Source organism: Bradyrhizobium sp. SZCCHNS3016 (assembly GCF_032484535.1).
Classification (GTDB): Bacteria; Pseudomonadota; Alphaproteobacteria; order Rhizobiales; family Xanthobacteraceae; genus Bradyrhizobium.
The window spans coordinates 735,210-790,420 of sequence record NZ_JAUETE010000001.1 but is presented as its reverse complement, the minus strand read 5'-3'; the positions used below and the strand labels follow the sequence as shown (position 1 = coordinate 790,420).

The following is a 55,211-nucleotide window of genomic DNA, read 5'->3' as shown; positions in this document are numbered from 1 at the left end:
GTTCGGCTGCCATTTTTGGACTATTCGACGCTCGATCAGCGCAAGGCCGCGTGCGCAAAGGAAATCGAGATCAATCACCCGTTTGCTCCGGACATCTATCTGCGTGTCGTCGCCATCACCAAGGCGCCTGACGGATCATTCGATGTCGATGGATCGGGCACTCCGGTCGAATATGCTGTCGAGATGCGTCGCTTCGATGACAGCCAGACGCTTGATCATCTTTCTCGCCGCCAGCAGTTGGACGTCGGATTGGCCGAGCGTCTGGCAGAGACGATCGCAGCGTCGCATGCAGTCGCCGTTCGGAGCTCCTCCAATGGATGGACGGAGTCCATTCCGATTTGGATCGACGCTTTCGTCACCAGCTTTCGGACAGTCTCGCGATTTGGCGAAACGGAGGTCGAAGAACTCCGCGTCCTTTGCCACTCGGCCTTCGCGCGTCTCCGGCCCCTGCTCGAGCAACGTGCAAATGAGGGGCACGTGAAACGCTGCCATGGCGACCTCCATCTGGCCAACATCGTCCTCATTGACGACAAGCCGGTGCTGTTCGACGCCATCGAGTTCGACGACCGGATCGCCACGATCGACGTCCTCTACGATCTCGCCTTTCCACTGATGGACCTCTTGCACTTCGAGCAGCCGGTCGCCGCCAACCGTCTCTTGAACCGCTACCTCTCGACCGCAGCGCCTGACCAGACCGGCGGATTGGCTGCTCTGCCTCTGTTCACGACGATCCGGGCCGCCATCCGTGCGCAAGTCTTTGTCGCAAGGCGCGACCGCGGTGATGCCGAACACTCGGACGCAGATCGCTCCGCAACGATCGAGACCGCAGAGAGCTACTTTCAACTTGCACGCAGCCTGATCCGGCCGGCAGAGCCGAGGATGATCGCGGTCGGAGGCCTGTCGGGAACGGGAAAATCTGCGCTCGCCCGGGCTCTCGCTCCTCTCTTGGTGCCTCCACCAGGAGCAATCGTGTTGCGCAGCGACGTGCTGCGCAAGCAACTGTCTGGCGTGAAGGAAACCGAACGCCTCCCAGCTGCGGCCTATACGCCGGAATCGAGTGCTCGGGTCTATCGAGAGTTGACGACGCAGGCCGGCCGCGTGCTCTCACAAGGTTTCACGGTGATCGTCGACGCCGTGTTTGCACGTCCGGATGAACGACAGGAGATCCATGATCTCGCGAAACGACTGAAGGTGCCCTTTGCCGGCCTCTTCCTTGTCGCAGATTTGCGCAGCCGGCAGGAGCGGATTCACCATCGAGTCGCCGATGCGTCCGATGCAACGATCGGAGTTACCGAGGATCAGGAACGCTACGACATCGGCGCTCTGGATTGGCTCCAGGTGGATGCGTCAGGCACCGCTGAGACGACATTGGAGCGAAGCCTTTCATTGCTCCGGATCAGCGCCTGAGTCCGGTGGGATGGCCCCCTGGCCGCAACGCGCGGCGATCACGTGTGCACGTAGTCGCCCGGCGCGTCTCCGAGATCATTCGAACGATCTGTCCCGAGTTGCGGCGGTGCGCCCGGCGCTCCCGATTGCTGTCCGAGCCATTCTGTCCAGGCCGGCCACCACGATCCCTCCAGCTTTGGCGATGTGCCCTGCCACTCGTCGGGTCCGAGATATGGAGCGTCGGCAGCCTTGGTTCGCAACTGATGGGAGTGCCCCTGCTCGCCCGGCGGCGCCACGATGCCGGCATTATGGCCGCCGCTGGCGAGCACAAAAGTGACGTCAGCATCAACCTCGTAATGGACCTTGTACGTCGACTTCCAAGGCGCAACGTGATCACGCAGCGTCCCGACGACGAACATCGGCGTGTGGATATCCGAGAGCGAAACAGGCTTCCCTTCGACCCGATACCGCCCCTCGGCGAGATCGTTGTTCAGGAACAGCTTGCGCAGATATTCGGAGTGCATCCGATACGGTAGCCGCGTCGCATCTGCGTTCCATGCCATCAAGTCGCTCGGGTTTGCGCGCTCGCCGAGAAGATAGTCGCGCGAGACACGAGACCAGATCAGATCGTTGGAGCGCAGCAATTGAAATGCGCCCGCCATCTGGGTGGTGTCGAGATATCCACGCTCCCACATCATGTCTTCGAGAAAGGCGACCTGGCTTTCATTGATGAAGAGCGTCAGCTCTCCCGCTTCCGTGAAATCGGTCTGGGCCGCAAACAGCGTGATTGTCTTCAGGCGCGGGTCGCCATCGCGTGCCATGGCCGCCGCCGTGATCGAAAGAAGCGTTCCCCCGAGACAATAGCCCGCGGCATGGACCAGCGTATTCGGAATGATCCTTCCGATCATGTCCAGGGCAGCCATGACGCCCAGCGAGCGGTAGTCGTCAAACGCAAGATCCCGGTCTTCCGCTCCGGGGTTTCGCCAGGAGATCATGAAAACCGTAAAGCCCTGGTCGGTCAGGTATCGGACCAGCGAATTGTGCGGCGACAGATCCAGGATGTAATATTTCATGATCCAAGCTGGCACGATCAGGACCGGCTCTGGTCTCACCTTCTCGGTCGTCGGCGCGTATTGAATCAGCTCAATCAACTGATTGCGAAGCACAACCTTGCCCGGCGCGGCCGCGACGGTCTTGCCGACGACGAACTCGCCATTGATCGGTATCTTCCCCGGCTGCATCACCTGCATGAGATCGGCGAGCCAGTTCTGCCAGCCGAAGATCAGGTTCTCGCCACCGCTTTGAAACGTCTTCTCCAACACTTCCGGGTTGGTCGCTGCAAAGTTCGATGGCGCGAAGATGTCGAGCAGTTGACGAATTGAAAAGTCGACGACGGCTTCGTTGGCGGGGTCGACACCACGAATGCCGGTCGTCGCCTTGTGCCACCAATCTTCCCCGAGCAAAAACGCCTGGGCGAACAAGTTGAACGGGTACGTCGCCCATTGCGGCTTGGAAAAGCGATGATCGTTGGCCTGCGGTTTAATCAGATCCCAAGGACTGCGATTCGGGTCTGCAAACTGCAATGACCGTTCAGCGACCTGCTTAGCGCCGCGCCAAGCATCTCGGACGATTTCGATCTGACGCTGAGGTGCAGCGGCCAGATGACAAGCCCAATCCAGATACGCCATTGATAGAGCGGCCGGGGAAATTCCACCGGTGAGCCGAGCCAGCATCGCGCTGAAGGCCTTGTCCAGCTCGTGATCCTCGCGTCGAAACTCCCCGGAGGTCGCGTCGGCTTCTCGGGAGAGCAACTTTGCGTCGGGTGCGGCGAGCGCACCCTCCGGCTTCAAAGAGGTCTCTGCAGAGACAACGGCACTGCTCCGGTCGTTAATGGTCGTTCCCTCGCGTTCCCGTCGATCGGGACGCGACGCCCCCGCACACTTCAGTTTCGCCACCGTTGCCCCATAAGATTCACGCTAGCATCAATCAGGCGCTGCCCGTGCTTGAAGAGTCGATCGCAATCCCGCCTGACAAAATCAATCTGATGCCGTCCACATTCCTGGACCATCGCCTGGATTCCCTTCACGGAATGCACGCCAGCCAGCTTCGACACAAACTCAGCCAGCAGATGCGTCTCCGTGCGCGCGCGATCCAGCACTTCGTTGCTGGCAAACAGAACCTCCTCCATGACGATCTGCTGGGAACCAACGAGCAGCTCGAGTGCGTGCTTATTGGAGAGAGCGACACGTTCGGACAGTTCGGCCGTTTCGTCGGCCAGGACCTTGGTCCCGGAGAACTCGGACATGGGCACCTCTCCTCTCGCTAGATCAAAATGCCTTATAGCTGCAATTCAATGCCAGGACCTTGAGCTGCGTCAATGACGCGGCGGCACCTCCTTTGACCTGCGTCAATTCAAGACCGTGGCGGCGGATTACGTTTTCTCAGCCTTTGACATTGGAGTTCGCCATGCGCGCCCACCAGATCATGACCCGTCCCGTCATCACCGTCACCCCTGACACTTCCATCGTGGATGCGGCAAATATCATGCTTCAACGGCACGTCAGCGGCCTTCCCGTGGTCGATTCCGTCGGAAAACTCGTGGGCGTCGTCTCGGAAGGCGATTTCATCCGCCGATCCGAGATCGGCACAGGGCGTAAGCGCGGCCGTTGGCTGCGCTTCATTCTCGGGCCAGGGAAGTCGGCCGCCGACTTCGTCCACGAGCATGGTCGCAAAGTGTCAGAGGTAATGACCAAGTCTCCCCTGACGATCACCGAAGATGCCGCGCTGGCGGAGATCGTGGAACTGATGGAAAAGAACCACGTGAAGCGGTTGCCCGTGGTCAAGGGAGACCGGGTCGTCGGCATCGTGTCACGGGCGAACCTGCTGCAAGCGGTCGCCGCGCTCGGGCGGCAGGTTCCGGATCCGACGGCGGATGACGATCACATCCGCAACCGTGTGATCGACGCTCTTGAGAAGAACGACTGGTGCCCGTTCGGATTGTCCGTCATCGTCAAGGACGGCATCGTTCATCTGAGCGGCGTCATTACCGAAGAGCGGTCGCGGCAGGCGGCAATCGTTGCCACCGAGAACATCTCTGGTGTCAAGAAGGTGCATGATCATCTGTGCTGGGTCGACACCATGTCGGGCATGTACCTGAACTCACCGGAAGACGACGAGATGGCCAAAGCCGGCTGATGACTGCTGAGGACGCTCCCGCTCTTCCTGCCTCGTGTCCGGCACCAGTGACGATGCCTTAGGTTCCTGGATTGTTGCGTCCGAACGCCCCCGCCCGACGCAGGGCTTCGATCTCCTGCTCAGTGTGCCCAAGCCTGTGGCGCAGGATCGCGGCCGTGTGCTCACCGAGCCGCGGCGCCGCCGTCGGCTCGACGGTCGGCGTGAGCTTCATGGCGATTGCCGGCTCGATGTTGGGTATCGAGCCTGCCGTCGGGTGCGGAATACGACAGGTGCGGTCGCGCATCCGGACCTCGGCCGCGTTGAACGCCTGCTCGACCGTACGAACGTGTCCAACCGGAACTCCAGCCTGGTTCATCCGAGAGGTCCAGACATCCATCCGTTCCGTGGCGAGGATGTCGGCGATGAGGCCGCGCAGCTGCGTACGGTTGACCCATCTCGCCCTTCGCGTGGCGAAGCGGGGATCGCTCAGGAGATCCGGACGACCAAGCACCTCCGTCGCCAGCCGGCGGTAGATCCGATCGTTGGCACATGCGATGTAGAGCGGACCATCTGACGCTTCAAAGACGCCGACCGTCGGAGAGTCGTTCGGCGAATTGCCCGTTCGCGTGGGGTTCACGCCGCTCATCAAATACGCCATTCCGGAGAAGCCGGTCATCGCCAAGGCGATGTCGAACAGCGCCACTTCGACGTGCTGCCCGCGACCGAGCTGCTGCCGGGCGGCAAGTGCCAGCAGGATGGCATTGCAGGCGGACATGCCGGTGGCCAGATCAACGATCGGAGGACCGGTCCGCACCGGCGGACCGTCGGCGAAACCGTTGAGGGACATCAACCCACTTTCCGCCTGGGTGATTGGATCGAACCCTGATCGCCACGCGAATGGACCGGAGCGTCCGTAGGCCGAGATCGAGCAATAGATCAGCCCGTGATTGGTGCTGGACAGTGTCTGATAGTCCAGCCCGAACCTCTCCATGACGGACGACGAGAAATTCTCCACGACGATGTCGGCCTTGGCGATCAGCGCACGCGCGACGTCTCTGGCCTGCGGTATCGTGAGATCCAACACCATGCCGCGCTTGTTCCGATTGAGACTGAGGAACGCTGCGCTCTCTCCGCCGAGCTCGGCGTGCTCGTATGCGCGGGTATCGTCTCCCGTGAGCGGCTGCTCGATCTTGATCACCTCGGCGCCGAAATCGGCCAGCGTCTGTGTGCACGCCGGCCCTGCGACGACCCGCGTGAAATCGATCACCAGCAGACCAGCCAGCGCGGTTGGCGCGTCAGGCGGCCGTGGCGCACGCTTTGGCAGGGTGACCTCGGCCGGCATCCCAGAGTCCTTCCCGCTGCTTTGATCGTCTGAAGCGATCTTCCATTGACTGCCCGGCGTGGCATTGTCTCCAACGTCCGACAATGCATGGTTAGCTCAACGGCAGCCGCAAAAAAAGCCCGGGTCGGAGCTGTCGAGCCGGCCCAATCCTGCTGCAGCGCAATGCAATCTGCATAAGGCGTCGGTCGACAGCTCACCGGCCGATCATCTTGCGCCAATAAAGCGAGTTCACCCAGGCCCAGGGCCGGACCGGTTGGAACAACACATATCCACACCGAATGAAATTGTTCGCGGATACGATGTTGCAAGTCGTATCCGAAACGATGCAATCCAGGCCCGAGCGACGCGCGCGCTGCTCGATCACACGCATCAGCCGTCGCTGCAGGCCGTAACCACACCGCTCTTGGAGAACGCCAACCCTCGAAAGATAGGCTATGCCCTTGCCGAGGGATGACGGCATCATTCCGGCAAAGGCGACGGGCCGTCCGAGCTCGGTCGATATCCACCATTGTCCGCTCTCGAAATCGGGCAGAGGTGCGCAATCGAGGAATGTGCGCGCATGGAGCTCCTTCAAGGTGTCGAGGACGTCAGGCTCGCAAGCGTCGACCTCTCTGATGCGGAAGCGGCGGCCTCGCCGCGAGATCCAGGCTGGCACGGCATCACCTTCCGAGCACGACTTTGATGCCGAGCCAGATCGCACCGATCAGACCGGTCGCGATGACCGTGATGACGGCCTTGAACGTATAGCTCTGGGCCTGCTCCACGCTCTTGCGCCAGCGCCGCAGGTGCTGGAAATCGGCTCTCATCTCGTTGCCGACCCATTGCACGATCCAGATCGTGAAGGCGTCCGCGGTGGCGCCGGCGCCACCGATGTCGACGAACGCCCGCAACGGCAACAGCGGGTCCGCGGACACCTTGCCGATCCGTCCCTGGCGTTTCGCCTGCGCCAGCAGATCGGCGAAATAGGCTCCTTCAAACGCGCGCACGTAGTCCCCCTCCCAGATATGCTCGTAGCGGTCCGGATAGAGCGCGAGGTCGAGCTGCCGCTCTTCCTCCAGCACCGCCGGAAACCACGGATTGTCGCGCCAGCTCGCCTTGACCACGGCGGCGCCTTCCGGTTTGCGACTGCGCAGAAAATCGTCCACGGCATCCGACTTGCGGCGCGGATTCCAACTCGCCCACAGCTCCGAGCGAGGCGCACGGATGGTGGGCCGCAGCAGCGACAGCGAACGCGCACTCAAGGTCTGTGCCTCGTCGATCCAGGCGATGCGAAATCCCTCCAGTGACTTGATCGACTCTGCGGTGTGATCCTGCATGCCCCGAAAGATGATGAGCCCGTCGCCGGGAGCCGCGATGCGGTCGCTGAACGACCGGAAGCCCTGGCCGAGGCCGAGCGCCGCGATCTTGTCCTCGATCAGCCGCTTGGATGATTGCGCCAGGGTACGCTGCGCCTCGCGAATGCAGACGGCGAGCGTGCCGCGCTCGGCTTGGCAGGTCTCGACCAGAAGCTCGCCAAAAAAGTGCGACTTGCCCGAGCCGCGCCCGCCGAACGCGCCCTTGTAGCGAGCGGGCGCGAGCAGCGGCTCAAACACTTTCGCGGTGGGGATCTTGAGGGTGGACAATGATCACCTGCTCTTACCGGCCGTTCACCTCGCGTCCGCGGCCCCGTCTCGGTTGCCAGCTATGGCTCCCGGAGCGGCTTGACCCAGCGCGTGTACCAATCGTTGAAATCACTCGGCGTGGTGTCCCCTTCGTCGGGCTGCGGCCACAGCTGCCGATATGAAGAGCCCAGCTCGGCCGGCCCGGATTCGTCCGGCGATCCAGAGATACGTCCTGACCGCGTCGCCTGTGGTCCCAGCAGGACTCGCGGGATGTGCGGTATGGGATTCGTGCCGCTGTCGAACATCGTTGCAGTCGCCGAGTCCGCCCGACGACTCCGCAGATATCGGCCGGACCCGCGGTCCATTCCCACCGCATCGTCGGGTGGCGGCACTGTCTCGTACAGGTTCGACGCTTGCCTAGGGAGGCGGCCGGTTCGCTCCGACGGTGTATCGTAGCCACCCACCGACAAATGCATAATCGCTCTGGATGTCACGAAGAGCGTCGGGAATCCGATTGGCGAAACCGCCGCCATCAAAGGTCACATTCGCTTTCCTGTTGGAGGACAGCTCTCTCTCGATATTCGCGAGGTACTCGCCGCTTTGCGACGGCAGCACGCGTGGGAGACTGTTCCCGCCCAGACCGGCAGCCCCCATAATCCGATTCACGATCGTTGTGCAAACGTTCGGGCTGTAACTTTTGAGACCGTTGTAAGTTTCGCCCGCGTTTCGGATCCGACCGATTTCGGTCAGCGCGCTTGCCGCCTGTTCTGGCGTGATGGGAACGGTAAACGAGCGGTACTGACCATCGTCGACGACGCTGGAGAAATCAGGCGGAGGAGTTTCGCCCGGACGGAGCGTATGAACGTCAAATTTCCCGTAGCTCAACGGAACCCCATGGGTGCTGGGTCCGAACCCGGCAAACGTCTGTCGCCCAGGCTCGTTGACGACGACTGCAGCATGTCCCGGAAAACCAGGATTGATTTGAACGGTCAGCGAGTATCGAGATGCCATATGCGTTGACCTTGTATGAGCTCCTCCTTCGCGCGGGCTTACCCCCGCGCAACGAGTGTCGCCCGTGCCCAGATGGTGCGAATGAACTACAGCTTTCCGCTTGGAGGCAGATCAATGGCTGCGGCCGTCCAGACGAAATCGATCAATCGACGTCAGGACGATCAGGCAACCGGACTTCCTTGTTGCGGAGGCGCGCTCCTGCCGCTGTCCGCGCACTCGCAGCCCAACCGATCAGGTAGATGAGCAAGAGCGACTCGAGGTAATAGGCGAGTAAACTATTCAACCAGGAATCGACGGAAAAAGGAAAACGCTCCGAGCCGGACACCGCGGCCCAGACGGACCAGAAAATCCCGGCAGGAAACACCGCAAGAGAGGACAGCATCACGCTCGTCTTAACATCGGTGACGGATGCCGAGCCGACAAGGCCGGCAGCGCACAGCGTGTAGACGGCGCACGCGATAAGACCACCTCTATTCAGCCGCATGTCTACCTCCGGATGAGCTTTCGAACTATTACTGCAGGCGAAATCCTTGGCCATGCTCCGGCCATCTAAGGCGTTCCCAGAGACTTGACCCATCTTGTGTACCAGTCGACGGCTCGGCCAGCTGAGAATAGCGTGATGCCATCGGATTTCTCCAGCAAAGCGGGGCAAGGTGAGTGATCGGACCAAAGGTGTTCCGTCGACTTGATCGGCGGCGAAGGAGGACGGCCCCAACACGCCGCGAAATGTAGCCGGAGCCTTGCATTCGGTTGGAGGCGCTTCAGCAGCGTAAGCGCACGATTATCCAATCAGGCACACACAGAAGCGACGGACCTACTCCCGGTCGGCCCGCTCAGCGTCGCGCGTGGCCTGCGACCAGACTTTCCCAAATGCGCTCATTCCCCAGCCAAACAAATACACCACGGCGAAACTCAGGGGCACAATCAACAGAGGTCCGTTGATTTGGGACTCCGAGGCAACGTGAGCTTCCAAGACCTGACCGACCCCGGAGGTCCACAAAAAACCTGCGCCGGCAGGATTGACAATTGACCTAAGAAATAAGCTCCCTTTGGATCCTTCGCTTCCCATGAGAGCCAAGTCAATATCGCAAACCAGATCAGATAGATTGCGCAGACTATCACCCCCCCTGTTCAACCTCATGACGCCCCTCGCTCAGCGTCTTATTTGGAGACACGACCGAATGCGGATGCCTGCGCACTTGCAGCCCGGCCTGCAATTGCGTTTGGCTGGATGCGACGGACGGTCAGGAGGGATAGACCAGCCGCGTTGCGAGACGCCGAGAGACCCGCGGATCTACGCCACCGGCAACGCGCTGCGGTCCTCCCAACAACACGTTGCGATCCTTTCTCGGCGCTCTCCATGGCATGGGCGGCGTATATGGTCCGTCATCCGGTACATCGATAACATTACGATCTCTCGTCTTCGGAACGAGCTTAAATGGCAGCTCGATGGCCTTGTCTTTCTGGGAGCTCGGCGTACTCCACCTTGCTGACGGGGCAAACGCGTCATTGAACTTCTTGATCTGGTCCAGCACGTCACCCATGATGTTGGAGGGGTCATCCAGCTGTTTGCTCAGACGTTCAACAGAACCATAAAAATTGGTCAGGTCTTCCAGTAGCGCATCTGGGCTCTTCTTGTGCCCCTCAGGATAATAGGACCCAGGTCCGTTCACGATGTCGTCGATCTGTTTTCCAATTGCTCCGAACACACGAGATCGGTCACCCTCCTCGATTTTCGGAGCCCCTGGCGGAGGCAGTGGCTCCGCTCTACGAAATCTCGTCCGCTGGCCATGCCCAATCCTTCCTAATCATGACGCGCCCGATTACTTCGCGGAGCGCTTTTGTGAGAACGCGAGATAGATGGTTCCAATCCGTCGATTCCAGGAGAACGGGGTCCTGACGAAATCATCGTGCGGTGACCACATGCGCTGGTAGATCTCCAACCGCGTCAGGCCGGGTTTAATGGTCGCTCGAAATTGCTCTTTGGCCTCGAAGGTATAACAGCAGCCAGGCGGTCCTTTGACAATCATCTCCAGCATGGCAACGCCTGCTTCTGTATAGAGGACGACTTCAACGTCTAGACCGGCAGCGTGGAAGCGGCATACGCCGACCTCGTCGCAATCGTTGAGATTGCCGCTATCCGTCTCTCCCTTGGCTTCAACCGCATAGCTGATGAGGACATCGCTTGCGACAGCCGCGCGGCACGATAATCCGAAGAGCAACAGCCAGAGAGCAAGCAGCCGCTTCAAGACACTCACGACTCGCGCCGGCCGTGACCGTGCTGATGCAATCATGTTGATGACCCGAAGATATCCAGATTGCGATTGCCCACGGAACGACGTTCAGACCGAGAACAAAGATCGAACAAACGAGCATCGACGTCAAGTCCGCCGGCTCTGATTTTTACGGCTGTTTGGGCGCTGAGTCCGTCTCGGCTCATTGTCTCCGGCCGGCATGTCTCGATCTGATTTCGCCACCGTCCCGGGAGCCGGGGAGAGAACATCAAGCTGCCACTCCAATTTAAGGCCGATCTCCCGATCCTGCGAGGCGCTCTCGCCTCACCCACCACCGGGATCACTCATCCGCCTGCTCATCATCGTGCTCATCCGGATGCACGATGACACGTTCGATGCGGTGGATCAGCTCGAGGGCGCCGTCCTCGCCGTTCTGCAGCGCCTGTGGCGCCTTCCCCCAACCGCGGTCAAGGATGGCGTTGGCGGCGGATACACGCGCGGCATGTGTCGCCTTCGGCGAACGCATCACGCCAACCAGCGTATTAATCGCCGTCTTGGTGTGGCTGCGGGCCATCGAGCGAATTTCGGTGATCGTCTTCGACATGGTCACGTCCGGGTATCATGGATGATGAATGCGAGGCTGGTGATCGTCACGAGATCGCATCGGCGGCTGCGATCATCACCAGGCCGATCAGGGCGAGCGCGATGAGATAGGCGGTCATCTTCCTCTCTCTCCTGGGCGAAGGAAAAGCGCGGCAGATCGCAGCCAAAAGCGCGATCGTTTCAGGCGCGAACCCTATCCCTCGGCTCAAGCAAGGGACCGCTGCGGGCGAAGCGACGGTCGCCACGCCCACGCACCGGCCCGTTCGCGCGGACCGGCGAGTATCCGGATGTTCGAAGTTGTCTCCGCGCTGCGCGGCGCGCGATGGATTGCCGGCGATCGTGGTCGACAGCCGATGCCGGCCTGCGCTGCTCAAGTCAAATGCCCGCGGACAACGCGGCATCATCTTGTTCGGAAAATTCGATAATGACACTATGCCGGTGATTTGCCCGACATGTCAAATTTGATCGAAATGCGGCGGTCAGGCTTTGCGATTTCGATAACCGCCGCTCCAAATCCGGGCCGAGCCAATAAAAAGCCCGCTGCCGAGTTCGCGGCGCGGGCTTTATGGTTTCTTCGACGATGTCAAAATGCGCCTGATTTGCCCGACGTGTCAAGCGCAGATAGTTCGCCGATCGGCGATGCTACTTCAGCCCGTCGGGCGCGGCCGGTGGAGGAGGTCTTCCGATGTATGTCGTTGCGGTCGTACTGGCCGGCTTGTCCGCCCTGTTCTACGCGGCGAGTCAGCATCAGCTGGGATCGGTCGGCGCCGATGTCTGTCAATATGGCAGCCTGTTCTGCGACAAGCCGCACTACATGATGACCGGCGCGTTGCTCGCCGGCCTCTGGGCCAAGTTCGTGAGCATGCGCTGAGACGAGCCGGCGCGCAGCTTCGATCACCCCGTCAGTTCTTGATCGCGTAGAGTGGCGTTCTCACCGTCAGCTGATAGACCGGCTTCGGCGCCCAGGCGATTTGCGCGGTGATGCCGAACAGTCGGTTGTCATCGTCATCCATGCGATCGAGATCGAGCCTGACCAGCGGCTGCGTGTAGGACGCGATCGGCGTGATGGCGAGCAGCTGCGCGCCGCCGAACGACTGGACGCCGACGCGCGCGGAGACCTTCCAGTTGTTCTCCCACTGGTAGAAGCCGCCGATATAGCCGGCGGTCGTGCTCCCGACATGCGCGAGCGCGGAATCGACCTCGACATGGGTGTATTGAACGCCCGCGAGCCAGCCGCGCGTCTCATCCGGATCGAGCGCGTATTTGGCCTCGACGACGGTGTTGAACGAGGTGGTCGCCAATGGCGAGTCCGGCACCGACCGTGTCAGCGTCGACTGCAAGGTCAGCGTCGGGAGCGTGCCGCCGTTCTGCTGATAGACGTCGGCCTGGAAGCCGAGGAGCCAGCTGGTGATGGCCACGTCGGCCCAGCCGGACAGGCCGTTGTAGGAGGTGCTTCCGGTGAACCCGGCCCAGAGCGACAAGGCGTCGCCGAGATCGACGGTGAACGGAACGTCGACGCCAAGGCCCTGGTTGGTCGGAGCCGAAAGTTGCGGCCGTCCGGGCAAAGCCGGCCGGTCGAGCAGCTTGCGCAAGGTCGCGAGCTGCGACAGGGTTCCGAACAGAGACGTATCGCCCAGGCCGGTCGACAACGTGCCCCCTGGCACGTAGGCATAGTTCGTCCGGAAGTCGATGTAGACATTGGCGAGACCCGATGCGGGCTCGTCCGCATCATCGTCCTTGGCAAACGCGCTGCTGCAGACGACCAGCGCCGCACACGCGGCCAGAGCAAATGAGCGCCGCGGCGCGCAACGCCCGCGCGGCAACAATTCCACGTCTGCCATGAGACCTCCCCCAGCGCCCGAAAATACGCCGGCCGGGCACCATCCTTCAAGTGCGGATCACGAGAGCGATGCCGACGTCAGGGGAAAGCCGCGGCGCGCGTCGTCAGGACGACGCCGACTTGGCGCCTTCCTCGCGTGCGGCCATGACCTGACGCAGCACGCGCGAGAGCTCATCGACCGAGTAGGGCTTCTGGATGAGACTGAAACCGTGGCGGTCGCCGTCGGCGAGGGCGTGGCTGTAGCCGCTGTTGAGCACGATCGGAATCATGGGGAGCCGGCGACGGATTTCCCGGCCGAGCGTGACGCCGTCCATGCCGGGCATCACGACGTCGCTGAGCACGAGATCGAAGCCATCGGGATTCGCGTCGATCAAGCGCAGCGCGTCGTTTGCGCTGCGCGCCAGCACGGTTCGATAGCCGAGATCCTCGAGCAGCTGGGTCGAGAATTCGCCGATCTCCGGGTTGTCCTCGACGACCAGCACGTTCCAGCGCGCGACGACCATGTCCGGAGTGTGCTCGGTCCGCTCGCGCAGCTCCAACGGCTTGTGCGTGCGCGGCAGCAGCAGGGTCAGCGTCGTCCCCTTGCCGACCTCGCTCTCCGCCAGCACCCGTCCGCCGGACTGGTGCACGAAGCCGTAGACCTGGGACAGGCCGAGACCCGTGCCGCGCCCGACTCCCTTGGTCGTGAAGAACGGCTCGAAGATGCGGTCGATCTGATCGGGCGCAATGCCGCATCCAGTGTCGCTGACGGCGATCGAGACGAATTGCGGCCGCCCGGGCTGGCCGTCCTGCGGCAGCAGCTGACCGCGAATGGTCAGGACGCCCCGGCCTTCCATCGCGTCCCGCGCATTGGCAACGAGATTGACAAGGGCCGTGTCGAACTGGTTGATGTCGACATCGACCGGAAGCGGCCGCGCTTGCAGGTCGAGCTCGATCGCGGCCGGCGCACCGAGCACGGTCTGCAGCATCTCTTCGATCTGCTCGATATGCCCCGCGGCATCGAAGACGCGGCGCTCCATCGGCGTCCGCCGCGCGAAGGCGAGCAACTGTCCGGTGAGCTTGGCGGCGCGATCCGCCGTGTCCGAGATCGCATCCACGTAGCGCCGCATGCGCTCCGGGGACAGCTGGCGCCGGCGCAACAGGTCGGCCGAGGACCGGATCACGGTCAGGAGATTGTTGAAGTCGTGCGCGACGCCGCCGGTGAGCTGGCCGATCGCCTCCATCTTCTGGGCCTGGCGGAACGCCTCCTCCGCCTTGCGCCGTTCGGTCAACTCGACCGCCTCGGGCACGATGGCGACCACCTGTCCGGTCTCGTCCCGCACCGGCCGCATCTGGAAGTCGAACCAGCGTGAGCCGCCGACCGGCAGCTCGAGCTGCAACTCCTGGCGGGCCCCGTCGCCGCGAGCGACGGCGTCGACCAGGGATCTGATCAGCTCGGGCGTGCCGGGCGTCCCCGCAAACCACGGCGTCTCCCAGAATGGCAGCCCTGCGACCTCGTGCAGGGGCGCAGCGATCGCTTCGAGCGAGGTCGCATTGGCATCCAGAAGCGTCCCATCGGACGAGAGCAGAGCTTGGAACGTGTAGCTCGCCTCGAAGATCGTCCGCAACCGCGCCTCCTTGGCCTGCAGCTCCGCGGTACGCTCGGAGACCTGCGTCTCCAGGCGCTCGTTCAGCTCACGCAGCGTGGTCTCGGCCTCGTGCCGCACCCGCGACAGATCGATATTGGCGCGCACCCGCGCCAGCAGCTCGCGCGCGCTGAACGGCTTGGTGAGATAGTCGCTCGCCCCGGCATCAAGCCCCTCGACCTTGGCTTCCTCGCCGGCGCGCGCCGAAAGCATGACCACAGGAATGTCGCGAAGCTGCGCATCGCTACGCAGCGCTTTCAGCAGGCCGAAGCCGTCGAGCCCCGGCATCATGACGTCGGTCAGCACCAGATCGGGGCGGCGCCGTCGGACCGCCTCGAGGGCCGCCATGCCGTCGCTGACCGCCTCCACGTCATAATCCTCGCCGAGCAGACGGCGGACGTAGTCGCGCATGTCGGGATTGTCGTCAGCGAGCACCACGCGATCACGGGCCGATGCCGTCGCGGAGCGGACTCCGAGGTCGTCGGATGATGACGGGTGAGGAAGCTCGAACGGCACACCGCCGTTCAGCCACCCGAGCGCCTCCTCGATGTAGGCCTCGGCCCGCACGTTGGTAACGGTCAGGATATGGGAAGGTCCGATCTGGCCCGCTGGCAGATGCGCCGAGCCAAGCGGAATTCGCACGGTGAAGACCGAGCCGCGGCCGAGCGCGCTGTCTACAGCGATCTTCCCGCCGTGAAGCCTCACCAGTTCCTGAACGAGAGCGAGACCGATGCCGCTGCCCTCGAAGGATCGGCCGCGCGCGCCTTCGATGCGACGAAACCGTTCGAACAGGTGCGGCAGCTCACTGGGCGGGATGCCGGTGCCGGTGTCGCGAACCTTGAGCTCGGCATGATTGCGGTCGGTGGACAAGCCGATCGACACCGCGATTTCACCTTCGAAGGTGAACTTGAACGCGTTCGACACCAGATTGAGAACGATCTTCTCCCACATGTCGCGGTCGACATACACCGGCTCGGACAGGGGCTTGGGGTCGATGATGAGACGCAGGCCGGCAGGGTCCGTCGCCGAGCGGAAGTTGGACACGAGCTCAGCAGTGAAGACCGCAAGATCGATCGGCTCGAAGTGCGCGGTCATGCGGCCGGCCTCGATGCGCGAAAAGTCGAGCAGCGTGTTCACGAGTTTCAGCAGGCGAATGCCGTTGCGGTGGATCAGGCTGAGGACGGATCGCGCTTCGGAGGTGAGTTGGGCCTCGTCGCGGCCGAGCAGGTCTTCCAGCGGGCTCAACATCAGCGTCAGCGGCGTACGAAACTCGTGGCTGATGTTGGAAAAGAACGTCGTCTTGGCGCGGTCGATCTCGGCCAGCGCTTCCGCGCGGCGCCGCTCTGCCTGATAGGCCCCGCCATTGCTGACGGCCGCTGCAATCTGCCCCGCGACGAGGTTCAGGAAGCGCGCATAGCTCTCGTCGTAGAGGCGGAACGGATTGAGACCTGCGATGACGAAGCCGCCCCATCCGGCCTCCCCCGACGCGGGCAGCGGAAGCACAACGGCGTGCTGTGGCGGCTGACGCCATCCGCCGGTCGGAAAGCTGAGGCCGAACCGCCGCGGAAGATCGCTAACCAGCACCGCATCCTGCAGCCTCAGCGCTTCAGCCAGAGGCCACGTTCCTTCCGGCTGAATTCGCAGCCTCGGCTGAACGGCGGGATGATCGCGGTCGATGCCGGTCAAGGCCTCCAGCCGCGCCGCCTCGCCGTCCGGGTCGGTCATGTAGATCATCGCGAAAGGAAGGTCGCGCGACTCCCGCGCCAAGGCGTCCGCGCAGCTTGCGCAGGCCTGGTCGATGCTGCGGGCCCCGGCCCCGGCATTTGCGAGCTCGCGCAGCAGCGAGAGCTGGCGCTCGCTGATCACGCGCTGGGTGTCATCGGTGTTGGCGCAGAAGATTCCTCCGGGCGATCCATCGTCGTCCGGTATGGGACTGTAGGAGAACGTGTAGTAGGTCTCCTCGGGAAAGCCGTTGCGCTCCATGATCAGGAGCTGCGCCTCGACATAGGTGCCCTGGTCACCGCCGCCGGCCTTTGCCAGCAGCGGACCGATGTCCTCCCAGATCTCGTGCCAGACCGCGGACGTCGGGCGACCGAGAGCCCAGGGATGCTTACCGCCGATGATGGTCTTGTAAGCATCATTGTAGAGATAGATCAGCTCCCTTCCCCAACCGATCCAGATCGGCTGTTGGGATGTCAGCATGAGCCTGACGGCCGTCTTCAGGCTCTGCGGCCAATGCTCCGGCGTTCCGATCGAGGTGCTCTCCCAATCGAACCGCAACATCAGTCCGGCCAGCTCACTGCCTCCGGCGAAAAGCCTCTCGCGCTCGGCCATGCCGAGCTCCTGATCATGCCCTGTTTGCCGCTGGTCCGGCACGCGTCCCCCTTGGTCGAAATCCGACGTGATCTGGAACGCTGGTACTCCCCTCCGGTTCCGGAGCCGGGAACGAAAAGAGGGCGTGCGACTTCGAGAGACATACACCGCCGGGGGAGCACTGCCATGGCCATGACCGTTGCATCCGAACCGAACAAACCGAAACGGTCGCCCTGGAGCGTATTCCGGGTGTTGGGTCCAGGTCTCGTGACCGGTGCCGCCGACGACGATCCGTCGGGAATAGCGACGTACTCCCAGGCCGGCGCGCAGTTCGGTTACGGGCTGTTGTGGACGGTCTTTCTGACCGCGCCTTTCATGATCGCGATCCAGCTGGTGAGCGCGCGCATCGGCCGCGTCACCGGCAAAGGGCTGGCGGCCAACATCACCGCGCTTGCGCCACGCGGGATCGTCTTCGGCCTCGTCGCCCTCCTGGTCGGCGCCAACACCTTCAACATCGCAGCCGACATCGCGGCGATGGCGGAGGCGCTGTCGCTGGTGATCGGCGGTCTCAACCACGAGCACGCGCTGATCTTCGCCGCCGGGTCGACGCTGCTCCAGGTATTCCTGCCCTATCGCCGCTACGCACCTTTCATCAAGGTGCTGACCCTCAGCCTGTTCGCCTACGTCGCGACCGCCTTGATGGTCGAAGTGCCCTGGAGCACGGCGCTGCTCGCGGCGGTATGGCCCAGCCCCTCGACGGAGGCCGACTATCTGCTGACGGTGGTGGCCGTCCTCGGCACCACCATCAGCCCTTACCTGTTCTTCTGGCAGGCCTCGCAGGAGGTCGAGGAGATGAACCAGGGCAAGGTCGACCGTCCCTTGCGCGAGCTGTCGAAGAAGGACCACCCCGACCTCCGACGGATCAGGATCGACACGACGATCGGCATGATCTTCTCGAACGCAATCGCGTTCTTCATCATCGTGACGACCGCCACGGTGCTGCACGCGCATGGTATCACCAGGATCGACTCGGCGACGCAGGCGGCCGAAGCCCTGCGCCCGCTCGCGGGCGACCTCACCTTCCTGTTGTTCGCGCTCGGCATCATCGGGACCGGCATGCTGGCGATCCCGGTGCTGGCGGGCTCGGCGGCATACGCCGTCGCCGAGACCTTCGGCTGGCACGCGACCCTGGAGGCCAAGCCGGACGAGGCGGTCGGCTTCTACAGCATCATTGCTGCCGCCACGATCATCGGCTTCGGGCTCGGCTTTACCGGCATCGACCCGATCCACATGCTGGTGTGGAGCGCCGTGCTCAACGGCATCGCCGCCGTGCCGATCATGGCGATGATGATGGTGATCGTGTCCAATGCCGGGCTGATGGGCCGCTTCCGCGGACGGTCCTGGCTGATCGCCCTGGGATGGATCGGGACAGGTATCATGGCCATCGCCGTGCTGGCCCTGCTGTGGTCATTCGTCACGGGCCGCGCCTAGCGACCATCGCGTTTCCCTCTGCGTCGGCTGCAACGCAGTTGCACAATGTCATTGGTGCAACGCGGGACGTAAACTGTGTTAACAGTCCGTTCCCGCCATCCCGCCGCGATTGATGCCGATCAACGCTGGGCGCGCTCCGGTATGGCGGTGCTCGAACAAAGGACCTCGGAGACTGCCTTGACCCAACCGCAACGCATGAGCGCACCGACGCTATCCCCCTATTCCCCGCGCGGACTCGCGCTGCTGCGCGATCCGCTGCTCAACAAGGGCACCGGCTTCACCGAGCAGGAGCGCGATGCGCTCGGCCTGCGCGGCTTCCTGCCCGCCGGCGTGATGTCGATGCAGGCCCAGGCCGAGCGGATCCTGGTCAATCTTCGCAGCCTGTCCAGCGACCTCGAGAAGTACGTGGCACTGAATGCACTGCACGACCGCAACGAAGCGCTGTTCTTCCGGGTGGTCTGCGACAACATCGACGAGATCCAGCCGCTGATCTACACGCCGACCGTCGGCCTCGCCTGCCAGAAATTCGGCCTGATCTTCCAGCGTCCGCGCGGCCTGTTCATCTCGGCCAATGACCGCGGCCGGATCGCGGAGATCCTCGCCAACTGGCCATATCGCGCCAAGCTGATCGTCGTCACCGACGGTGAGCGCATTCTCGGGCTCGGCGATCTCGGCGCCAACGGCATGGGCATTCCGGTCGGCAAGCTGTCGCTGTACTCGGCGTGCGCCGGCATTCATCCGGAGGAGTGCCTGCCGGTCATGCTCGATGTCGGCACCAACAACGAAGAGCTTCTGGCCGACCCCTACTACATTGGGCTGCGCCAGAAGCGCCTCTGCGGCGAAGCCTATGATACGTTCGTCGACGAGTTCATGACGGCCGCGCGCGCCGCCTTCCCGGGCGTGCTGATCCAGTTCGAGGATTTCGCCAACCACGCCGCGTTCAAGCTGCTGCACAAATATCGCGACGACACCTGCGTCTTCAACGACGACATCCAGGGCACCGCAGCCGTGGCGCTCGCCGGCCTGTTCTCGGCGCAGCGTATCACTGGCGGCAAGCTGCGCGACCAGACCGTGCTGTTCCTCGGCGCCGGCGAGGCGGCCACCGGCATCGCGGATCTCGTCGTCTCCGCCATGATGGCCGAGGGCCTGTCCGAAGCCGAGGCGCTGCGGCGCAACTGGCTGACGGACTCGCGGGGCCTCGTCATCAAGGGGCGAGAGAACCTGCACGGCCATAAGCTGCGCTATGCGCACGACCAGGCCCCGATCGCAGACTTCCTGACCGCGATCAGGACGCTGAAGCCGACCGCGATCGTCGGCGTTGCGGCCGTCGGCGGCGCCTTCACGCCGGAAGTGCTGCAGGCCATGGCCGAGCTGAACGAGCGCCCCATCATCTTTGCGCTCTCAAATCCGACCTCGAAGGCGGAATGCTCGGCGGAGTCGGCCTATCGCTACACCCAGGGCCGCGCGCTGTTCGCCTGCGGCAGCCCCTACGATCCGGTCAAGCTCGACGGCAAGACCTTCGTGCCGCGCCAGGGCAACAACTCCTACATCTTCCCCGGTGTCGGCCTTGGCGTCATCGCCAGCGGCGCGCGGCTGGTGACGAACGAGATGTTCATGGCTGCCGCGCACACCCTGGCGAACTGCGTCACCGGCGCCGATCTCGAGCAGGGCAGCCTGTATCCGGCGCTGCCGCGCATCCGCGAGGTGTCTGCCCAGATCGGCGCCGCGGTGGCCGGCGTTGCCTATCAGAACGGGCTCGCCACGGGGCCGGCGCCGAACGATCTGCTCGGCTTCGTCGAGTCGAAGATGTACGACGCCCGCTACTGAGCTCGACGCCCTCGGATGCCTCGAGCTCACCAGCGGCGAGCGAGGAGGCATCCGCCTATTGGTCCGGCACGATCGCGTTCGTGGGCGTTGGCCGATCGGTAATCTGCTGGCCGAACAGGCTGGCGATCAGTTCGACTGCGACCCGCGCGGTCTTGCCGCGCTCGTCCAGGAACGGGTTGAGCTCGACGATATCGACCGAACGCACCAGCCCGGAATCGTGCAGCATCTCCATGATGAGATGAGCCTCGCGATAGGTCGCGCCGCCAGGTACGGTCGTGCCGACGCCGGGGGCTACCTCGGGATCGAGGAAGTCGACATCGAAGCTCACATGCAGGACGCCGTTCCGCGCACGAACCTTGTCGAGGATCCGGCGCGTCAGTACGCCGACGCCGAACTCGTCGATGGCGCGCATGTCGGCGATGCTGATACGACGGAGACGCAGCAGCTCCTTTTCCGCCCTGTCGATCGAGCGGATGCCGAACAGCTGCAACTGATCTGGAGTGATGGGCGTGCGCGCCTCGTCGCCGAGCAGGCCGTCGAGACCCGGCTCGCCACACAGGAACGCGGCGGACATGCCGTGCATGTTCGCTGTGATGGTGGTTTCGGGCGTGTTGTAGTCGGCATGTGCGTCGAGCCAGAGCACGAACAGCTCCCGTCCGATCTCGCGGCAATGGCGCGCGATCCCGTTCACCGACCCCATCGACAGCGAATGGTCGCCGCCGAGAAACATCGGGATGGCGCCGGTCTGCGCCAGCTCGTGACTGCGACGCGCCAGCACCCGCGACCAGCGCTGGATCTGGCGATAGTGCTTGGCCTTCACCGGCGGCTCGTCACCGGGTTCCGTCATGTCGGCGATGCCGACATCGCCGTAGTCGGTGACGTCGAGCCCGAGGCTTTCCAGCACGGTGATGAGACCTGCGGTGCGCAGCGCAGCAGGCCCCATCAGCGTGCCGCGGACCGACGCGCCGAGATCGATCGGAGCACCAAGGACGGCGATGCGATGTGGCGCCTTAAGGTCTGGAGAAGCCAAGACGGAATCCTTTCATCGACGGCCGGGCGCCCAGCGTAGCGCGATTTTGCACCGCGCGCTTCGCCGGCGATGCGTCTCGGTCCCAGGGAACCAATCGCATCAGCAGGCATTTCCCACGAGCGTTACATGCGCCCCTCGGCCGAATCGCGTCGGCACGAGGGTGCCAATCCGACGAGCCACGGCAAGAAGGCAACGACAGTGAGCAGCGAAACGTTCGAAACACCTCCGCAGCCGGGCGTCGCCGAACGCGCCCTCGACACCGCAACGGACATGTCGCATGCACTCGGCGAGGTGGTGGGTACCCTGAGTGCGGCCGTGGACCGGCTGAGCGAAGCGGCAAGGGACGCACGGCGGCCCGGGACCGCCCTGTCGACCATCAGCGCGATCACCCGCGAGGCCCCGCTCGCGAGCCTGTTCGTCGCCTTCCTGCTCGGGGTCACCGTCGCACGCCGGCGTTGAGGAACGGCGGTCAGAACAGCCGCGGTCCACGCCGGTCGAGCTGCGATTCCCATGTCAGCAGCGTGGCCGCGACGACCATGATCGCAATCCCGGCGACACTGATCAGGAGCTGCATCCCCAACCCGCTCGCCACGTCGGTCAGCACGACCTGGCCGAGGAAGGCCAGCAGCACACCCTGGCAATAGATCGGGAGCGAGTTCTCGCCGCACCTGATCATGGCCGTCATCAGCGGACGGATTGGCCCCTTCCAGTCCCGCGGAGCCAGCCGCGACACCACGAAGGCAAGCGCCAGGAAGTGCAACAACCGCACCGGCGCCAGGTGACTCTTGTAGATCGGATAGATCAGGCCGCTGATGGCCGACGGGATCAGGTTCTCGAGACTCTTGAACTCCCAGCTGAGCGCCATCAACAGGCTGAACGCGAGATAGCCGATCGCCACGATCAACAGCGTTCGCGAGTCGAGGAGCGGACGCAGGCGTGTGGCGCCGGCGCAGCTGTACCAGGCGCCGATCACGAACAGGAACTGCCAGGCGAACGGATTGAAATACAGCTCGCCGCTCGGCCACGCCGGCGCCTGCCAGCTGAACAGCTGAACCATCATGTAGAGCAGGAATGAAAGCACCAGCGTCAACGTCGCGCTGGTGATCATCAGCCACAGGATGACGGGAAAGCAGATGTGCAGGATTGCAAACGTCAGCAGGATGTCGGTGTTGACGGGCGCGAATTGCAGCAGCGCCACATGCACCAGCGTGGGCCCGGGCTCGCGAAAGAAGAAGCCGGTGTTGGTCTCGTCGACGAAGCGTGTGCCGCCGCCGATCACCCAGACCAGCGCCGCATAGGCGAGCAGCAGCACCAGGAACGCCGCATAGATCTCCCAGGCGCGCCGCAGCGCCCGCACCACCGTGGTCGCCCAGCCCTGCTTCGGCAGCGCTCCGCCATAGGCGAGCATGCAGGTGTAGCCGGAGACGAAGACGAACACCTCGGAGGTGTCGCTGAAGCCGTAGTTGCGCAGCGTCAACCACGCCAGCGAATTATCCGGAACATGATCGATGAAGATGAACCAGAGGGCGAGCCCCCGGAACGCGTCGACCCGGAGGTCACGACCTCCGTTGCCGTTGCCGGCTGCCACGCTTTCCGTCCTCGCCAGCTCTTGATCATCGGCAAACAAGATGGACCTCGTCTCGGGATGGCGGACCAACATCGACTCCGGCATGCATGTTGTGCCTTAATATCTCCTGCCGGTCATCGATCGGAACTCGAATCCGCCGCACGCCTCGTCCATCCTTCCGGCAGATTTCGAGGTTGGCCATTGAGCGCAGCCCCCCGTCTGCGTCTTCAGGCTGCCCCCCGTCATTTCAGCCGATTGTGCACGGCCGATATCCGTACTCGAAAAGTGTGCACGGAAACCGGGTGCCTGTGGAACATTGTCGGCATGGTGGTGTTAAGCATCTCACCACCGCCGGACTGGCAATTGTTCCAGTCCCGTATTTGCCCGGATTGATTGTAGATTGCTTAGACGTTGACTTGCAGTGGAAATGTTGACAGGGGGGTTCCGTGATCCACCGAGGTGTCCAATATACGGTCGTGGCGACTGCTGAACCGGACATGTGGGAATGGCGGTACGAGTTCGGCGATCAGATCAAGACCGGACGCACCCAGACCAGACTCGCCGCGCTCGCGGCCCGGCGCGTGAAGTCGAAGATCGATGCGGCGCTCCGTGCGGCCCAAACGGGTTCCGTGTCCACGGTGAATGTCGCCGAACGGATCGAGATGGCGAAGGCCGCATCGCATGGCCTGACCTGACTTTCTCTCTCTCCGGCGGTCCGGCGCGCGCCGGACCGCTCATCGCCTGTTGAGACAGATCAAGGCATCGATGCCGGCATTTGTCATGTTCAGGCGATGGAAACTCTCATTTTTCGCTGCTCCCAGACGGGATCGAACGTTCAGATCGGCTTGGCCGCACCGGCTCTTGCCGACCAGTTCGATGCCTATGAGGCCGCCGCATGCCCAGCATGCGGCGGTACGCACCTCGTCAACAGGCTGAGCGGAAAGATGCTGAGCGACAGGGAGGGCTCGACATGTCCTACGTTGCGGAAGAGCTGACGATCACCGCCTCGACCGATGTGTCTCGCTCGGCCGATATGTCTTGGCTGCGCCGCGCCGGCGCGCTCCTGAAGGCAATCGTCAGCCGGATCGACCTGTCCCACTTTCCCAAATCATGCTGTAATTGACCTCGAGATTCATCGACGCGCCGCGCGTGCCTGCCAGGCGGAGCCGCCAAGATCGCTCCTCACCAGGGGCGAAACATTCCTTCGTGAGCCACCCGCCGTCACTCCGGCGAGGTATGCCACCACTCAACAGACAAAGATCAGGAGCTCCTTGATGCACGCCTCGGTGATGAGAGTTATGGCGATCGCGATCGCTGCTGCGGCATCGACACCGGCATGGGCCGCCGATCCGGATCACGGCGGAGATCTGGCCCGTCGCTGGTGCGCCTCATGCCACCTCATCGAAGGGACGCAGAAGCAGGCCAGCGCGGACGTTCCCTCCTTCGCTCAGATTGCTCAGAAAACGGATTTCACGCCAGAGAAGGTCGCGTTTTTCCTGCTCGACCCGCATCCGAAGATGCCGAGCTTTCCGCTCAACCGGCTGGAGGCGGCCGACATCGCCGCCTATATCGGCAGCCTGCGAAAATAGGGCTGGGCTCTTTCGCCCGTCTCGTCCGCCCGTGTCCATTCGGCGGCAGCGCTGCCGCCGAGTTCGTCCATGCAGACCGTCGCTCCCGCGACGGCGAGGCTCGCGCTTCAGCTCTTGGGCTCGGTCGCCTTGCTCGCGGCGGACATGATGCTCGACGTGATTGTCTTCATGTGCTCACCGGCGTTGGTGAACTGGCTGCGCAGGAACTCGGACTGAATCCGCATCGCCTCCTCGAGCTCGGTGGCGTGAACGAGCTTTCGAGCGTGTTCGAAAGCCGTCTTGATGTTCTGCTCGGTGAGAGTGAGCGCCTGCTTGGACATGTCGGCGGCAGGTCCGGGAACTGTGCCGATCGATTTTCCGGCTGCGTCGAAGAACATCTCGAACGCCTTTTCCGCCTGCGAGATGGTCTTTTCGGCCAGGTCCCGCAGTTCAGCGGGCACTTCCAGTTTGGTTTGGGTCATCGTTGCGTCCTCCACGACAGATCCAACTACCACATCCGACTCCCTGCGTCGCCGTACAAATGGACAGGGAAGAAAGCTGCCAGCGCCTGTCAGAGTGCGGCCATACGTTGGCGCGTAATCTGCAGCGCGTATTCGATCGAAGCGAGGTGACGATCATAGATCCGCCGCGCGCGCTCGGTCGGTAACGAGGCCTGAGAGCTCTCGCGCATGCTGCAGGGCGGATCTGCATCAAATTTTCAGCGTTATACACGTGGCTTTTTACGGAAGCCTTTGAGCGATCGCATAAGGCATGGCCGCTCTGGCCTCAACGCGAACGGCGAGACTAACCCGAAAGCAAAGGAAAAGGCGTCGACCCCGGCGAATCTCGTCAACCCCGGTTGCGGCAAGCGCCGCTCAGCCCGAGAAGCGGCGCCGATACTCCGATGGCGACACACCGAGATGCCGCAGGAACGCCCGCCGCATGCGCTCGTCGTCGCCAAAGCCCGCCCGTTTGGCGACTTCGACCACGTTTTCGACCTGGCGGCTTTCGAGTAGGAGGCGCGCCGTCTCGACCCTGAGCGCCTCGACTCCTTGTGCCGGGGTCATCCCGGTGCGGCTGACATAGGTGCGGGCAAAGGTGCGCGGCGTCATGCCGGCTCGCGCGGCCAGCGCCTCGACGCGCAGGTCGCTGGCGATGTTCTCGATGATCCAGGCATGCAGCGCACTGAACCGACCCTCGACGTCGGACGCCTGCGCCGCCAAGACGGTCGAAAACTGACTCTGGCCGCCAGGACGCTTCAGGAAGACGACGAGCCGGCGCGCCACGTCGAGCGCGATCGTATGACCGAAATCCTCCTCGATCATCGCCAGCGCCAGATCGATGCCGGCGCTCACGCCTGCGGATGACCAGACCCGGCCGTCCTGCACGAAGATCGCGTCGGGCTCGACCTTCACGTTCGGAAAACTGTCCTGCAGGCGGGGGCAGTAGCGCCAATGCGTCGCGGCCCGCCTGCCCTCCAGCGCGCCGACCCAGGCCAGCGCAAAGGCGCCGAGGCAGACGGATGCGATCCGCCGGGCGCCCGGGAGCACCTCCCCGATCCACCGCATCACCGTCTCGTCCTGCCGCAGCTTCCAGATGCCCGGCCCCCCGGGGATCAGCAGCGTGTCGACCTCCTCAGGCTTCACGGACGAGAGCGGCGCGGTGTCGATCATCAGGCCGACATCGGTCGGCACCAGTCCGCCCTCCTTGGACACGTAGCTGAGCGCATAGCTCGGCCCCGGCAGCTCGATCTCGCTGAGCTCGGCGAACACCTGCGCCGGGCCGGAAACGTCGAGCAGCGTCACTCCGGGAAAGGCAAAGATGGCGAGCCGCCTTTCGGCACCATCTCGACGCACCGCAGCACGCCGGGGAGAGTTGGCAGGATTCGAGGGCATATTGTCCTTTAAGCCATCGGAGGACCGCCTGTATAGCTCGACCTTGCAGTGCTGGAGTTCACGCGATGTCCCGCAACCTGGACGGCCGATACAAGACCATCGCCTCGCCCTGGGACGACTACACCGTCTACAGCTTTTCCGACGCGTCGGAGATCGAGCTGCCTGATCGGCAGCCGATCATGGATGCGATGAATTCGATCATTGCCATTAACTGGAAAGCAATCGAACCCCATTGGACCGCGGCCTCATCGCCGTTCAACAGCAAATACGGCCTCGTTCTAGTCTACGATCACATCGGACTGGTCGCGTTCTCGGTCTATCGCGTGATGACCATCGCGCAGCGGCTGGCCATTTATCGCAGTGGAACCGAAGTACTACCCGCACATCAGGGTCGTGGCCTGTATGGGTTCTTTACGTCGCAGATCCTCAAGCATCCTGGGTCGGCCACGCCCGGCGAAGAAATTCTGTACGGATGGCGTACGCGCAACCCGATCGTGTGGGCTGCCAACGCCAAGATCTGCGAGAGGGTCGCGCCGTCGCTGCTCGATGAGGCGGCGGATGCCGAGTTGCAGGCCGCCTGCGTCGAGATGTGCGCGACGATCTATCCGGGCAAGCCGCTCGAGGTGCCCCGCATGATCATGCGCGGCGCCTACGGACACATCCAGCACATCAGGCAAGACTATCACGGCAGGGCCTCGCTGGTCGAGACCGCGATGTCGCGGATCATCCCGGATTCCGCCGACGCCCTGTTCTCCGTCGGCTATGCGAGGGTGTGATGGCGGCGCTAGGACAACAAGCGGTCGCGTCCTCTCCGGTCCGGTTCTTCGATCGCGCCTATGTTGCGTGGGGAACGGTCGCGTTCGCCTACGCCGTAGCCTTCCTGCAGCGGATGTCGCCGCAGACCGTCGGCCTCGACTTCATGCGCGACTTCGGCACCGACGCCTCCGGCGTCGCGATGCTCGCCTCCAGCTACTTCTGGGGCTACACCTTGATGCAGATCCCCGCGGGCGTTCTGGTCGACCGCTACGGTGTGAAGCGCGTCGTCCTGTGCAGCATGACGGCGTCGGTGCTCGGCAGCGCCGCCTTCGCGCTGTCGCCTACCCTGTTCGACGTCTTCGTCGCACGCGTGGTCGTGGCGTGCGGCGACGCGCTGGTGTTCACGGCGCTGCTGAAGCTCGTCGCGCAGAACTTTTCCGACCAGCGTTTCGGCCTGATGTCCGGCATCTCCCAGGTGTCGGGCTATGTCGGCGGCGTCCTCGCCACGACCCCGCTCGCCGCTGCGGTCAGCGGCTTCGGCTGGCGCGCCTGTTTTCTCTTCATCGCCTGCGTCGGCGTCGCGAACTTTGCCTGCGCGTCCGCGACCTTGAAATCCGCACCTGCGAACTACACCAGCCGGACGCTGAAGAGCGTCCTGGTCACAAGCTGGCATGCGCTCGGATCGGCCGCGACCTGGGGCTGCGCCATGAGCTTCGCTGCGCATTTCGCGGTCGTGACCACGCTCGCCGGGGTGTGGGGCATCCCGATGGTCGCGCATTATTTCGGCATCTCGCCGTCAGCGGCCGGCGGCCCTCTGCTCGCCTTCATGGTCGGCAACGCCATCGGATCGATCTTTCTCGGCCATGCCGCCGACCGGATGCAGTCGCTCAATGCAGCCCTGATTTCCATCACCCTGCTGCGCATGCTGCTCGTCGTGATGCTGTGGCCGGCACTGGCGCACAGCTTCGGCTTCTTCTATGTCGGCGCGGTGTTCGCCGTGCTCGGTCTGGTGGCCGGGGGCACCGTGCCGCTGATCCTGAAAAGCACCAAGCATCTCTACACGGCGGAGCGCATCGGCGTCGGCGCATCGATCAATACGACAGCCGCCGGCATTTTTGCCGGGCTGGCTCAGCCGGCGATCGCCTTTGCCATGGTGACTGCAAGCGGCCTCGACCCCGACATCGGATCAAGCCTGCGCAGTGCCGCCAGCGATTCCGGCTACGCAGCCCTGATCGAGATTCTTCTCCTGATGTCGCTTCCTGGACTCCTTGGGCCGCTGATGATGAGGCGCGAATTGATACTTCGTACTTAAGCATAAGAACAGAGAGGGTCAGTATGTCGCGTTTGTATTTGAGAAGGGACGAAGTCCGATCCGGCCATCAGGCCGGCACCTGGCAGAGCGTCCTGTTTTCGGAATTCGAGGCTCAGATGAGCAGCGAAGCAAGACCCTTTCCGTGCGTATTCGGCGTCGCGGGCTATCGTCACGATCAGCTTCGTTATCTGTTTCTCGACCCCATCGACATCGACGTGCTCGGCCAGCAGCTCGCCCTGTTCGTCTCGGAGAGCCGCTCGCACGGGCCCAACACCTCGCTGGTGCTGTTCACGCGCCCGCGCCCGGTCCAGACCATCGACTCCTACTACAAGAAATTCTGGCACATCCTCGATCAGCTGGCGCGCATCGACAGCCAGCCGTGGCCCGCCGAAATTCCCGAGACCGTCGATCATCCGATGTGGGAGTTCTCGTTCGCCGGGGAGCCGATCTTCGTCGTCTGCAGCACGCCCGCACATGTGATGCGGCAAAGCCGCCGATCGAGCGCATTCATGCTGACCTTCCAGCCGCGCTGGGTGTTCGAACGGATGCTCGGCACGGACGAGGCGGCGGCCAAGGCCTTCGGCGAGGTGCGCAAACGGCTGGTCCCGTTCGACACGACGGCGCCTTCGCCCCAGCTCGGACGCTACGGCAATCCGGAGGGCCGGGAGTTCAAACAGTACTTCCTCTACGACGACAACCAGCCGCCGCCGGCCTGTCCCTTCCACAAGCTGGCGCAGACCAAGCCATCGTCCATCGCAGACAAGGAGCAGGCTGCATGACCCAGATCATCGCAGGAACCAAGACCAGCTTCGCGATCGATCCCGACATCCTGGCCCTGTTGCCGGCGCAGGGCTGCATCGAGCTGCAGCACGATGCAGCCGGCAAGGTTCACGCCTTCCATACCCACCCCGTCGACGAAATCCTCGTCGTGATCAAGGGACGGCTCACGTTTCGTTGGGGAGGCGGCGAGCGCATCTGTACCGCCGGCGACAAGATCCTGTTGCCGGCCGGGACGCTGCACGAATCGGAAGCGCTGGATGATGCAATCTATGCGATCGCTACGCGACCACCCGCAACCATTGCGTGCAATCGGGAGGGATGAGGTCAGGACAGGGGGCGGTCGGTCTCCGAAAGGGAGTCTGCGGTCAACCGCTCGACTCTCTCGATCACCTCGATGCGCTGGCCCGGAGCCAGCTTCAGGAACGCCTTCAGCAGACGAAGGCTTTCCACGGCTTCGCTCGATGGGGCTCCGAGCTTCGTGTGCAGCTCCGCGATGAATGTTGAATTCTTCATCTCGCACCTTTGGCAGGAAACGGTAATGCCAGTCCTTAGCAAACGTGAAGGCCTTGCACGCAAGGTAGATACTGCAGCAATCGAGGCTGAAAGTCTCGGTCTGACGACTGCGACCCTGATCCTCAGGATGGCCCGCCTGGAAATCGACCGTGCGGAACCCGATGAGGTTGAAAGTATGCCAGGGAACAACTCTCGCAGCAAGCCGAACTGACCGGTGGGTTGATTTCGGCGTCACAATTTGGATCTTCTGGCAGTTTCTGGCTGACGATACCAGTGGAAACGGTCGTTTACCGAACAATGCGAGGGGATTACGGCAGCGGTAAGCTTGTCCTCCACATTAGAGGTCTTCTATAGTTTGCTTTGGGGGAAGAATGGTTGCGGATCCCGCTCGGGCTCCGTGCCCACTCCCGCCACACAGCGGCTGCAGGAAGACCATGCGCACTTATTATTTCGATATGAAGGATGGCATTCCGACCAGAGACCGGACCGGCCTGGAATTTGCGACGAGTGCGGGGGCGATCGAGCACAGCCGGGATTTGGCCCGGCGACTCCGGCACGACCCGCGCATCACCGACCGCAGGCTGTCCATCGTCGTCGTCGACGAATCTGGCGCGGAGGTTCACCGTGAGCCGGTTTATCCGGCTGCAGTGAAGGCCAGCCTGTCCTGATTTTTTCATAGGCGTGCCAGCAGAGACTGCGCGCTGACTATTTTTTCTACTTTTCGTAGAGTAAACGAAAAGCCGAGCAACCCTTGAGTGTGCACGTTGGGCGCGCGATCAGGCCGCTTCGGCATCAAGAGCGCCCTGAGTGTCAGCCCCCCCGCCGCTCCGCTCGACCGGCTCTTCCCCTCCCCCGGCCGCCAACGAACGCCACCGCTGCGCCACCGACGGCCTATTGCTGCTTCTCCCAGAACGAGAGCAGGCCCTGCGAGGCCGAGCCGCCGATCACGCAGGGGATGCCGACGGCGACCTGCCCCAGCGCCGCAGCCGAGACGCAGCCGAGCGCAAGGGCGCCGACGCCGAGCTGTCCCCAGAAATCCATGTTGCGCCGGGCGTCAGAGCCCTTGGTCTTCAGCTCCTCGACCGCGGCGACGGCATCCTTGCGGACGGCGCCGAGCTGCACCGTATCGGCGGCCTCAACCACCTCCCTGAGCGGCTCCTTGACCGGTCCCGACTGCCGCGCCAGCTCCTCCCGGAGATAGTCGCGCAGGCTGGCATCGCGCACCGAGTAGCTGGCAAGCGTATAGCGCGCCATGCTACCGATGGTCAGCTTGTCGACCGTGTCGCGGCTCTTCGACCATGGCAGCATCTGCACGATGCGCTGGATCGGTACGCGCGAGCCGGTCGCGAAGTAATAACCCCAGAGGATGTCGAGCAGATCCTGGTGGGTCGCGTAGCTGAGCCGAGTGTCGAGCTTGCGCTCCTCCTTCTTGAACGGATTCTGCGTCAATGCGCCACGCAGCTTGTCCATCACGCCAGGCTTCGTTTCCTCCAATGGGATGTCCATCAAGGTCGGCTGTGCGCCGCTGAGATAGCCGTCGATCATCACGCGGCGGCCCGGCATCTTCGGCGCGACCCTGCGCATGAGATTGCGCCAATCCGGCAGACCTGAATAAGCGATGGCCCGCACGACCACCCACTCCTCCTCGGGAGGCACGGGAAAGAAGCTGTTGACCAGTTGCTCCGCCTTGGCCGGATTGGAGCCGATCGCCCCCGCAATGAAGCCGAGATAGATGCCCGCGTTCTCCGGCTCCTTGAACGTCTGCGAGTGAAACAGCACCCGCACCGCCGCCGGCACATGGGCGTAGTCGGGTTTGGTGCGATAGTTGTAGATCCAATTCTGGACGACACCGAGCGACGCGCGTGGGTCGATCTCTGGGACGACCGCCGCAGCAAGGGCTGATTGAACGAAGGTGCAAGCGATGAGGGCCAAGGCGATCGCGCGCATGGTCTGCTCCCGACAAACGTTCGCCGCATCAGCATCTGCTGGCGCGTACGGATGAGGACGATGCTGCACGCCGTTTGAATCGACTCTGCGTCGATTCTGCGGCCGCGCTCGATTCCCTGCCGGTCACCCTTCGCAGGCGTGATCGCAGGCCCCCAAGTCTCCACGGCCCCGACATGATTTGGCCGCCCACCGGCTCTTGCATCCCGACATTACGAGCAGGCAGATGCGCGCATGTTGACCGCCCGAGACAGCCGTCACCGCGGTGACAGCAGATCGCGACACGTCGCATTGATTGTTGCGACGCTGTTGGTGATGACGTCCGCGCCGCCGGCCGTGGCGGCCGAAGCCCTTGCAGTACAGGGCAATCGGCGCGTCGATGCCGACACCGTGCGATCATATTTCCACACTGACGCCAACGGGCGCTACGACGCCGCCGCGCTCGACGCCGGCTTGAAGGCGCTGGTTGCGAGCGGACTGTTCGACGACGTGAAGATCAGCCGCGCCGACGGACGGACCGTGGTCCGCGTCTCGGAAGCAAAAGTGCTCGATCGCGTCGCCTTCGAAGGTAACAAGAAGGTGAAGGATGCGGAGCTCACGGGCGCGGTGCTATCAAAGCCGCGAGCCGGCCTGCAGCGCGCAACCGTCCAGGGCGACGTCGCCCGCATCATCCAGACGTACCATCGCGCTGGACGCGACGACATCCGCGTCGTCCCGGAGATCATCGATCGCGGCAACGACCGCGTCGATCTCGTCTTCACCATCACCGAAGGCAAGAAGACGCCGGTCAGGGCGATCAACTTCACAGGCAATCGCGCCTATGGCGCCCGACAATTGCACGCGGTGATCAAGACCTCGGCCACCAACGTGCTGAGCTTCGTGACCGGCGGCAACGTCTACGACGCAGATCGCGTCAACGAGGACCGCGAGCTGCTGCGACAATATTATCGTAACCACGGCTACGCCGATGCCGAGGTTTCCAATGTGAGCGTCGACTATGACGCGGCAAATAGCGGCTACAACCTCACCTTTGCGATCGAGGAAGGCGGACTCTATAAATTCGCCGCAGTCGACGTCTCCTGCAACGTGCAGGGGCTGGCGTGCGACCGCCTGCGCACATCCTTGCTGGTGCAGCAGGGCGACACGTTCGACCAGAGCAAGATCGACAAGATCTCGGACGTCCTGGCGACTGAACTTGGCAAGCTCGGCTTTCCGTTTGCGCAGGTCGAGCCCAGGATCAATCGGCATGCGCAGGATCGGCTGGCCGACGTCACCTTCCAGATCGAGCAGGGACGACGCAGCTATGTCGAGCGCATCGAGATCCACGGCAACACGCGCACGCACGACGACGTGATCCGGCGCGAGTTCGACGTCAGCGAAGGCGACGCCTACAACAGGACGCTGATCGACCGCGCCGAACGTCGCCTGCGCAACCTCAACTACTTCAAGACCGTCAAGATCTCGACGCGGCCGGGCTCGGCCAGGGATCGCGTGGTGCTGGATGTCGAGGCAGTCGATCAGGCGACCGGCGACTTCAACGTCTCGGGCGGCTATTCGTCCACGGACGGATTGCTCGCCGAGGTGAAGATCGGTGACCGCAACGTGCTCGGCACCGGCAACACTGCGCAGGCCACCTTCACCTACGGCCAGTTCGCGCGCGGCGCCAGCCTGTCCTTCACCTCGCCCTACGCCCTCGGTCGAACGACACCTGGCATGGAGCTGTTTGCGCGACAGAGCATGGTCAGCACGTTCCAATCGTTCGGCAGCAATACCTATGGCGGTGCCCTCACCCTGGGCATGCCGGTCAGCGAGCAGACCGCCATGCTGTGGCGCTATTCGCTCTACGACCAAAGGGTGGTGCTCGCGCCGGGGATCTCGCCGGCGGCGGTGTCCCTGCCGGTCCGTCAAGCGGTCGCGGCCGGACGGCAGACGGTGTCCTCGCTCGGCAATACCGTCACCTACAGCACCCTCGACAACAACAAGGTGCCGACCAGCGGCATTCGCTCACAGTTGACGCAGGATCTCGCCGGTCTCGGCGGCGACGTTCGCTTCTTACGGACCACGGGCGACGTCCGATATTATCGGTCGATCAACAGCGACCTGACCGGCATGGTGCGCGCGCAAGGCGGCTATATCACCGGATGGGGCGGCCAGCAGGCGCCGCTGCTCAACAGCTTCTTCGGCGGTCCCACCATGGTGCGCGGCTTCGCGCCGGGCGGCTTTGGGCCGCGCGATCTGACGCCTGGATCGACGATGGACAATATCGGCGGCAGCCTGTTTTGGGCGACCACAGCGGAGCTGCAGGGCAACATTCCTGGATTGCCGCAGGAATACGGCCTGCGTGCATCGGCCTTCGTCGACGCAGGAACCGTGTTCGGCTATCGCGGCCCGACCCAGAATGTCCAGGTAGCGAACAGGAACGTGCTGCGCTCCTCGGTCGGCGTCGGCATGACCTGGGCATCGCCGTTCGGACCGCTCACGGTCGACTATGCGGTCCCGATCAGCAAGGCGGCGTACGACGTCGTGCAGCCGCTCCGTTTCAGCGCCGGCGGCTTCTGAGCCGACACCGCAACATGGACGGAGCGCCGCGTCACGTCAGTACGGTCAGTACGGACTGTAGTAGTAACCGGGCGGGCCGTAATACGGACGAACATAATATGGCCGCGGCGCGTAGTACACCCGCGGCGGCCCGTAATATCCGGGATAATAGCCGGGCCCATAGTAATAGTAGTCGTCGTGCTGATGCGCGGCGATTGCGCCGATGGTGCCAATCATTGCACCCATGATGGCCAAGCCGGCGGCTGGATTGCCCCTGTAGACGCGGCGATAGCGCCGACGAGCGCTGAGATCGGTCAAATCGCCGGATGTCGCCGTCGCGACCGCCGACTTGTTGGCCGGACCCGCCGCCCCCGCATGGGCTGGCGCCGGCGCGCTCGCCGCCGCGGCGATGGCCGCGACGGCCGCAATCGCGATTTTTCCACCGGCCGAAGGAGATCGATATTTCCCGCTGAACATGGCATCACCCTTCACTTCACTCGTTCCCAGATACAACATGCCCGGGCGTGCAGCTTGACCTGTGTCAACTCAGGACCAACCCGGCCATCAGGCGGCACGTACGCATCCCGCAATCGCGCTTAGACGCGACGTCACGCCCCCTGGTTCAACCCACCGCCGCATCGATTTCTGCGAACCGATGGCCGCCCGTCGGGAACCAATGGCTGCACACCGACGCCGTCCATCATGCCATCGGCAACAGGAGTCCTCATGCCTTCCAGACTGACACGCCCGATCTTCATCGCCGTCGCCACACTGTCGCTCGCTGCCTCGATGGCGAAGGCCGGCGACAGCGCGACCTCGCTGTTCAAGGTGGTGACCGTCAAGGACGAGATCGTCATCGGTCTCAATAGCGACGAGTTGGCGACGATCGGCGGCAGCGATGCCAGCGCCGTTGCGCGCGCACTGGCGCAGAAAGGCGACCTCGCGGCTTGGCAGTACAACGTTCATCGCGGCCCGAACGGCGAGCTGCAGATGACGCCTTCGGCCAAGATCGGTTTGCTGTCGCATGCCTCGCTGCGCGTCGAGCCCTACAGCACCACTTATGTCGTGACGCCGCATCCCTGAGGGAAAACGATTGTCCGACCGGCGCTCGTACCCGTCGACGACGGTACGAGCGCCGGTCGTGCCGGCCGTTAGCTCTCGCCCCGACGGCCCGATCGCACGGCCCCATCGCATTTCCTGGCGATCCTGTCGGTGGAAAACCCGTAGACCACGGCCAGCCGGTCCAGGCACTCCTTGAAGCGCCGGGCGAAATAATCATTCCAGCGCTGGCTGGCGAGCCCCCGCTTGTGTCCGACCTGCTCCATGGTCAGGCCGTGCACCAGGACGTCATGGGTGATCGCCGCCCCGTCGGCGCCGAGCTCGCGCTCGGCGCGGTTGAGCCGCAGCACCGCCTGCCTCTGGCCTTCGGTGACCGGCTCGCGCCCACGGGCGCCGTCGACGTGCTCGCGCGAGGGATCGATCGCCTGCGGACCCCGCTCGGCCCGCTCCCAATCATTCTGGAACGCCCGTCCGGCCCGGTATTGGGCGTCATCCAGCTGCTTATGCGCGTGCAGCCGGCCGAGCGGGTCGCTGCGGACCGATCGCAACGCGACGATCTTTTCGCCGGGCTCGAGCGCCAGCGGATCGTCGATCTCTACGGGAATCACGTCTGCATTTCGCGGCAGGTCGTGAGCTCTCCGGTCGTGGGTCTTGGACATGCGATGGGGCTTGCTGCGTCTGGGGCGCGCCATGTCTCGTCTCCGGAAAATGGATGGGGTCGGTTCGGGTCGGGTTTGCCGCGCTCTACGCGGCGGCGACCAGCCGCAGGATCAAAGGGCCGGCGGAGCGCACGGCGGACTCATCGGGCGGAAGCCGCGTGAGATGGTAATGCGGCGTGCAGTAGCAGGAGCCGGGCTGGCGCGGATGACCGCAGAAAGTGATGGGATCGTCGTCCCGGTCGCCTCCATAGGGGTAGCGGCAATCGTTGCGTTCGAGCTGGTCGAGGGACAGCAGGCGCGGGCTGAGGCCGACGCAGCGCAGCCTGACCGGCGCGGCAGGCTTCGGCGGGGACGGCATCGACCACGGCGCCGCGTCCGGGCCTCGCCGCCGGGTTCGGGTCGCTGCGGACATCGGCCGGGGCTCGGATCGAGCGGCTTTCGGCCCGCCCGGCGCCACCAGCCCGATCCGCTTGCCGCGGCCAAGCGTCGCGTTCCGCGTATAGGCGGTTCCGAACTGCGCATTGAGGGCGCGCGCGATCTCGGCATAGGACCGCCCCTGGGCATGAAGCTCGCACAGCATTTTGGAATGTTGGTCTGGCCAATCGGTGGATTGCATTCTCGCCTCTTCCTTCTGGGTCGGGGCCGCCGGACCCGCCGGCTCACCCGACGGCCAAATCTTCCGATATTCCGAACAAAAAGTCAAGCTTGAGTTCTGATTATTCGAAACATATAATCCCTTCCGAGATTCGCAAAAGAGGTCAAAGCCATGTTGGACGTCGCCATGATCGAGCGTGCACTCGAGAAGCCAGGAAAGACGAAAGGAGGGTTGGCCCGCGCCATGGGCGTGCGGCCGGGCGCGGTCTCCGAGATCCTCGGCGGCCAGCGCCTGATCAAGGCAGCCGAGATTCCGCTCATTACAGAGTATCTCGAGCTCAATTCCGTCCCCGTCATGGGGCGCGTCGGCGCCGGCTCGGTGATCGAGCCGGATTACGAGCAGGTGCCGGTCGAGGGCCTCGGCGAGGTCGCCCTGCCCTTCCCGATCTCCGAGGAGACCATCGCCTTCGAGGTCTCCGGTGATTCGATGCTGCCGAAATACGAGAATGGCGACGTGATCGTCGTCTACCGCGAGCAGCGCCACCCGCTGTCCAGCTTCTACGGCGAGGAGGCGGTGGTGCGCCTCAAGTCCGGCGAGCGCTACCTGAAGACGATCGAGCGCGGCAAATCGCCGTCCGTGGTCAATCTGAAGAGCTTCAACGCCAAGCCGATCGTCGGCGTCAAGCTGGATTGGATCGGCGAGATCTTCGTCACCCTGCCGCGCGGCCAGATCTCGCGGATCCGCGCCAAGGCGGCCGCCAAGTCGCGCGCCCGCGCGGCGAACAAGTAAGACTCGAGACCGGATGCGGGGGACGCCGAGGCGCTCCCCCCTGCATCCCCCCTCCAGGCCCCCTCCAGGGAAGGGTGGGCACCGCGCCTGTTGCGCCGTCGTGATCAACAATTCTGAGCGACATATGGGGATGTGCGTCCATAGCCTCGCGGCGCCCCAGGCGTCCGAGTGATACAGTGGTCTCACCCTCTTCAAACGAGAGGGGGCAGGGAAGGCCGGACCTCGACTAAGGCCCGTGGCCCGCCTGCTTAAAAAATGCAGGCGGCAGGTACCACAGGTCCAGCCGGAACGATCCGGCCCTCCCTGCGCGATGGTTTTCACGGCTGCTTCGCGTTCTCCCCGGTGCGCCGGGCTTGTTGGTCACCGTCACCCACGCGGCGCTGTCAGCGCCGGCGCAGGCTTGATACCGGCATCGGAGTATCAGGACCACGCGACTTGACCGTACGAGCCGGTGTTGTTCGTCGGCGCGAATGACCACGCTGCAAACCGGCTCGCCCATCACTCCCCGCCTCCACGTGTCGTGACGACCGCGATACGCCCCTCTCCATGAGGCGGGATGCGTCTAGACAATCACGAATTCCGAAAAAGAGAAAGGAGAATTTTTCGGTCCGGCGGGGCGGATCGGAGCAATGCGCTGAAGCCTCGCCCGAAACAAGCGTTTCCGCACACGTCCTCTGCAGACGATCGAAAGCCATGAAACGGACCATCGAGCGGGCGCATCGCCCCTGATTTGCCCGACGAGCGCGACGCCGCCTCCGACTGCCGACCGGGATGTCCATGGCGTTGACGATGTCGCGCAAGCGGATTGATCCCGATCAAGGACCAGGCGCCGCGCCGGAGCAAACTTGTCATCAACCTGTGGCTGCACAGGCAGGAAATGGGGGAAACGCCATCATGGGAAACGCCATGCGGAGATATCTTCTTGCCTTTACCTTGGTGATCGCCGCACTCGGCTTCACGTCGTCGGCGCGTGCGGGATGCTGGCCGAACGAAAATTTCCACCTCGTGTGCTGGCTGGATACCTATGGAACGGCGTGCGAAGCGCACCACGCGCTGACCAGCGTCAGAGCCGTGCTGTATCCGGAACCGCGCTACTCGTACTATGAATTCGAGGTTTCGCACTGGTGGACGGCCCACAAGACAGTGGCCTGTCCGCCGAATCAAAAGACAACGTTCAGCGGTGTCTGGGACCGGGAAACCGGAAAGGCGGAGGAAACGGCGACCACCGGCATTTCGTCGGTGACGAGGCGAGTCTATTGCAGCAACAATCCCTGGACGGGCCAGGGGCCGCCGACGGTGCCGATCTGCTCATATCCGGCCGATGATCCGAACGTGGGACTGCCCGTCACCTCGGCGATGCTCGCGCAAAGCCAGCGAGACGATCTGCTTCGCGTTCAGGAGCCGTTGCATACCCGTTGCCAGCAGATCAAGCCACTCGAGGACGAGGTGTCGTGGCTGAACGGCCGCCCCATCGTCGAGGTGGTCGCGTCCCATCATGAATATCAGAAGCTCGAATGGCATCTGTGGTTCATGGACTTCGGCGAGTTCGGACCGTGGCATGAGGTCGCGGCACCGAAGCCGAAGGGCCCTTTGATCTGGAAGGGCACGACCTATACCGAGCGCCGCATTGCGACATCGAGGCACAGATATTGGCTGAACAAGCCCGGCCGCTGGAAGGTGGTTGCGAAGCCGAAGCCGACCGCGGCGGCGGCGCAGGGGATCCCGATCAGCGTGACCACCGAATGTCCCGGCGCGACGTTCAACGTGCAGTGATGGGCGATGACGCGGTCCTCATGGCGCGCAGGAACATGCTTCCGCACGCCACGTCACATCGCCTGGACTATTTCTGTGCTGATGCCGGTGTGGTCACGGCCGCGCAGGCTGGGGATGGAGTCGGTGAGGCGAGGGTGGACCGAATCAGCCTTGACAAAATTCTGATTTAAAGAAATAATGGGGCAATAACAGTCAGCCGAAGGCGAACTGGCGCTCCATGCAGTATTTCGTCGTGATGATCGACTACGGCCGGCGCGGACGCGAGGCCGTGGTCGATCCTGAGATGACCCGGCGCGACGTCGTTGCGCGTATCGCGTCGGGGGAATATTCGAACGTCAGCTTCATTCACGAGATCGTCGACCGGTCGGTTGCCGACATCACGGCCGACATCATGTCCGAAGCCGCCCTGCCCGAGATCGATGGCCGGGATGCCGATCTGCAGGCCGCCCGGTCCGATCACCTCCGTGACCTGCGCAAGCACGAGCGGGTTTGATCCGTCCGTGCCGGCCCATGTCGGATCCCCGCAACGACGAAGCAGGTGATCCGGCATCTGCAGCAGGCCACCCCGGACGGATGCGCCAGATCAGACCAGAAAGACCGTCGAGCCGGTCGTCTTGCGTGCCGCGAGATCGGCGTGAGCCCGGGCCGCCTCCTTGAGCGGATAGGTCTGGTTGACCTCGATCTTCACCGCACCAGATTTGACCACGTCGAACAGCTCGTTGGCCATCGCGACCAGGCTCTCGCGCTTGGCGGCGTAGGTGAACAACGTCGGCCGGGTCACGAACAGCGACCCCTTCTGGGCGAGCAGCCCGAGATTGAGCGGATCGACCGTGCCGGAGGACTGGCCGAACAGCACGGCGTAGCCGAGCGGCGCGAGGCAATCGAGCGACTTCAGGAACGTGTCCTTGCCGACGGAGTCATAGACGACAGGCACCTTCTTGCCGCCGGTGATCTCGCCGACGCGCGCGACGAAGTCCTCGCGCGTATAGATGATGGTATGCTCGCAGCCATGCGCCCTGGCCAGTTGCGCCTTGTCGTCGCTGGATACCGTGCCGATGACGGTGGCACCGAGGTGCTTGGCCCACTGGCTGAGGATGAGGCCGACGCCGCCGGCGGCGGCATGCAGCAGGATGGTCTCGCCCGCCTTGACGCGGTAGGTCTGCCGGATCAGGTACTGGGCGGTCAGGCCCTTGAGCATCATCGCCGCGGCGGTCTTGTCATCGATGTCATCGGGCAGCTTCAGCAGCAGCGCGGCCGGCATCAGCCGCGCCTCTGAATAGGCGCCGAGCGGCGACGAGCCGTAGGCGACGCGGTCGCCCACCTTCAGGTCCGTCACCCCTTCGCCCAGCTCCTCGATCACACCGGCGCCCTCGCCGCCCAGTCCGCTCGGAAGCTGGACCGGATAGAGCCCGGAGCGATTGTAGATGTCGATGAAGTTGAGCCCGACCGCCGTATGGCGGATGCGCGCCTCGCCGGGGCCGGGCTTGCCGACCTCGATCTGCTCCCAAGCGAGGACCTCGGGACCGCCGGTCTTGTGGAAACGAATGGCGTTCGTCATGGGTTGTCATCCTCCCTGTCGGATTGCGCGACGCCGCGCCGCCCGGCCGCGCCGGCGCCCTTGCACGCCGTTCGAGCCCCTGTTCTTCCGCGGCCGAACCTCGGTCATCCGTAGCCGCTGTCGGCTCGGTTTGGCAATCGGCTTTGCCAGCCGGCACAGGAACAACGTTTGCCGTTCCAGCGTTCATGGGCCATAGCGTGGAGTCCGAGCCCCATGCCGCCCAAACGACGCAGCGCAGCGATCTATCTGGCCATCCTGATCGAGTTGGCCTGCCACACCTTCATGGGCATCGCCATGGGGCTCGGCTTCGCCTTCGCGCTGACCCAACTGGATGCGTTCGGCATCTCGACCCTGATCGCCCATAGTCTCGATCCGCACGTGACGTTCGTGATCTTCGTCGGTGTGTTGACGCTGTCCTTTGCTGTCGGCGCGACGCTGACGGGATTCGTATTCACGATGATGGAGGAGAGATAGACCCGAGGCACGCCGATGACTGCGTGGCGCTCGCAGCTGTCATATGCGCGTCGCGCAAACCATGCAGATGGACGGCAGGTTCGACCGGCGCGGAGATGACGAAATGGCCGGACTGCTGGATGCAGGCGATCCGCGGCTTCGCGAGGTCGGCCTCGGATCCGTGGGTGATGCTACGCCGTTGGGTGCGCGGCCCTCATGAACGGCTGGCTTGCTCTGTTCGCGGCGGGAGCTCTCGAGATCATCTGGGCGCTCGGCTTGAAGCATTCCGACGGCCTGACGCGCTTCTGGCCCAGCGTCGCCACCGTGATCGCCATTCTGCTCAGCTTCGCGATGATGTCGCTCGCGCTGCGCTCACTGCCGTTTGGCACCGCCTATGCGGTATGGACCGGGATCGGCGCGGCCGGGAGCATTCTCGCCGGCATGATCCTCTACAGCGAGCCGGCGGATCCGACGCGGCTGTTCTGCCTCACGCTGATCATCACCGGCATGATCGGGCTGAAGCTGAACTCGCCGGTCTGACACGGGCGACGATCTCCGGCAGGATCGCGAGAGTTCGACGCTGCCGAACACGGCGAGGGCGAGCACGAACGGCAGCAGGTGATAGAGCGCACGGAAGATCAGCAGCGCTGCGAGCAGCCGCTCCTGATCGCCGCCCAGGCCCAGCAGGATCGTTGCATCGAACAGGCCGATGCCGGCCGGGGCATGGCTGGCAAATCCAAGCAAGGTCGCGGCAATGAAGACCGCCATCAACCGCGCCAGATCGACGCCGAGTTCCGCCGGCATGAGGACGTACATTGCCAGCGCCGCGGCGCCGAGCTCAAACAGCCCGACCAGGATCTGCAGCAGCACAGCGGGCCCGGATGGCAGTCGAACGGGCCAGCGCGCACTTCGCCGCCCCGGCCAGCTCCACACGACGAACGCGGCAACGGCGCAAAGCAGTGCCGCGGCAACGAGACGGTTGAGCGCCGGCGGCCAACACTCCACCCATCCGAAGGCGTCCGGATCAATCATCAAGCTCAGGCCGAGCGCGGTGAGATTTCCGAGCCAGAAGGTCAGTCCGGTGAGGAAGCTGATATTGGCGATGTCGATCGCACCGAGCCGGTACGGCGCGTAGATCCGATATCGAACCAGCGGTGAGATCAACGCGACCGCGCCGATGCCGTGCGCAATCGGGTAGCTCGTGAAGCTGCCGAGCGCGGCCGCGCGATAGGGAATGTCCCGCCGGCCAATCGTCCGCAACGCGAACAGGTCGTAGAGCGTGAGGCTGGCGTAGGAGAGGACGATGAACGCCAGCGCCATCGCGATCAGATGAAGGTCCGTGGCCTCGACGATCGACAGAACATGAACGAAGTCGAGCTTCTTGACGGCGCGTGCCAGGACATACACGGCCACAGCCGCAATCGAGAGGCTCAGGGCCAGTCCGCACAGGCTGCGCAACCAGATTCTGCGGTTCGACTGCAGCGGCGGAACGTCGTTCAGGTCAGCCATTCAACGTGTTTCGTTTCAAACATGCGCCGGCCGATTCGAGCAGGACGATGGCGCCGTTTGACACACCGATGTGACAGCGGCGTTACCGTTGTGCGCCGCCCACACACCTTAATTATCTGTTAACGCCGGACGATCGTTCACCGCTACCAACACGGCGAGCTGCAATGCAGCACCACATTCGCGATCATTCAAATTTGAATTAATCGCCGGCGGGTTCGAGCGTAATGACGTGAACCGTATCAGTACGGATGCATGAAGGTCGCATCTTCGTCACGCGGACTTTCTAAGACGGGTGCGGGACGTCAACATTCGAGGCAGCATGAACGCGGAAATCGAACACGAGCTCACGCCGGACCAATGGGAGACGCTGAAGGCGCTTCGCATTCCCGCGCGTGAACGCCGCAGGCTGAACGGCATGATTGTCGACGAGCTCACTGCATTTGGACTCGCCTCCATCGACAATGGCGCCGCGACGCTCACCGTCGCCGGGCGCAAGGTTCTCATCAGAGGATCCTCACGCCTGCTCGATGTCGCAGCCTGATCTTTCGGAGCCCGGCCTTCCCTTTTTGAAGAGCCGCGCGCCGAATTCACCACAAGGATTTCCGCGCGCGCTCGGGCCACTCGCGATCGTACGCCGCGCCGTCGATATCGTTGGCCGTCATCGCCGCAAGAATCTGTCCCGGCGTCGGCAGTTGCTGCGGGTCGACGCGCTTGTCAGGGTTCCAGAGATCGGCACGAACGATCGCGCGGGCGCATTGGAAGTAGATCTCTTCCACCGCCATGACGAGGACGGAGCGCGGCAGCTTGCCTTCCATCCGGAACGACTCCAACAGATCGGGAGCCGTCGACAGATGACCGTGTCCGTTCACACGCAATGTATTGCCCGATCCCGGAATCAGGAACAGCAGACCGATCCGCGGATCACGCACGATATTGCGCAGGGAATCCACGCGATTATTGCCGCGTCGATCCGGCATCATCAGCGTCTTGTCGTCATGGATGCGGATGAAGCCGGGAAGATCGCCGCGCGGCGAACAGTCGAGACCTTCGGGACCACACGTCGCCAGCGCCACGAAAGGCGACTTCTCGATCATGATCCGGTAGTGCGGCGTCACGCGATCGGCCACCTTCGCCGTCGATGCCAGCCCCGTCTCGCCATAGATCGCCTCGAGCTGCTCAATCGTGGTGATGATCGACATGGCCGCTTCCTCCCTCGGATCCGATCGGTTCTGCGTCGATCGGTCGCTTGATGATTTCCGCCAGCCTGTGACCGTGCGGCTCGGGATCGCCGACATTGACGATCGTGACATCCGCCACGGTGTCTTCGCTCACCGCCCGGTGAAGACGCTCACCGATATCGCCGTCACTCGGACGGTGCCGCTTGCCGAGCCGTTCGGCGAGAACATCCGCCGGCGCAGTGATGGCGACGACGATGACGTCGGCATAGTCCCGGCGCGCGGCGGGAATGATCGTTCGCGAGACGTTCACGACCACGATGCGGCCGGCCAGGATGTCATTCTTGATCGCGCGCGGCACGCCGTAGTCATGTCCGTGGGCCTCCCAATGTAGCGCGAACTCACCGGCGCTGAGCGCCTCACGAAAAGCGGACGCGCTCATCTCGAGATTATCCTCGAAAGCCGAGGCCTCGCGCGTGACGATCCGCCGCGGAAAAACGATCCGGTCATCGCTGGCGCATTCGCGGCGCGCCACGTTGAGCAAGGTGTCCTTGCCCGCGCCGCTCGGCCCGACCACCAGGATCAGGCGGCCGGGACCGAGCTTCGCGGGCGTCTTCGCCGATGCAACCTCGGTTCCGCTCATGCCACCCGCTGTCCTTCCCGCCAGACGCTGCGCACGACCGACAACTGGCCCGCGACATGAACACGGATCAAGTCCGCACGCTTGCCTGCGGCGATCTCACCGCGATCATGCAGGCCGACGGCATCGGCGGGCGCCTTGGTGACGGTGCGGACGGCTGCGGCAAGATCGATGGAAGGCACCCGCTGCGGCAATTGCAGCGCACCCATCAGCAGGCTCGACGGTACGTAGTCCGACGACAGAATGTCGAGCAGGCCCTCGCGCGCGAGGTCCACGGCGGCGATATTGCCGGAGTGAGACCCGCCGCGCACGACGTTGGGAGCGCCCATCAGGATGCTGATGCCCGCCTGGTGAAGGCCCCGCGCGGCTTCCATCGTGGTTGGAAACTCCGCGACTGCGATGCCGTCCTTGATCGCGTCCGCGACGTTCTCCTCGGTGGTGTCGTCATGACTGGCCAGGGGCACGTCATGGGTCTTCGCCAGCGCAACGATGTCGCGCATGTTCGGCGCCGCATAGGCCTGCTGATAGGCGAATCGCCGCGCGAACATCACGTCGAGCTCCGCATCGGTCTTGCCGCCGCTCTTGCCGCGATAGTAGTCGCGCAGCTTGCCTTCGTCGCGAAACTGGCGTTGCCCGGGCGTATGATCCATCAGCGACATCAGCCGCACATCCGGGCGCCCGGCCAGCTGCCGCGCCTCCTCGACTACGGTCGGCATCGGCACCTCGCAGCGCAGATGCAGAAAGTGATCGGACCGCAGCAACCCGCCGTCGCGCGCCGTCGCGATCGCATCCGCGAGCACATTGGCCTGGCCGTCGACGCCCTCGGCGCCCTCTTCGCTCCACACCCGCAGCGAATCCAGCACCGTCGTGATGCCCGCGGTCGCAAGCTGCCCGTCATAGGAAATGACGGCAGCAACGGGATCCCAATAGACCTTCGGGCGCGGCACGAAATGCGCTTCGAGGTGATCGGTGTGCAGTTCGACCAGGCCGGGCATCAACAGGTCGCCGCCGGCATCCAGGCTGCCAACCGGCGCTGCCCCCTCGCCCAGTTCCGCGATCCGGCCTCCCGCGATCGCCACCCAGCCCTGCTCGACGACGCGGTCGGCGAGGACCAGCCTGGCATTGCCTATCACGAGATCGGACATGTTCGCGCTCATCTGCAATTTGTCCCTTTACGCCGCCACAGCGAATGTCATGACGTCGACCATGCGATCCGCAATCTGCGCGCGGATCTCGTCATCATGCACGATCGCGAGCATCGCCACTCCGTCCTTCTTCTTCGCTGCGATCAGGTCGACCACGACCGCGCGGTTCGCCGCATCGAGCGACGCGGTCGGCTCGTCGAGCAACAGCACCGGAACTTCGGAGATGAAGCCGCGTGCGATGTTGACCCGCTGCTGCTCGCCGCCCGAGAAGGTCGATGGCGGCAGCGACCACAGCCGTTCGGGAATGTTCAGCCGTCGCAGCAGCCCACCCGCCCGCACCCGCGCATCGTCGCGCGGCAAGCCGGCCGCGAGCAGCGGTTCGGCAACGACATCGAGTGCAGGGACGCGCGGCACCGCGCGCAGGAATTGGCTGACATAGCCGATGGTCTGCCGCCTCGCATTCAGGACCAGGCGCGGCTCGGCGCCGGCGAGATTGGTCATCTCGCCCTGGTGCAGGACGCCGATGCGGCCGCCATCGCAACGGTAATTGCCGAAGATCATCTTCAGGATCGACGACTTGCCAGCGCCCGACGGTCCCGACAACACGACGCATTCGCCGGCCTTGACCTGGAACGACACGCCGCGCACCACGGGCAGCGATATGCCGCCCTGCAGATGCATGGTGAAGGTCTTCTCTGCATTCTCGACATCGATCATCACGGTCATCGCATTGGGCCCAATTGCATCATGGCGGCAGGATCGAGGATACGAGGAGCTGCGTGTAAGGCTCGCGCGGATCGTCGAGCACCTGGTCGGTGAGGCCGGTCTCGATCACCCGCCCCTCCTTCATGACCATCACACGATGAGACAGCAACCGCGCCACGGCCAGATCGTGGGTCACGACGATGGCGGCGAGCCCAAGCTCGTTGACGAGGCTGCGCATCAGATCGAGCAGGCGCGCCTGCACGGACACGTCGAGTCCTCCGGTCGGCTCATCCATGAACACGAGCCTGGGCTCGGTCACGAGATTGCGCGCGATCTGCAGCCGCTGCCGCATGCCACCGGAATAGGTCCGCGGCGCATCGTCGATACGGGCGACGTCGATCTCCACGCGCGCGAGCCATGACGAGGCGGTCTGCCTGATCCGGCCATAGTTATTCCAGCCGACCGCCATCAGCCGCTCGCCGACATTGGCGCCCGCCGAAACCGCCATGCGCAGGCCTTGCGCCGGGTCCTGATGGACATAGCCCCAATCGGTGCGGAATAGAAAACGGCGTTCGGCCTCGCCGAGCCCGGCAAGATCGCGCAGCACCCCGTCACGCATCCGATAGGACACGCGGCCAGCCGTCGGCGCCAGTTGCGCCGACAACATCTGCAAGAGTGTCGATTTGCCCGAGCCTGACTCGCCGACGATGGCGAGCACCTCGCCGGGATAGAGCACGAAGGAGACATCGCGGCATGCCGCCAACCGGCCATAGCTCTTTGCAAGCCCTTCGGCGACGAGCAGCGGCTGATCGGAGGCTCTGATCATCTCAGCCATGGGCGCTCTCCTTGTGCGGGGCGGCGCTCTGCGCGCCACGATGTCCGGACGCCTGGCGGCCCTCGCAGTAATCGGTATCGGAACACACGAACATGCGGCTGCCCTTGTCGTCGGTCACGATCTCGTCCAGATAGGAATCCTCCGCGCCGCACAGCGCGCAGGGCGCGTCGAACTTGTAGCGCGTGAACGGATGGTCCTCGAAATCCAGCGAGACGACCGACGTATAGGGTGGAATGGCGTAGATTCGCTTCTCGCGTCCCGCGCCGAACAATTGCAGCGCAGGGCAATTGTCCATCTTGGGATTGTCAAACTTCGGCGTCGGCGACGGGTCCATCACGTAGCGCGCATTGACCTTGACCGGATAGGCGTAGGAGGTCGCGATGTGACCGAAGCGTGCGATGTCCTCATAGAGCTTGACGTGCATCAGGCCATATTCGGCGAGCGCGTGCATGCGGCGGGTCTCGGTCTCGCGCGGCTCGAGAAAGCGCAGCGGCTCCGGGATCGGCACCTGATAGACCAGCACCTGCCCCTCGTGAAGCGGCGCCTCGGGAATTCGGTGACGGGTCTGAATCACGCTCGCCTCTTCCGTCGATGTCGTGGTCGCGACGCCCGCGGTCTTGGCGAAGAACTTGCGAATCGAGATCGCATTTGTCGTATCGTCCGAGCCCTGGTCGATGACCTTGAGCACGTCGTCGGGACCGAGAATGGCGGCGGTGACCTGCACGCCGCCGGTGCCCCAGCCATAGGGCATCGGCATCTCGCGGCTCGCGAACGGCACCTGATAGCCGGGAATCGCGATCGCCTTCAGGATCGCGCGGCGGATCATCCGCTTGGTCTGCTCGTCGAGATAAGCGAAGTTGTACGTCGGCGCGTTCATTCCGCAGCTTCCTTCAATTCAGGAGCGGCATTGGCCTCAGCGAACTCCTGGCGCAGCTTGCGCAGCAGTCCGAGCTCGGACTGGAAGTCGACATAATGCGGCAGCTTCAGATGCTCGACGAACCCGGTCGCTTGCACGTTGTCGGAGTGCGACATCACGAACTCCTCATCCTGCGCCGGCGCGACCATGTCCTCGCCGAGCTCGCGCGCCCGCAAGGCGCGGTCGACGAGGGCCATCGACATGGTCTTGCGCTCGCTCTGCCCGAAGGCGAGGCCATAGCCGCGCGTGAAGCACGGCGGCTCGGTGGCCGACCCCTTGAACTGGTTCACCATCTGGCATTCGGTCAGCTCGACCGATCCGAGCGGCACCGCAAAGCCGATCTCCTCGGCCAAGAACTCGACCTCGACTTCGCCGAAGCGGATTTCGCCGGCAAAGGGATGGTTGCGGCCATAGCCGCGCTGGGTCGAGTAGCCGAGCGCGAGCAGAAACCCCTCGTCACCGCGTGCGAGATTCTGCAACCGCAGATCACGATCGGCGGGAAAGCCTAGGGGATCGCGGGTGAGATCGCCGACCGGCGCGCCAACCTCGGCTTGCGGCGACGGCTCGATCAACCCGTCCTGGCCGAGAATGTCGGTGACACGTGGCGTCGGCGCATTCGGCGCCTCGGCACGGACCGGCGGCTCCGGCTCGCCGCCTGCCGCCAACTGCGGATCGAGCAGCCGATGCGTATAGTCGAAGGTCGGCCCGAGCACCTGGCCGCCGGGAATGTCCTTGAAGGTCGACGAGACGCGCCGCTGCACCCGCATCGCGCCGGTGTCGACCGGCTCGCTTGCGCCGAAGCGCGGCAAGGTCGCGCGGAAGGCGCGCACCAGGAAGATCGCCTCGATCAGATCACCGCGCGCCTGCTTGATTGCGAGCGCCGCGAGCTCGCGGTCGTACAGCGAGCCCTCGCTCATCACACGATCGACGGCAAGCCCCAACTGCTCGGAGATCTGCGCCAGTGACAGCTCCGGCACATCGCGATCACCCCGGCGCTCGTGCGCCAGCAGCCGGTGCGCGTTCTCGATGGCGCGTTCGCCACCCTTGACGGCGACATACATGCCTCACTCTCCTGCGGAAACGAGTCGGGTCGTTCGCGGGATGGCGACGATGGACGAGCCATCGACCAGCACCACATCGACACCACGCGGAAACAGCTTCTCATTGATCGACAGCCGCTCGAACAGGTCGACGGGCGCGACCGTTGCACAGAGCGACGTCGCCCCGTCGATGCCCGGACCGCGCAGCTTCAACGCCGGCCCTCGGGACAAGCTCGGCACCTGCAGGATCAGCGTCGTCGAGCGATCGGGGTACTCAGCACTGCCGAGCGCGAATGAGCTCGGAGAAGGCAGCGCTTGCGGCTCCGCGACCAGCGCAAAACTGGCGAGCGCGGCATCGGCGACGATCGGCGCCCCGGTGTGAAACTTGAGCCAGGCGCCGACCTCGGGCGTGCCGGCGAGCGGCGCATCGAGCCAGATCGGCGTATCGTGATCGAACAGCGTCAACGCGATCGCGGCGGCACCAGGCATCAAGGACGAGGGCCGGCCGACATTGACCTCGACCTGCCGCACATTTCCCGGACGCGCCATGGCCTCCATGACGGTACGGAAGGTCGATTGCGCGGACAGAACATTGTCGGCGAAACCGTGTTGCAGATCGGAAGCGGCAGCAGCCATCAGCCTTCTCCTCGCACCATCGTATAGAAATCGACACGCGTGGCCGCAGCCTCCTCTGCGCGGCGCTCGCGCGAAGTGCGCATCTGCGCCTGCAGCGGCGCAACCACCTGCGTCTCGATCGATCGCGTGTGGCTTGATGACTGGATCATCGCGTCACACAGCGCCATCAAACGCGCCTTGGCGGCGTCGCGTCCCAGCACATAGCCGAACCCGACCTCGCCGCTCTCCAGCCGCACCGCGGCGCGCGACACCGTCGCCTCGCCGACATTGAACGGCGCTCCATCACCGCCGATCCGGCCCCGCAGCATCACGAGGCCATTCTCCGCCGGGCGCAGGTCGCGATGCTCAGGCAGCGCGAGGCCATCGAGCCTGGCGCGGATGTCCGCATGCGAGGCATGCGCCAATACCCGCATCGCCGCCCTGCGCCGGTCCTGCATCGCCGTCTCGCCGTCCATCTTCATCCCGATCTTGCCGTCGCGAAGTTGTCTATGTTAATAGACAACTTCGTACCGAAGCGCCATGACTGTTTTATGACATGGACGTGATTTTGAGGCCGGACAGCGGGGAGCCGCGATGAGCATGCTGGGCGCCGATTCGGGCGTGGCGCTGTGGCGGCGGGTGGCCGACGGCATCGAGCGCGACATCGCCGACGGCCGCTTCGCCGCCGGCGCGCGCCTGCCCGGCGAGACCGAGATCGCCGAAACCTACCGCGTCAACCGTCATACGGTACGGCGCGCGCTCGCCACCTTGGCAGAGCGCGGTCTCGTGCGCGCCGAGCGCGGCAGCGGCACCTATGTCGAAGCGCCTCGTCTGTCATATCCCCTGAGATCGCGAACCAGGTTCTCCGAGATCGTGGGCGCCGGCGGGCGTGAGCCGCGCGGGCAGTTGATCGCAGCGTCCGAAGAGTCCGCGACGCGCGAACTCGCGCGCGAGCTGCGATTGAAGACGGGTGCTCCGCTGGTCCGAATTGATGCACTGCGTCTTGCCGACAAGACCCCCATCTGCGTCAGCACGTCCTGGCTGTCGTCCGAGCGATTTCCCGAGGCCGGTCACATCTTCGCGTCGGTCCGCTCGATGACGGCGCTGCTCGCGCATTACGGCATTCGCGACTATCGCCGCGGTGCGACCAGGATCACGGCAGCCATCGCCGATGCGAGCGACGCCGCACGGCTCGACCTCGCGCTGGGCCGTCCGGTGCTGGTGGTCGACAGCACCGACATCGATGCCGATGGGACGCCGCTCGTCAGCAAGCGCTCGCGCTTCGCCGCAGAGCGCGTGACCTTCGAGGTCGAGAGCTAGACCAGACGTCCATCGCTTTGTCGCGTCCTTGCGCGCTCAGTCGATGAGCGTGCCATCTTGATTGAAGAACGGATGCGGCCCGTCGAAATCTCCGATCGGCATCTGATGCGTGACGACCGTTCCAAATCCCGGTCCTGGAAACCAGGCATGAAGGTGAAAGGCCGGCGGCTCGATCCGGAAGGATGGCGGGCGAAGCTGGGACAGGTCGAGCGCGACGGCATGGTTCGGCGCCGGGCAGATCGTGCAGGGGATGCCGGCAAACCGGGTCAGCGTCGCGCGATGAACGTGACCGCATCCGATCAGTTGCACCCGCGGATGGCGCGTGAGGATGGCCGCGAGATCGTCGGCGTTGCGCAGGTTCTGCCGGTCCATGTGCCAGATGCCAGTGGCGAACGGCGGGTGGTGCAGAAACAGCAGGGCCGGCCTTTCGCTTGATCCGGACAGCGCGGCGTCGAGCCATTGCAGACTCGCTTCATCGAGCTCGCCATGCGGATGGCCGGGCACGCTGGAATCGAGCAGAAGCAGATCGAGATCGGCCAACTCCACGCACCGGTTCAGCGGACCGGTGGGTTGACCATGCAGAGCATCCGGAAACGCCGCGCGCATCAGCTCGCGTGAATCGTGATTGCCGGGCACGGCGACGAATGGAGTTTCGAGCTCGGCGAGAAGATCCTTGAGATGAGCGTACTCGGCCGACGACGGCGTATCGACGAGATCGCCCGAGATCACCACCAGATCGAGCTTCGGCTCGAACCGGTTGAGCTCCGTGATGCAACGGGCCAGCGCGCGCGCCGTATCGACCCGGCGGTAGGCGAGCCGGCCGGGCGCCTTGATGTGCAGATCGGAAATCTGTGCGATGGTGACGGGACTCTTGGTCATCAGCAGATCAGCCTTTCTCCGGCAACAGCCGAATGGAGTCCGGTGCAATCCGCAGGCCGATCCGCTCTCCCGCAGCGAGCCTGATCGAATTCGGCGCGTCCACGGTCAGTGCAATTGAGGCGGCGTCGCGGACGATGATCCGCTGCCGGTCGCCGACAAAGCGGACGCTGTCGACGACGCCAGTCAGACTCGATGCCGCGGCATCGACGATCCCGATCGTTTCCGGCCGAACCATCGCCACCGCCAGGTTACATGGACCGGGATCGGCGATCGGCTGCCGACCTCCCGGCAGAACGAGCTGGGCGCCGTCGATCGGCGCCTCGATGATGTTGGCCGCGCCGACGAACTCCGCGACGAATCGATCGGCGGGCGAGAAATAGATCTCGCGCGGCGTCCCGATCTGAGCGATGGCGCCCTTGCGCATCACGACGATGCGGTCGCCGAGCTCCATGGCTTCAGCCTGGTCATGCGTGACGTAGATCGCCGTGATGCCGAGCGTGCGCAACAAGCCGTTGAGCTCACCGCGCAGGCGCTCTCGCAAGGCCGCATCGAGCGCGGTGAGCGGCTCATCGAGCAGCAGCACGCTCGGCCGTATCGCGACCGCGCGCGCCAGCGCGACGCGCTGGCGCTGGCCGCCCGAGAGCTGATCGATTCGCCGATCTTCGAGGCCGGCGAGGTTGGTCAGCGTGACTAGCTCCGCGACCCGCGCGGCGCGCTCCGGCTTGGGCACGCCGCGGATCTTGAGCCCGTAGCCGATATTGTCCGCGACGGTCATGTTGGGGAACAGCGCGTAGGATTGAAACACCATGCCGACATTGCGCTTCTCGATCGGCTGCCTCGTCAGATCCTTGCCGCCGAACAGCACGCGCCCGCCCGCATCGGGTGTTTCGAGCCCGGCCACGATCCGCAGCAGCGTGGTCTTGCCGCAGCCGGACGGCCCCAACAGCACCAGCGTCTCGCTCTGCGCGATGTCGAGCGTGGCGCGCGCGAGCGCGCAGGTCCCGTCGGCAAAGGTCTTGCCGCAATTCTCCACCTTGAGGGCGGCTCCATGCCGGGTCATCGGGCTCACCTCAGGCTTCCTCTCTCGCCGATCCACTGCATCGCCACGAGCAGCGGAATGATCATCACGAAGAAGATCAGCGTGTAGGCGGATGCGACCTCCAGCCGCATCGATGCGTAGCTGTCGGCGAGGCCGACCGGCAGCGTCTTGGTCAGCGGCGTATGCAACATCCAGGTCAGGTTGAATTCTCCGAGAGATAGCGTCACCACCATGAGGCTGCCCGCCAGGATGCCGGGCGCGGCGTTGGGAACGATGACGTCGATGAAGCGGCGCCATGGCGCGGCTCCGACCGATGCGGCACCTTCGTCGAGCGACTTCACGTCGATCGTCGAGAACACCGCCATGACGGACCGCACCATGAATGGCATCGTAAAGATCACGTGCCCGGCGAGGATGAACAGCCATGAGCGGCGGAAGCTGCCGAAGCCACCATAGGTGAGTAGCAGCGCCAGCGCGATGGCGAGCCCGGGAATCGCGAGCGGCAAGGTGATGATCTCCTCGACCAGCCGCGCCAGCCGTCCGCCGCGAACGTAGAGCGCGTAGGCAGCGGGAACACCGACCACGAGCGTGACCGCCAGCGTGCCCAGCGCGATCAGGGTCGATGCCATGATCGTGCCCGCGTAGAGCTCCCAGACCTGGGCCACCCACTGCAGCGTCACGCCGGATTGAATGCCGCGGAAGTAGTTGACGGTCACGCCCGCGGCGATCGAAAGGCCGGCCGGCACGGCCAGGAAGGCGGCGACGAGCAGTGTGAACAGCAGTTGAAGAATGAAGACGGCTCTGTCGCGCACGTGCCTACCCTGCCGCTGCCACCGAGCTGCCGGCGAAGGAGCGCGCCAATGCAAGCATCAGCCAGGTCATCAGGCCAAGGCCGACCGAGAGCGCCGCCGAGGTGGCCATGTTTCCGGCCAGCGTGAACTCCGTGTAGATCAGCATCGGCAACACGTCGATGTTCGTGGCCAAGGTGAATGCCGTTCCGAACGCGCCCATCGCCGTCGCGAACGCGATCGCCCCGGACGCGATCAGCGCCGGGGTCAGCGCCGGCAGGATCACGTCGCGCAGCACGGCCCAGGGGCTCGCACCGAGCGATCGGGCCGCCTCCTCCAGACCGGGGTCCAGCTTCTGCGCGGCAGCCATGATCGTGAGGATCACCCGCGGAATCGAGAAATAGAGATAGCCGAGGAACAACCCGTAGATCGAATAGGCGAATACGAGCTTGTCGCCGGTGAACCGGGACGAGACCTCCCCGATCATCCCCTGGCGGCCAGCCAGAAGGATGATCATGAAGCCGACCACGACGCCCGGGAACGCGAGCGGAAACGTCAGGATCGCGACCAGGATCGCGCGGCCCGGAAACCGGTGACGCTGCAGGAACAGGCCGGCGATCGTCGCAATGACCAGGGTTGCAATCGTGGTGGCCGCCGCCAGCGTCAGCGTGTTGAGAAGTGTCGTGCGGTAGCGCGGCTCAAGGATGATGGCGAGATATTCGGCCAGACCGTGCAGTCCCTCGGCGCCGGTGACGAGCAGCCTCGCCATCGGCAACAGGAAGAATGCAGAGGTGACGGCTCCCAGGGGCAGCAAACAGAGCCGGATGAAGGATTTGTGCGACATGTGATCAAGTGCACCTCCGCCGGATCGTCTCCGGCGGAGGCACGGCGCTCCTTTAGCGAACCTCGGACAGGTAGCGGTCGACGAAGCCCTTTTGTGCGGCTTCCATATCGCCCCAGTTCACGCTCTTGGCGCGAGCGTAGTCGCTGTCCGGCAGGAACTTGTTCTTCACCGATTCCGGCAGCTCGATCGGGCGCGCCGGACGCAGATAGGCATTGGTCCAGATCGCCTGGCCCTTGTCGGAGAGCAGATAGTCGATGACCTTCTTCGCCTTGTCCTTGTCGGGCGCGTTCTTCACCAGGCCGACCACATAGGGGAAGACCACCGAGCCCTCGCAGGGAATGACGAACTCGAAATTGCCCTTCTCGGTATACTTCGCGCGGTAGGCGTTGAAGTCGTAGTCGAACAGGATCGGGATCTCGCCCGAGACGACGCGCGCATAGGACGTCTGCTTCGGCACGATCGGATCGTTCTTGCGCAAATCCTTGAAGAACGTAAGAGCCGGCTCGAAATTGGCCTGCGAACCGC

At 64.0% G+C, this 55,211-nt stretch carries 60 protein-coding genes and 1 pseudogene (2 of these 61 cut by a window edge); 24 read left to right on the top strand and 37 right to left on the bottom strand.

Going from position 1 to position 55,211, the window contains the following annotated elements:
* Window positions 1-1,407, top strand: the 3' portion of a protein-coding gene (locus QW881_RS03835) for an AAA family ATPase (protein ID WP_315756132.1). It extends 138 nt beyond the left edge of the window; only the last 1,407 of its 1,545 coding nucleotides appear in the window; its start codon lies off the left edge, out of view; its stop codon occupies window positions 1,405-1,407.
* 38 nt (window positions 1,408-1,445) lie between these two features.
* Here the strand turns inward: QW881_RS03835 and QW881_RS03830 are convergent, their stop codons facing one another.
* Together QW881_RS03830 and QW881_RS03825 are read right to left on the bottom strand one after the other, a co-directional pair.
* Window positions 1,446-3,119 carry a PHA/PHB synthase family protein gene (locus QW881_RS03830; protein ID WP_409998986.1) on the bottom strand — a complete coding sequence of 558 codons (1,674 nt, stop codon included), beginning with the start codon at window positions 3,117-3,119 and terminating at the stop codon, window positions 1,446-1,448.
* 209 nt (window positions 3,120-3,328) lie between these two features.
* Window positions 3,329-3,691 (bottom strand): hypothetical protein, encoded by a 363-nt coding sequence (locus QW881_RS03825; protein ID WP_315739043.1) that lies wholly within the window; start codon window positions 3,689-3,691, stop codon window positions 3,329-3,331.
* A gap of 161 nt (window positions 3,692-3,852) precedes the next feature.
* On the opposite strand from QW881_RS03825, the gene QW881_RS03820 reads away from it, so the two are divergent.
* Window positions 3,853-4,581 (top strand): CBS domain-containing protein, encoded by a 729-nt coding sequence (locus QW881_RS03820; RefSeq protein ID WP_315756133.1) that lies wholly within the window; start codon window positions 3,853-3,855, stop codon window positions 4,579-4,581.
* A 58-nt stretch (window positions 4,582-4,639) separates the two neighbouring features.
* On the opposite strand, the gene QW881_RS03815 is transcribed toward QW881_RS03820, so the two are convergent.
* The 9 genes and pseudogenes from QW881_RS03815 to QW881_RS03775 form a co-directional block, all read right to left on the bottom strand.
* Entirely contained in the window at window positions 4,640-5,902 is a 1,263-nt protein-coding gene (locus QW881_RS03815) for a CoA transferase (RefSeq protein ID WP_315756134.1), read from the bottom strand.
* A 193-nt stretch (window positions 5,903-6,095) separates the two neighbouring features.
* Window positions 6,096-6,557, bottom strand: coding sequence for a GNAT family N-acetyltransferase (locus QW881_RS03810; RefSeq protein WP_315756135.1), 462 nt, complete (start codon window positions 6,555-6,557; stop codon window positions 6,096-6,098).
* Between the two features lie 403 nt (window positions 6,558-6,960).
* Window positions 6,961-7,494: pseudogene (locus QW881_RS03805) on the bottom strand (phage terminase large subunit); the annotation flags it as partial.
* Window positions 7,495-7,920: 426 nt separating this feature from the next.
* Entirely contained in the window at window positions 7,921-8,514 is a 594-nt protein-coding gene (locus QW881_RS03800; protein ID WP_315756152.1) for a hypothetical protein, read from the bottom strand.
* Between the two features lie 142 nt (window positions 8,515-8,656).
* A complete protein-coding gene (locus QW881_RS03795) occupies window positions 8,657-9,052 on the bottom strand; it encodes a hypothetical protein (RefSeq protein ID WP_315756153.1) in 396 nt (131 codons plus the stop codon).
* A gap of 706 nt (window positions 9,053-9,758) precedes the next feature.
* A complete protein-coding gene (locus QW881_RS03790; RefSeq protein ID WP_315756154.1) occupies window positions 9,759-10,223 on the bottom strand; it encodes a hypothetical protein in 465 nt (154 codons plus the stop codon).
* Between the two features lie 114 nt (window positions 10,224-10,337).
* Window positions 10,338-10,772 (bottom strand): hypothetical protein, encoded by a 435-nt coding sequence (locus tag QW881_RS03785; protein WP_315771500.1) that lies wholly within the window; start codon window positions 10,770-10,772, stop codon window positions 10,338-10,340.
* Window positions 10,773-11,088: 316 nt separating this feature from the next.
* Window positions 11,089-11,352 (bottom strand): hypothetical protein, encoded by a 264-nt coding sequence (locus QW881_RS03780; protein WP_315756155.1) that lies wholly within the window; start codon window positions 11,350-11,352, stop codon window positions 11,089-11,091.
* 46 nt (window positions 11,353-11,398) lie between these two features.
* Window positions 11,399-11,725 (bottom strand): hypothetical protein, encoded by a 327-nt coding sequence (locus QW881_RS03775; RefSeq protein ID WP_315756156.1) that lies wholly within the window; start codon window positions 11,723-11,725, stop codon window positions 11,399-11,401.
* A gap of 311 nt (window positions 11,726-12,036) precedes the next feature.
* Between QW881_RS03775 and QW881_RS03770 the strand changes: the two genes are divergently transcribed.
* Window positions 12,037-12,222 (top strand): hypothetical protein, encoded by a 186-nt coding sequence (locus QW881_RS03770; protein WP_315756157.1) that lies wholly within the window; start codon window positions 12,037-12,039, stop codon window positions 12,220-12,222.
* Window positions 12,223-12,253: 31 nt separating this feature from the next.
* Here the strand turns inward: QW881_RS03770 and QW881_RS03765 are convergent, their stop codons facing one another.
* Both QW881_RS03765 and QW881_RS03760 read right to left on the bottom strand, forming a co-directional pair.
* Complete coding sequence (locus QW881_RS03765; protein WP_315756158.1) at window positions 12,254-13,192, bottom strand: hypothetical protein; 939 nt, start codon at window positions 13,190-13,192, stop codon at window positions 12,254-12,256.
* Between the two features lie 103 nt (window positions 13,193-13,295).
* Window positions 13,296-17,150, bottom strand: a complete 3,855-nt coding sequence (locus QW881_RS03760; protein WP_316158010.1) for an ATP-binding protein — start codon at window positions 17,148-17,150, stop codon at window positions 13,296-13,298.
* Window positions 17,151-17,315: 165 nt separating this feature from the next.
* Here QW881_RS03760 and QW881_RS03755 point away from each other — a divergent pair, with 165 nt between their 5' ends.
* Window positions 17,316-18,620 carry a divalent metal cation transporter gene (locus QW881_RS03755; protein ID WP_315739096.1) on the top strand — a complete coding sequence of 435 codons (1,305 nt, stop codon included), beginning with the start codon at window positions 17,316-17,318 and terminating at the stop codon, window positions 18,618-18,620.
* 195 nt (window positions 18,621-18,815) lie between these two features.
* The gene (locus QW881_RS03750; RefSeq protein WP_316158121.1) at window positions 18,816-20,447 is read left to right on the top strand and encodes an NAD-dependent malic enzyme; all 1,632 of its coding nucleotides are present in this window, start codon (window positions 18,816-18,818) and stop codon (window positions 20,445-20,447) included.
* Between the two features lie 55 nt (window positions 20,448-20,502).
* Here the strand turns inward: QW881_RS03750 and rocF are convergent, their stop codons facing one another.
* Window positions 20,503-21,477: an arginase gene (rocF, locus tag QW881_RS03745; protein ID WP_315756160.1), complete on the bottom strand. Its 975-nt coding sequence runs from the start codon at window positions 21,475-21,477 to the stop codon at window positions 20,503-20,505.
* 198 nt (window positions 21,478-21,675) lie between these two features.
* Here rocF and QW881_RS03740 point away from each other — a divergent pair, with 198 nt between their 5' ends.
* Window positions 21,676-21,936, top strand: a complete 261-nt coding sequence (locus QW881_RS03740; RefSeq protein WP_315739141.1) for a hypothetical protein — start codon at window positions 21,676-21,678, stop codon at window positions 21,934-21,936.
* Between the two features lie 10 nt (window positions 21,937-21,946).
* Here QW881_RS03740 and QW881_RS03735 read toward each other — a convergent pair whose 3' ends face one another.
* Window positions 21,947-23,065 carry an OpgC domain-containing protein gene (locus QW881_RS03735; RefSeq protein WP_315756161.1) on the bottom strand — a complete coding sequence of 373 codons (1,119 nt, stop codon included), beginning with the start codon at window positions 23,063-23,065 and terminating at the stop codon, window positions 21,947-21,949.
* A 425-nt stretch (window positions 23,066-23,490) separates the two neighbouring features.
* Between QW881_RS03735 and QW881_RS03730 the strand changes: the two genes are divergently transcribed.
* The 3 genes from QW881_RS03730 (at window position 23,491) to QW881_RS03720 (ending at window position 24,633) form a co-directional block, all read left to right on the top strand.
* A complete protein-coding gene (locus tag QW881_RS03730; RefSeq protein WP_315739099.1) occupies window positions 23,491-23,739 on the top strand; it encodes a hypothetical protein in 249 nt (82 codons plus the stop codon).
* A gap of 275 nt (window positions 23,740-24,014) precedes the next feature.
* Window positions 24,015-24,167, top strand: coding sequence for a hypothetical protein (locus tag QW881_RS03725; RefSeq protein WP_315739100.1), 153 nt, complete (start codon window positions 24,015-24,017; stop codon window positions 24,165-24,167).
* A 151-nt stretch (window positions 24,168-24,318) separates the two neighbouring features.
* The gene (locus QW881_RS03720) at window positions 24,319-24,633 is read left to right on the top strand and encodes a c-type cytochrome (protein ID WP_316158011.1); all 315 of its coding nucleotides are present in this window, start codon (window positions 24,319-24,321) and stop codon (window positions 24,631-24,633) included.
* A 107-nt stretch (window positions 24,634-24,740) separates the two neighbouring features.
* Here the strand turns inward: QW881_RS03720 and QW881_RS03715 are convergent, their stop codons facing one another.
* Together QW881_RS03715 and QW881_RS03710 are read right to left on the bottom strand one after the other, a co-directional pair.
* A complete protein-coding gene (locus QW881_RS03715) occupies window positions 24,741-25,094 on the bottom strand; it encodes a phasin (protein ID WP_315739142.1) in 354 nt (117 codons plus the stop codon).
* A 393-nt stretch (window positions 25,095-25,487) separates the two neighbouring features.
* Complete coding sequence (locus QW881_RS03710; RefSeq protein WP_316158012.1) at window positions 25,488-26,507, bottom strand: GlxA family transcriptional regulator; 1,020 nt, start codon at window positions 26,505-26,507, stop codon at window positions 25,488-25,490.
* 65 nt (window positions 26,508-26,572) lie between these two features.
* On the opposite strand from QW881_RS03710, the gene QW881_RS03705 reads away from it, so the two are divergent.
* The 4 genes from QW881_RS03705 to QW881_RS03690 all read left to right on the top strand — a co-directional run bounded on the left by QW881_RS03705 (window position 26,573) and on the right by QW881_RS03690 (window position 29,677).
* Window positions 26,573-27,283, top strand: coding sequence for a hypothetical protein (locus QW881_RS03705; RefSeq protein WP_315739103.1), 711 nt, complete (start codon window positions 26,573-26,575; stop codon window positions 27,281-27,283).
* Window positions 27,283-28,575 carry an MFS transporter gene (locus QW881_RS03700; RefSeq protein ID WP_316158013.1) on the top strand — a complete coding sequence of 431 codons (1,293 nt, stop codon included), beginning with the start codon at window positions 27,283-27,285 and terminating at the stop codon, window positions 28,573-28,575. The genes QW881_RS03705 and QW881_RS03700 overlap by 1 nt, the downstream gene beginning before the upstream one ends.
* Window positions 28,576-28,691: 116 nt before the next feature.
* Window positions 28,692-29,354, top strand: a complete 663-nt coding sequence (locus QW881_RS03695; RefSeq protein ID WP_316158014.1) for a YqcI/YcgG family protein — start codon at window positions 28,692-28,694, stop codon at window positions 29,352-29,354.
* The gene (locus QW881_RS03690) at window positions 29,351-29,677 is read left to right on the top strand and encodes a cupin domain-containing protein (RefSeq protein ID WP_316158015.1); all 327 of its coding nucleotides are present in this window, start codon (window positions 29,351-29,353) and stop codon (window positions 29,675-29,677) included. Before QW881_RS03695 ends, QW881_RS03690 begins: the two co-directional genes overlap by 4 nt.
* 2 nt (window positions 29,678-29,679) lie before the next feature.
* Here the strand turns inward: QW881_RS03690 and QW881_RS03685 are convergent, their stop codons facing one another.
* Window positions 29,680-29,868: a hypothetical protein gene (locus QW881_RS03685; protein WP_316158016.1), complete on the bottom strand. Its 189-nt coding sequence runs from the start codon at window positions 29,866-29,868 to the stop codon at window positions 29,680-29,682.
* Here QW881_RS03685 and QW881_RS03680 point away from each other — a divergent pair.
* The gene (locus QW881_RS03680; RefSeq protein WP_315739109.1) at window positions 29,849-30,079 is read left to right on the top strand and encodes a hypothetical protein; all 231 of its coding nucleotides are present in this window, start codon (window positions 29,849-29,851) and stop codon (window positions 30,077-30,079) included. The genes QW881_RS03685 and QW881_RS03680 overlap by 20 nt on opposite strands.
* 223 nt (window positions 30,080-30,302) lie before the next feature.
* Window positions 30,303-30,536 carry a DUF6894 family protein gene (locus QW881_RS03675; protein ID WP_315712992.1) on the top strand — a complete coding sequence of 78 codons (234 nt, stop codon included), beginning with the start codon at window positions 30,303-30,305 and terminating at the stop codon, window positions 30,534-30,536.
* A gap of 223 nt (window positions 30,537-30,759) precedes the next feature.
* On the opposite strand, the gene QW881_RS03670 is transcribed toward QW881_RS03675, so the two are convergent.
* Entirely contained in the window at window positions 30,760-31,815 is a 1,056-nt protein-coding gene (locus QW881_RS03670; RefSeq protein WP_315803617.1) for a hypothetical protein, read from the bottom strand.
* Between the two features lie 312 nt (window positions 31,816-32,127).
* Between QW881_RS03670 and bamA the strand changes: the two genes are divergently transcribed.
* Window positions 32,128-34,371 (top strand): outer membrane protein assembly factor BamA, encoded by a 2,244-nt coding sequence (gene bamA / locus QW881_RS03665; protein ID WP_409998987.1) that lies wholly within the window; start codon window positions 32,128-32,130, stop codon window positions 34,369-34,371.
* A gap of 45 nt (window positions 34,372-34,416) precedes the next feature.
* On the opposite strand, the gene QW881_RS03660 is transcribed toward bamA, so the two are convergent.
* A complete protein-coding gene (locus tag QW881_RS03660) occupies window positions 34,417-34,827 on the bottom strand; it encodes a hypothetical protein (protein WP_315756168.1) in 411 nt (136 codons plus the stop codon).
* Between the two features lie 249 nt (window positions 34,828-35,076).
* Between QW881_RS03660 and QW881_RS03655 the strand changes: the two genes are divergently transcribed.
* Window positions 35,077-35,433, top strand: a complete 357-nt coding sequence (locus QW881_RS03655; RefSeq protein ID WP_315739114.1) for a hypothetical protein — start codon at window positions 35,077-35,079, stop codon at window positions 35,431-35,433.
* Window positions 35,434-35,501: 68 nt separating this feature from the next.
* On the opposite strand, the gene QW881_RS03650 is transcribed toward QW881_RS03655, so the two are convergent.
* Both QW881_RS03650 and QW881_RS03645 read right to left on the bottom strand, forming a co-directional pair.
* Window positions 35,502-36,101: a DUF6456 domain-containing protein gene (locus tag QW881_RS03650; RefSeq protein ID WP_315756169.1), complete on the bottom strand. Its 600-nt coding sequence runs from the start codon at window positions 36,099-36,101 to the stop codon at window positions 35,502-35,504.
* Between the two features lie 52 nt (window positions 36,102-36,153).
* Complete coding sequence (locus QW881_RS03645; RefSeq protein WP_315756170.1) at window positions 36,154-36,684, bottom strand: GcrA family cell cycle regulator; 531 nt, start codon at window positions 36,682-36,684, stop codon at window positions 36,154-36,156.
* Window positions 36,685-36,834: 150 nt separating this feature from the next.
* Between QW881_RS03645 and QW881_RS03640 the strand changes: the two genes are divergently transcribed.
* The 3 genes from QW881_RS03640 to QW881_RS03630 all read left to right on the top strand — a co-directional run bounded on the left by QW881_RS03640 (window position 36,835) and on the right by QW881_RS03630 (window position 39,718).
* Window positions 36,835-37,452, top strand: a complete 618-nt coding sequence (locus tag QW881_RS03640) for a helix-turn-helix transcriptional regulator (protein WP_315739119.1) — start codon at window positions 36,835-36,837, stop codon at window positions 37,450-37,452.
* 771 nt (window positions 37,453-38,223) lie between these two features.
* Entirely contained in the window at window positions 38,224-39,225 is a 1,002-nt protein-coding gene (locus tag QW881_RS03635; RefSeq protein WP_315756171.1) for a hypothetical protein, read from the top strand.
* 217 nt (window positions 39,226-39,442) lie between these two features.
* The gene (locus QW881_RS03630; RefSeq protein ID WP_315756172.1) at window positions 39,443-39,718 is read left to right on the top strand and encodes a hypothetical protein; all 276 of its coding nucleotides are present in this window, start codon (window positions 39,443-39,445) and stop codon (window positions 39,716-39,718) included.
* Window positions 39,719-39,808: 90 nt separating this feature from the next.
* Here QW881_RS03630 and QW881_RS03625 read toward each other — a convergent pair whose 3' ends face one another.
* Window positions 39,809-40,783, bottom strand: a complete 975-nt coding sequence (locus QW881_RS03625) for a quinone oxidoreductase (RefSeq protein ID WP_316158018.1) — start codon at window positions 40,781-40,783, stop codon at window positions 39,809-39,811.
* A 213-nt stretch (window positions 40,784-40,996) separates the two neighbouring features.
* Between QW881_RS03625 and QW881_RS03620 the strand changes: the two genes are divergently transcribed.
* The 3 genes from QW881_RS03620 (at window position 40,997) to QW881_RS03610 (ending at window position 43,286) form a co-directional block, all read left to right on the top strand.
* Window positions 40,997-41,257 (top strand): hypothetical protein, encoded by a 261-nt coding sequence (locus tag QW881_RS03620; protein ID WP_315756174.1) that lies wholly within the window; start codon window positions 40,997-40,999, stop codon window positions 41,255-41,257.
* Between the two features lie 195 nt (window positions 41,258-41,452).
* Window positions 41,453-41,776, top strand: a complete 324-nt coding sequence (locus QW881_RS03615) for a multidrug efflux SMR transporter (RefSeq protein ID WP_315741019.1) — start codon at window positions 41,453-41,455, stop codon at window positions 41,774-41,776.
* Between the two features lie 1,288 nt (window positions 41,777-43,064).
* On the top strand, window positions 43,065-43,286 hold the full coding sequence (locus QW881_RS03610; protein ID WP_315756375.1) for a hypothetical protein: 222 nt from the start codon (window positions 43,065-43,067) through the stop codon (window positions 43,284-43,286).
* A gap of 46 nt (window positions 43,287-43,332) precedes the next feature.
* On the opposite strand, the gene QW881_RS03605 is transcribed toward QW881_RS03610, so the two are convergent.
* From QW881_RS03605 to phnG, 9 genes are read right to left on the bottom strand one after another with little or no spacing between them, the layout of a single operon-like run.
* On the bottom strand, window positions 43,333-43,944 hold the full coding sequence (locus QW881_RS03605; RefSeq protein ID WP_315756176.1) for a pyridoxamine 5'-phosphate oxidase family protein: 612 nt from the start codon (window positions 43,942-43,944) through the stop codon (window positions 43,333-43,335).
* Window positions 43,922-44,563, bottom strand: coding sequence for a phosphonate metabolism protein/1,5-bisphosphokinase (PRPP-forming) PhnN (phnN, locus tag QW881_RS03600; protein ID WP_315756177.1), 642 nt, complete (start codon window positions 44,561-44,563; stop codon window positions 43,922-43,924). Before phnN ends, QW881_RS03605 begins: the two co-directional genes overlap by 23 nt.
* Window positions 44,560-45,717 carry an alpha-D-ribose 1-methylphosphonate 5-triphosphate diphosphatase gene (locus QW881_RS03595; protein ID WP_315756178.1) on the bottom strand — a complete coding sequence of 386 codons (1,158 nt, stop codon included), beginning with the start codon at window positions 45,715-45,717 and terminating at the stop codon, window positions 44,560-44,562. The genes phnN and QW881_RS03595 overlap by 4 nt, the downstream gene beginning before the upstream one ends.
* A 15-nt stretch (window positions 45,718-45,732) precedes the next feature.
* Window positions 45,733-46,431 carry a phosphonate C-P lyase system protein PhnL gene (phnL, locus tag QW881_RS03590; protein ID WP_316158019.1) on the bottom strand — a complete coding sequence of 233 codons (699 nt, stop codon included), beginning with the start codon at window positions 46,429-46,431 and terminating at the stop codon, window positions 45,733-45,735.
* A 19-nt stretch (window positions 46,432-46,450) separates the two neighbouring features.
* The gene (gene phnK / locus QW881_RS03585) at window positions 46,451-47,245 is read right to left on the bottom strand and encodes a phosphonate C-P lyase system protein PhnK (RefSeq protein ID WP_315756180.1); all 795 of its coding nucleotides are present in this window, start codon (window positions 47,243-47,245) and stop codon (window positions 46,451-46,453) included.
* A complete protein-coding gene (locus QW881_RS03580) occupies window positions 47,238-48,122 on the bottom strand; it encodes an alpha-D-ribose 1-methylphosphonate 5-phosphate C-P-lyase PhnJ (RefSeq protein ID WP_316158020.1) in 885 nt (294 codons plus the stop codon). The genes phnK and QW881_RS03580 overlap by 8 nt, the downstream gene beginning before the upstream one ends.
* The gene (locus QW881_RS03575) at window positions 48,119-49,222 is read right to left on the bottom strand and encodes a carbon-phosphorus lyase complex subunit PhnI (protein WP_316158021.1); all 1,104 of its coding nucleotides are present in this window, start codon (window positions 49,220-49,222) and stop codon (window positions 48,119-48,121) included. The genes QW881_RS03580 and QW881_RS03575 overlap by 4 nt, the downstream gene beginning before the upstream one ends.
* A 3-nt stretch (window positions 49,223-49,225) precedes the next feature.
* Entirely contained in the window at window positions 49,226-49,837 is a 612-nt protein-coding gene (gene phnH / locus QW881_RS03570) for a phosphonate C-P lyase system protein PhnH (RefSeq protein WP_316158022.1), read from the bottom strand.
* Entirely contained in the window at window positions 49,837-50,292 is a 456-nt protein-coding gene (gene phnG, locus QW881_RS03565; RefSeq protein ID WP_315756376.1) for a phosphonate C-P lyase system protein PhnG, read from the bottom strand. Before phnG ends, phnH begins: the two co-directional genes overlap by 1 nt.
* A 118-nt stretch (window positions 50,293-50,410) precedes the next feature.
* Between phnG and phnF the strand changes: the two genes are divergently transcribed.
* The gene (gene phnF / locus QW881_RS03560; protein WP_315756184.1) at window positions 50,411-51,136 is read left to right on the top strand and encodes a phosphonate metabolism transcriptional regulator PhnF; all 726 of its coding nucleotides are present in this window, start codon (window positions 50,411-50,413) and stop codon (window positions 51,134-51,136) included.
* A 36-nt stretch (window positions 51,137-51,172) separates the two neighbouring features.
* On the opposite strand, the gene QW881_RS03555 is transcribed toward phnF, so the two are convergent.
* The 5 genes in view from QW881_RS03555 to QW881_RS03535 are tightly spaced (at most 52 nt apart) and all read right to left on the bottom strand, a layout consistent with a single transcriptional unit that may run on beyond the window.
* Window positions 51,173-52,015 (bottom strand): phosphodiesterase, encoded by an 843-nt coding sequence (locus tag QW881_RS03555; RefSeq protein WP_315756185.1) that lies wholly within the window; start codon window positions 52,013-52,015, stop codon window positions 51,173-51,175.
* A 7-nt stretch (window positions 52,016-52,022) separates the two neighbouring features.
* Entirely contained in the window at window positions 52,023-53,075 is a 1,053-nt protein-coding gene (locus QW881_RS03550) for an ABC transporter ATP-binding protein (protein WP_315756186.1), read from the bottom strand.
* 5 nt (window positions 53,076-53,080) lie between these two features.
* Window positions 53,081-53,866, bottom strand: coding sequence for an ABC transporter permease (locus QW881_RS03545; RefSeq protein WP_316158023.1), 786 nt, complete (start codon window positions 53,864-53,866; stop codon window positions 53,081-53,083).
* A 4-nt stretch (window positions 53,867-53,870) separates the two neighbouring features.
* Window positions 53,871-54,686, bottom strand: a complete 816-nt coding sequence (locus QW881_RS03540) for an ABC transporter permease (protein ID WP_316158024.1) — start codon at window positions 54,684-54,686, stop codon at window positions 53,871-53,873.
* Window positions 54,687-54,738: 52 nt separating this feature from the next.
* Window positions 54,739-55,211: the 3' portion of an ABC transporter substrate-binding protein gene (locus QW881_RS03535; RefSeq protein ID WP_315756189.1), read on the bottom strand. 535 nt of this gene lie beyond the right edge of the window; only the last 473 of its 1,008 coding nucleotides appear in the window; its start codon lies off the right edge, out of view — the gene reads right to left on this strand; its stop codon occupies window positions 54,739-54,741.

Coding starts and splice junctions, on each gene's coding strand:
- QW881_RS03830 (WP_409998986.1), bottom strand. CDS start 3,119: ATGCTGGCTCGGCTCACCGGTGGAATTTCCCCGGCCGCTCTATCAATG.
- QW881_RS03825 (WP_315739043.1), bottom strand. CDS start 3,691: ATGTCCGAGTTCTCCGGGACCAAGGTCCTGGCCGACGAAACGGCCGAA.
- QW881_RS03820 (WP_315756133.1), top strand. CDS start 3,853: ATGCGCGCCCACCAGATCATGACCCGTCCCGTCATCACCGTCACCCCT.
- QW881_RS03815 (WP_315756134.1), bottom strand. CDS start 5,902: ATGCCGGCCGAGGTCACCCTGCCAAAGCGTGCGCCACGGCCGCCTGAC.
- QW881_RS03800 (WP_315756152.1), bottom strand. CDS start 8,514: ATGGCATCTCGATACTCGCTGACCGTTCAAATCAATCCTGGTTTTCCG.
- QW881_RS03795 (WP_315756153.1), bottom strand. CDS start 9,052: ATGGCCAAGGATTTCGCCTGCAGTAATAGTTCGAAAGCTCATCCGGAG.
- QW881_RS03780 (WP_315756155.1), bottom strand. CDS start 11,352: ATGTCGAAGACGATCACCGAAATTCGCTCGATGGCCCGCAGCCACACC.
- QW881_RS03770 (WP_315756157.1), top strand. CDS start 12,037: ATGTATGTCGTTGCGGTCGTACTGGCCGGCTTGTCCGCCCTGTTCTAC.
- QW881_RS03765 (WP_315756158.1), bottom strand. CDS start 13,192: ATGGCAGACGTGGAATTGTTGCCGCGCGGGCGTTGCGCGCCGCGGCGC.
- QW881_RS03760 (WP_316158010.1), bottom strand. CDS start 17,150: ATGGCCGAGCGCGAGAGGCTTTTCGCCGGAGGCAGTGAGCTGGCCGGA.
- QW881_RS03755 (WP_315739096.1), top strand. CDS start 17,316: ATGGCCATGACCGTTGCATCCGAACCGAACAAACCGAAACGGTCGCCC.
- QW881_RS03750 (WP_316158121.1), top strand. CDS start 18,816: ATGAGCGCACCGACGCTATCCCCCTATTCCCCGCGCGGACTCGCGCTG.
- QW881_RS03725 (WP_315739100.1), top strand. CDS start 24,015: ATGTCCTACGTTGCGGAAGAGCTGACGATCACCGCCTCGACCGATGTG.
- QW881_RS03720 (WP_316158011.1), top strand. CDS start 24,319: ATGCACGCCTCGGTGATGAGAGTTATGGCGATCGCGATCGCTGCTGCG.
- QW881_RS03715 (WP_315739142.1), bottom strand. CDS start 25,094: ATGACCCAAACCAAACTGGAAGTGCCCGCTGAACTGCGGGACCTGGCC.
- QW881_RS03710 (WP_316158012.1), bottom strand. CDS start 26,507: ATGCCCTCGAATCCTGCCAACTCTCCCCGGCGTGCTGCGGTGCGTCGA.
- QW881_RS03705 (WP_315739103.1), top strand. CDS start 26,573: ATGTCCCGCAACCTGGACGGCCGATACAAGACCATCGCCTCGCCCTGG.
- QW881_RS03700 (WP_316158013.1), top strand. CDS start 27,283: ATGGCGGCGCTAGGACAACAAGCGGTCGCGTCCTCTCCGGTCCGGTTC.
- QW881_RS03695 (WP_316158014.1), top strand. CDS start 28,692: ATGAGCAGCGAAGCAAGACCCTTTCCGTGCGTATTCGGCGTCGCGGGC.
- QW881_RS03690 (WP_316158015.1), top strand. CDS start 29,351: ATGACCCAGATCATCGCAGGAACCAAGACCAGCTTCGCGATCGATCCC.
- QW881_RS03680 (WP_315739109.1), top strand. CDS start 29,849: ATGAATGTTGAATTCTTCATCTCGCACCTTTGGCAGGAAACGGTAATG.
- QW881_RS03685 (WP_316158016.1), bottom strand. CDS start 29,868: ATGAAGAATTCAACATTCATCGCGGAGCTGCACACGAAGCTCGGAGCC.
- QW881_RS03675 (WP_315712992.1), top strand. CDS start 30,303: ATGCGCACTTATTATTTCGATATGAAGGATGGCATTCCGACCAGAGAC.
- QW881_RS03670 (WP_315803617.1), bottom strand. CDS start 31,815: ATGCGCGCGATCGCCTTGGCCCTCATCGCTTGCACCTTCGTTCAATCA.
- bamA (WP_409998987.1), top strand. CDS start 32,128: ATGACGTCCGCGCCGCCGGCCGTGGCGGCCGAAGCCCTTGCAGTACAG.
- QW881_RS03660 (WP_315756168.1), bottom strand. CDS start 34,827: ATGTTCAGCGGGAAATATCGATCTCCTTCGGCCGGTGGAAAAATCGCG.
- QW881_RS03655 (WP_315739114.1), top strand. CDS start 35,077: ATGCCTTCCAGACTGACACGCCCGATCTTCATCGCCGTCGCCACACTG.
- QW881_RS03650 (WP_315756169.1), bottom strand. CDS start 36,101: ATGGCGCGCCCCAGACGCAGCAAGCCCCATCGCATGTCCAAGACCCAC.
- QW881_RS03645 (WP_315756170.1), bottom strand. CDS start 36,684: ATGCAATCCACCGATTGGCCAGACCAACATTCCAAAATGCTGTGCGAG.
- QW881_RS03640 (WP_315739119.1), top strand. CDS start 36,835: ATGTTGGACGTCGCCATGATCGAGCGTGCACTCGAGAAGCCAGGAAAG.
- QW881_RS03635 (WP_315756171.1), top strand. CDS start 38,224: ATGTCCATGGCGTTGACGATGTCGCGCAAGCGGATTGATCCCGATCAA.
- QW881_RS03630 (WP_315756172.1), top strand. CDS start 39,443: ATGCAGTATTTCGTCGTGATGATCGACTACGGCCGGCGCGGACGCGAG.
- QW881_RS03625 (WP_316158018.1), bottom strand. CDS start 40,783: ATGACGAACGCCATTCGTTTCCACAAGACCGGCGGTCCCGAGGTCCTC.
- QW881_RS03620 (WP_315756174.1), top strand. CDS start 40,997: ATGCCGCCCAAACGACGCAGCGCAGCGATCTATCTGGCCATCCTGATC.
- QW881_RS03615 (WP_315741019.1), top strand. CDS start 41,453: ATGAACGGCTGGCTTGCTCTGTTCGCGGCGGGAGCTCTCGAGATCATC.
- QW881_RS03610 (WP_315756375.1), top strand. CDS start 43,065: ATGAACGCGGAAATCGAACACGAGCTCACGCCGGACCAATGGGAGACG.
- QW881_RS03605 (WP_315756176.1), bottom strand. CDS start 43,944: ATGTCGATCATCACCACGATTGAGCAGCTCGAGGCGATCTATGGCGAG.
- phnN (WP_315756177.1), bottom strand. CDS start 44,563: ATGAGCGGAACCGAGGTTGCATCGGCGAAGACGCCCGCGAAGCTCGGT.
- QW881_RS03595 (WP_315756178.1), bottom strand. CDS start 45,717: ATGAGCGCGAACATGTCCGATCTCGTGATAGGCAATGCCAGGCTGGTC.
- phnL (WP_316158019.1), bottom strand. CDS start 46,431: ATGACCGTGATGATCGATGTCGAGAATGCAGAGAAGACCTTCACCATG.
- phnK (WP_315756180.1), bottom strand. CDS start 47,245: ATGGCTGAGATGATCAGAGCCTCCGATCAGCCGCTGCTCGTCGCCGAA.
- QW881_RS03580 (WP_316158020.1), bottom strand. CDS start 48,122: ATGAACGCGCCGACGTACAACTTCGCTTATCTCGACGAGCAGACCAAG.
- QW881_RS03575 (WP_316158021.1), bottom strand. CDS start 49,222: ATGTATGTCGCCGTCAAGGGTGGCGAACGCGCCATCGAGAACGCGCAC.
- phnH (WP_316158022.1), bottom strand. CDS start 49,837: ATGGCTGCTGCCGCTTCCGATCTGCAACACGGTTTCGCCGACAATGTT.
- phnG (WP_315756376.1), bottom strand. CDS start 50,292: ATGGACGGCGAGACGGCGATGCAGGACCGGCGCAGGGCGGCGATGCGG.
- phnF (WP_315756184.1), top strand. CDS start 50,411: ATGAGCATGCTGGGCGCCGATTCGGGCGTGGCGCTGTGGCGGCGGGTG.
- QW881_RS03555 (WP_315756185.1), bottom strand. CDS start 52,015: ATGACCAAGAGTCCCGTCACCATCGCACAGATTTCCGATCTGCACATC.
- QW881_RS03550 (WP_315756186.1), bottom strand. CDS start 53,075: ATGACCCGGCATGGAGCCGCCCTCAAGGTGGAGAATTGCGGCAAGACC.
- QW881_RS03540 (WP_316158024.1), bottom strand. CDS start 54,686: ATGTCGCACAAATCCTTCATCCGGCTCTGTTTGCTGCCCCTGGGAGCC.